Consider the following 56,569-nt stretch of genomic DNA (forward strand, 5'->3'; position numbering starts at 1 on the left):
GGTTTGAGGAAATCATGTTATGTTGACTATTTTGGGCTTTTTAAAGCTACTCTAACTAATAATGTAAAGTTTTGTATCGATATTCAACATTTCTGTATTTTAATATATATCTTCTAAGTTGGAATAGTGGATCATCTTCAGTAGCAATCAAAAATAAAATAAAGACTTTTTCTAATGTGTTATTTATCTGCGTAGTTAGTTCTTCCAAAGAAAAATCTAATAGTAATTTTGGTTTTAAGTGCTTGCTAATTTGAATCTTTTTAGTAGCGCTTTTTAACGAACCTACTATTCCAAGCCAATCAGAGCAACGATTTAATGTAGTAATTTTTGTAGTTGATTCAGAATGTAAATATAAATCATCTATTGAGTGAAGATGTTGAAGGACTATTTCTTTGATTTTTTTAGTTTGGATATTTTTGATAAATCTTTGTCTTGCTTCACTAGACTCATTTATGTAAAGACCAAAACGAAAATCGTCTTTTTCAAGAGAAATAAATAAACTGATATAATTAAAATTATTTATTGTTTTTTTCCAGTTTAAATAATAACCAAAAAGGCTCTTATGATAGTACTTTTGTATAGTAGCATTGTGTACATCTAATCTTTCTATAATTTGACCTGTTAGTTGGGCAATCACATGAATATAAATTTGATGAAGAGGTTTTTCAACATACTCTTGAAACTCTTCTTCATGATCTAAATAAAAATCTTTACTTGAATGATTTTTAAATTTTTCAAGAAGTTCAAATGTTTTTGGTGTAAATGGGCACTCTGGATGTGGCGTAACTTCTGTCATCTTTATGGAGACTGTTAACTGAAATTACTATTGTGACAAATTAGACCTAAAATTACCACTACTTAAGAATGCTAGAGAAGTTCCTAGTACATCTGCAACTTGTTAAAATAAGTATTTTTGGTGTTGCGATCGCACTTATACAAGTAACTGGGTTAATGCGATCGCAGTCATTATTTTTTCTTATACATCAACTTTTTCACTTGTTAGTGAAGCTTGCAATCTGTGACAGACATCAAGTACAAACACAGCATCTTCCCAAATCGCACTACCATCACAACGATCAAAGCTAGCTATTATAGTACAAAAATATGCATAAAGTCGAATTTAGTTAACAAAATGAGCTTTGACTTTCTCAAAATGCCTTATGACTTATTCATTTTGGTGTTTTCCGTAAGTAAAATCAACTTTGACTTTCTCAAAATGCCTTATGACTTATTCATTTTGGTGTTTTCCGCAAGTAAAATCAACTTTGACTTTCTCAAAATGCCTTATGACTTATTCATTTTGGTGTTTTCCGCAAGTAAAATCAACTTTGACTTTCTCAAACCCCAGTTTGCTTTCTCATTTCAGTAGTTAGCGCATTCATGACAACGATCGCTATGTAGCAAAAACTATTGCAGATTTGCCGGAATTCTCTCAAGCTGATCTATACGGAAATTTTTTAAGGTAAAGAATATTAACCGTACTAGATTACAAGGTGTAGATCATAGCTCGGAGAAAAAGAACTTCTGTAGTATTAGAAAAAGCAGTGCGCCGTGCGGCTAGCATAAACTCAATTGATCCGAGGTTAGATTTAGGCAATGGACTTACCTTACCTGCTTTCTCAACTCTGATCGAGACGATGCGATCTAAAGAAAATGCTTACAATAGTGCCCTTTCCAGCTTGGATAAGTTGTATCGGGAAATGCTAGAAACAGAAAGCGAGTTGGGAGATATGACAGAACAAATGCTAATGGCCGTTGGAACTCGATATGGCAAAAGCAGTATAGAGTACGGCATGGCAGGGGGAGTTCCTAAAAATCAGCGTCGTAAGGGACAGCGAGAAAAGTCACCAATCAATAATGAGCAACCGTCATTCGTTGCCAGTATGGAGAGCAACAATGGAAAGAAACCAGCAGCAACAACTTAATATATGCTATTCTACACAAAATTTTTTCAAGCAAAAATGATTGCATAGACGCATTCGCAAAGCGTCTGGTAGATATCGCTCTCCGTAAGAAAGAGACGTAGCACTGCTACGTCTCTACTACAACTAAATTTGCATCAGATAAACTTTTATAAAGACTTGATCCTTTCTACGCCGCTGATTTTTGTGTCAACACCTTACGGATTTAAAATAGTTATCAAAATATGGCGGCTATAACTGCGATCGCTAATCTTGTAAATTAGGGAGCCACTGCATTGTTATTCTCAATTAATATCACCTGCTTTGCTTGCCGTTATCAAATTATTGTTTAACAAATTTCTAGTGCGATCGTTGCTCTTGTAGATTGGGTTGACGGTAAAAAGCATCGACTTGCAAAAGTCAATTTTCTGAAAATGAAACCAGAGATGAATACAGATAAACATTGATAATTTATCTATATCCATCTATGATTGTCTGCTTGTGATACCTGGGAATTAAACGATTAGACTTGTTGTATTTCTGGACTACCATCTTCAACCACAAATGAAGCCCGCTTACTAATTGTGCCAAATGGAGTTGTGACGTTTGATAAAACTAGATAGTCTGTTTTGCAGGTTGTAGGAGTCAGCGCACAGCGAACATACCCTCGTTGACTGTTGAAGAACTTAATGTGCGGGTTATCGGGTAAGTAAGCTTCAACATTTGGGGTGGTATCTGCCCCATCGCCACCAGAGGTTATTGAAGTACAGACGAATTCACTCCCGACTGTAGCAGATTCTGGATTATTAAAGTCAGCCTTTAAATTCATTGCCCAGTTGGAATGGATATCGCCTGATAAGACGATTGGATTAAATGGTTTGCGCTGTTCTAAGAAACGCATGAGGCGATCGCGGGAAGCCACATAACCATCCCACTTATCCATGCTATAGGTTCCGCCTTTCCCTGGTTTCATGTCTATCTGAGCAACTACAACTTGCTGGGCTAAAACGTTCCACTTAGCCTGTGAGCTATTTAAACCATCATATAGCCAATTTTCCTGACGCTTGCCAGTAATCGTTGCATTCGGATCTAAATTTTCTGGGCAACGTTCTTTAGTACCATCACCACATGGCTGATCGGTGCGATATTGGCGGGTATCTAGGACATGGAAGGTGGCTAAGTTACCAAAGGAGAGCCGACGGAAAAGTTGCATATCGGCGCCAACAGGACGCGAGAAGGGGCGCAGTGGCATGTGTTCGTAGTAAGCTTGATAGGCAGCAGCCCGCCGTTGGCGGAAGATTGCCCGATTCTGGTCTGGTTCAGTATCGACTTCCGAGATGTCGTTGGCATAGTTGTTTTCCACTTCATGGTCATCCCAGGTAACAATCCAGGGAAACGCTGCATGAGCTGCTTGCAGATTGGAATCAGTTTTATAGAGGGCGTGACGGTTGCGGTAATCTTCCAAAGTCACAATTTCTGCACTGTTATGCTGTCTGGGGCGATTTTTTGAAATTCCTCCTTCATAGATGTAGTCGCCAACATGCACTACTAAGCTGAGGTCGTCCTGGGCAAGATATTTGTAAGCAGTATAGTAGCCCTGCTCATAGTTCTGACAAGAGACAAGGGCAAAGTTTAATTTATTTAAATAGCCACCTGCTAGAGGAGCTGTACGAGTGCGGCCAATGGGGCTAGCATCTTGACCGACAATAAACCGATACCAGTACCAACTATCAGATTGCAGTCCCTCTACCACAACTCGAACTGAGTGAGCTAGTTGTGGAGTTGCAAGTACCGTACCTCTGGAGACAATACGCTTCATATCGGGATCAGTAGCCATTTCCCAGCGAATTGGCACATTAGCAGATGGCATTCCACCTCCGTTTAGGGGTTCGGGAGCTAGACGAGTCCAAATCACTACGCTGGTAGGATAGGGGTCACCTGACGCTACACCCAAAGTGAAAGGATAATTAGAAAATCTGCTTCTAGCAATCGCTCGTTGATGAGAAAATTGGTTAGCGATCGCCAAACCAGACAATGCTCCTGCCCCGATAATTAAGTTGCGTCGTTTGATTCGACTGTGTAGGAACTGCTCAAAATTCCGGTAATCTACCATTTTCTACTCCTGACTAACAGGTAAGTTAAAACGCAGCAACAGCTAACATGAAGAAGGCAGGGTGGTCTTAGGCAAACTTCGTAACTAACTCCCTTACCAAAATCAGGTTTTAATTCCCAATTTTTTCTTCTGGCATCAATGTATTAGATGTTGTTTTGCCAGATAAAAGCATATTACTAAAAGATTAATCCTTGGCAAAGAAAGCGTTAATATCAACTTAACCAAGATTAGATTTTAATCTTTTTCATTGATGCTACTTTTTTCTTAATTATCCAACCAAAACTACAAGCAAAGAGAGCGTCAACTAAAGGTGTAGGTTCAGGTACTTGTGTATAGGAAACTCTACCTGATATGGGTTTAGCATCTGGAGAAGTGCTAGAGAAAATTGTCAAATCCTCACCAATGATTTCGTAACTTATAGAACTGGAAGGATTAGATTTATCGTTGAACAGATAGTCTAATGCTAAAGATGTTTGTCCGGTTGAGAACGTAGTTGGAAATACTAGGGGAAATTCTGGATATTTAGTATCATCTTTTTCAGTGTAAACGGTAGAGTCACCGTCAAATTTGAAAGAGAGTGACTTAATGGTGGCTACGGGATTATCTTCTTTACTGAAAGTTGAGTCATCAAAGCTAAAAAAGCCATTTCCCTTAGTTACGGGACTATCAACTGTGAAAGCGTAATTAATAATTGCAGCAGATACAGATTTGGCTTCTACAGTAGCAAAACTTAAAGTCAAAGTAGCAGCAGCAAGCACTAATTGTGGAACAAATTTCATCTCAGTTTTCCTCACCATAAACTTCTGTAAGTAATGCACAATGCAAGGTATATAAATAGTTTGTTTCTAATTGGCTGATTTCCCAAACGGGTATTCATCACTGATTAGAACAGTGATGAAAATCAATGCTTTTTCCCTTTTTGAGAAAAAGAAACTAGTCTCCAAATAATTGAAGTCGCCCTATTTTAGAATCATGAGTTTAAGGAGACTTTAATTAGAGGTAAAATAAAATTGCGAATAAAAGAGTTAGCAGTTAACTAAAACATTTATATTGAACTGGGGACTGGAGAACAGGTGGCGCTCTCTGGGGATAAGGGGTAATTGGGACTGGTTGTACTAGGAATTAGAAAGATGAGTATATAGATTCATATCTCACCCTAAATGCTGCGTAATCATACTACTGATTGAAATACGGAATGTGGATTATAGAGATTTTATCCGTTCTACGCCGCCCCATATTTCAAAAAACCGTTTAGTTTCAGCTTCTATCTCTGAAATTGTTCTTGGCTGTCCATTTCCAGAACCCGGAAAAATAATATAAACGATATCCTTGGAAATTCCTCGCCTGACTCTTGATTGTACTAATGGATCGTTTCCAACAGCCTGAGACAAAGCTATTGAACCCTCTCCAATCTGGGTTTTAGGGCCAACATCAGCATAAATTGCAAAAGCGAGTTTTTCGTTATTAGTGTTGTAAACAACTGCAAAATCTCCTAATTTAACGCCTGTAGCCTTTCTAAAATCATTATTTCCCGAAAGAACAATATACGGAATCTTTGTTGAATCAACATAGCGACGTGGATCTTGTTTAACAAATCCAGAGTCAAATAATGCAGTCGTAGAAATATAGTATCCAGGATATGGATCGGTACTGCCTTGAATAAATGGATTGCCGTTTTTATCTACAGCTAGTGCCCACCAGTTATCCGAATACCCAGCATTTGCCAAAAAATCAATCCCTGTATCTGCGGGGTGATAAGCATTAGGCGCACCATCAGCATTAATGCTCATACCTGCCTCATAGAAAAATGTAGATTCTCCATTTGCCTGGAAAATAGAAATTTCACCAATTTTAAGAATAGTCTTGATAGAAAATTTTGTGACTGGACTAAGAAATTTTTGAGCTACAAAACCTTCTAAAGTTTTGCCTTCAAGAATAGTTGCCACCTTCCACCACTTGTCATTATCCGAATGTTTAATTTTAGTGACAATATATCCTTTTGGAAGAGATGCTATTTGATTAACTTCGTCAACAATCGGTACTGAACGTATATTTAAACTATCTGAGATTACTTGAAATTGCTGCATAAATTACTCCAAATTTAAAAGTTGAAATTATGAAAATATATTAAGAAAGCCAAATTTTGTGCTGATGCTATTGCTAATATCTAGTCTCAAATTCTGATTTTTCGATGTCGCGCCAGCTGCTACAATAGAGAGTCAGTCAGTTAGGCGGGTAATACCTAATTTTTCTAGAAGGAAGCAAGGCAATACAAAAGAACGAACCCCCGCAATCCACGCCACATCTAGATATCACTTACTAAATCGCTGGATTTAGATCCCCGACTTCTTCAAGAAGTTGCGAATCTAGGCAGCAATTTTTGCTTAAAAAGTAGCATTCCACCTTACAGCCACCTTTGACTTGAAAAAAAATTTAAACAAAGGTGAGTAAGTGAACATCTTGGGAACTATAGAAGCAAATCAAATTAGCACAACTTTCAGCTTCCAGCAATGAAGACTCACTATCTCAGCAAAGCTAAGGCGTTGCCATTACAGATTGTTCTTATTGTTCCCTTTGTGATTCAAATTTTTGCAGCGGTCAGTTTAGTGGGTTATTTGTCCTTTAAAAATGGACAAAGAGCAGTTAATGACCTGGCAGAACAGTTGATAGATCGTAACAGGAACGTAGTGGACGAACACCTCAAGTCTTATCTTTCTGTTCCGCAAACCCTGAATCAGATCAACGCAGATGCTATCCACAGGGGAATATTAAATGTGCGCGATCGCCAAACCCTTGGCAAGTATTTCTGGGATCAGATGCACGCCTATGACTTGACTTATATTGGTATTGGATTAACGACAGGTGAGGGGCTGGGTGCAGCTCGTTATGATGGCAAGACAATCACTATTGATGATTGGACTGCCAAGCCTCCCAATAATGTTTACACTTACGCTACTAACGATCAAGGCGATCGAACTCAAATCAATGCTCGGTGGGATTGGAAAAATTCTCAGGAATCTTGGTATACCCAACCGATCGCTGCTGGTAAACCTATTTGGGCAAAGATTGTAAGTGGAAATTATCCCACCGGTCCCTACATTGCTGCTTCTGCGAGTCGTCCGATTTATGATTCGCAAAATCGCTTGCTGGGAATGATTGCCTGCGATATTCATCTCCTGAAACTAGGCGATTTTTTACGCAATTTGGATATTAGTCAGTCTGGGCGGGTGTTCCTTTTAGAACGTGATGGCACATTAATCGCTACTTCCGGCACTGAAAAGCCCTTTACCTTCGTTAATCAAAAGGTTAAAAGATTGCAGGCGAGCGACAGTTCTGACCCAATAATACAGAAGGTTGTTAGACACCTACAAACTTTTAAAGAGTTTGACTCCATCACCCAAGACACAGATTTTCAACTTGAAATACAAGGAAAACGGCATTTTGTCGATGTTGTACCTTGGCGTGACAAATATGGCTTGGATTGGTTGCTGGTGGTGAGTGTGCCAGAAAACACATTCATGGCACAAATTAACGCTAACACGCAGACCACGCTCGCCCTTTGTTTGGGCGCATTAGTCATTGCCTCAGTGATGGGTGTGTTTACCTCCCATTGGATTGTACGCCCGATTCTGCGCCTGAATCGGGCAAGTAAGGCAATGGCATCTGGCAATTTAAATCAGACAGTAAAAACTAGCAGTATTCGAGAACTTAATACCCTGTCTAACTCTTTCAACTACATGGCAGGACAACTACATGAATCGTTTACGGCTTTAGAGAAAAGCAAGGAAGAACTAGAAGATCGAGTAGAAGAACGTACCACTGAACTTAAAAATACATTAGAGGAATTGCAACGCACTCAATCTCAAATTATTCAAAGTGAAAAAATGTCTAGCCTGGGACAACTAGTTGCTGGAGTCGCACACGAAATTAATAATCCAGTCAACTTTATTCATGGCAACCTCGCCCATGTGCAGGAATATACCCAGGATTTATTAGCACTTATGCAGTTGTATCAGCAATATAATCCCTACCCTGTTGCTGAAATTCAAACTGTTGCTGAAGACATCGATCTGGAGTTTTTGCAGTCAGACTTGCCAAAATTATTGTCTTCTATGAAAGTAGGCACCGATCGCATTCGTCAAATTGTACTGTCGCTGCGAAATTTCTCTCGCATCGATGAAGCGGAATTAAAAAGCGTCAATATTCATGAAGGCATCGACAGTACTTTGATGATTTTGCAGCACCGCCTCAAAGGTAAACCAGAACAACCTGAAATTGAGGTGATTAAAGACTACGACAATGTACCCCCAGTAGAATGCTATGCCGGACAACTTAATCAGGTATTTATGAATATTTTAGTAAATGCGATTGATGCGTTAGAAGAAAATAATACCAAGCGTACTTATCAGGAAATCAAGGACAATCCCAGTCAAATTAAGATTCGCACATCGGTAGTTAATTCAATGTGGTTAGAAGTAGCGATCGCTGATAACGGAGTTGGTATTTCTAAAGAATTTCAGCAACGAATATTCGATCCCTTTTTCACCACTAAACCCATTGGCAAAGGAACCGGAATGGGTATGTCCATCAGCTACCAAATCGTCACAGAAAAACATAATGGTAAACTGGAGTGTTTCTCAACTCCTGGAAAAGGAACCGAGTTTATCATTCAGATTCCCCTGTGGCTAAGGAATGGTTGAACTATAAATTATGGCTGAGGCTTGCGGGAAAAGGAAGATATAAAGAATTTTAGATTATACAGCAGATTTCAATTTGAGGAAGCTGTACTTCATTAACTTGTAAAGTGCTGTTAGTAACAATACTTTTGCTAATTTACGAAGCTTAAACAATGATTTGCGGTTTAGGGCGTAACAGGTTATGACAGTTGAACAGATTTAAAATCAGTAGTCGTGTTTGTTAAAAAATTTATGCAGATAAATCAGGTGATTGAAACTTACGATCGAGGAGCAGTGGATTATGACGCAATTATGAAGCGTTACTGGCACATTGAACGCGAACCCTTAATTGCTTCCTTGCAGCTAAAACCAGGACAAACTGCCCTAGATGCTGCGGTAGGAACTGGTCTTAATCTTCCAGCCTATCCTGAAAGTGTACGTGTCGTCGGTGTCGATCTTTCTGAGAAGATGATAGATGAAGCACGTAAAAAGCCCGTATCCGCAGACATCACTTTCAAGGTATCGGATCTCTGCAATCTTGATTTTTCTGATAATAGCTTTGATGCAGCAGCGTCGGGATTTACCCTGTGTGTAGTTGAAGATCCAGTCCGCGCTCTTGCAGAGATCCTGCGAGTTACTAAGCCTGGTGCCTTGATTGCCATTCTCGATTACTGCAAATCACAAGATCCAGAGATTAAGAAATGGCAAGAATTAATATCTGATAGTACTTCACAGCTAGGTTTTCCGACTGGCAAGATCAAGTGGGATGCATTGATGGATTATAACAAATTGATTTATAATAGCAAGCTTCCCATTGAAGTGCTTGCGGACGATCGCACAGACAGTCCAAATCCGTTTTTATGTGGTTGTCAATTACTGCTTAAAAATTCAAAAAGTTAAAAGCAATAGGATCAATAGACCTCTTGCACATATACAAAATTCGCCCACCCTGCGGGGTCTTGCTACATCTCCCAACCTCTTCTCCCAATTTGGGGAGAAGGGGAGCCAAATTCAAAATCGGCGTTGCAGAACAGTGGGATGAATTGGGGCAAGCAGGGGAGGCAGGGGAAGCAAGGGGAGAATTTTGGAAGTTACTAAATCATCCCGCAACTATGCAACGCCCAAAATCCCTCTGCCAAGCTTGGCAGAGGGATTTTGGGTGAGGGCTTTTGATTCATCCAAGAAGTCCAATGAGTGCGATCGCAGTATGTGCGTTAGAGTTTTACAGGTAGTTTTGAAACAGTTCTAAAACATGTTGCCAAGCATCAGGAGCCGCTTCTGGGTTATAACTTGGGTGCTGGGCTAAAAATGGGTATTGGTCTTTGAAGAATCCGGCGAAGAATCCGTGTCCAGCGTCGTATCGAAATACACGATGATTTATTTGATGTTTTTGGAGTTCTGCTTCAATTTGCTCGTTTTCTTCCTGGGAAACTAATGCATCTCTTGTACCAAAAAATGCATAAATAGTACCTTTAATTTCTGAAGTACGATTAATAGTTGGAGTATCTTCACCATAACTAGCAGTGGTAATCCCACCACCATAAAACGAAGCCGTTGCTTTGATATCCGGTAAAGTTGCAGCCATATAAGCAACATGACCACCAAAACAAAAACCAATGACACCGAGGGCATCATCTTTGACATTAGGTAAAGTTTTGAGGTAAATAATGGTAGCTTGAATATCACTGAATATCTCTTGATATTTTACTTGTTGATAATATTCCAAGCCCAGCCGATAGGCTTCTGGACTATAGCCAATATCTTCAGGGCTAAAATCAGCCTCAAAACCGGGAGCAATACGTTGATACATCGCTGGAGCGATCGCTATATATCCTTGTTTAGCAATTAGTTCGGTGATATCTCGAATATTACTATTAATTCCAAAAATTTCTGGAAAAACTATAACTGCGCCAAAGCTTCCCTTTTGTGATGGTTGAGCTAAATAAGCACCGATTTCTAAATTATTGTTAGGTACTTTGACATAACAAGTGTTAATTTCGATATTTGTTGTTTCTAGCATCTTTGTTTCGACGGAGTTTATAGCAATTCATCTATTCTGACTGTTTTTTAACACCAATGGGCGATGACTACTATAGGCAGAAACACCAAAGTGTTGTTCTGCTCAATAAAGAGAAATTGCTTACCTCAAGTATGACTTTACTGTGATGAGTAAATCGGATGAATTTCTAACTTTTGAATAAAATGCCATCTCAAACTTCTGGAAGATCCCAAGGGTTTTTGATTTGTGCGACCTTACATAAAGTAAGCATAAAAACTCTAAACTAATAATCACAACAAAAAACGATGCCCGATCAAAGTTTTAGAACAGACGTTCCAGAAATTGACTCAACGGAGATTGAAGATAATCGAGCTGCGATCGCCGAAGAACATCGCTCCTTCCTGGAAAAAGTTCAGGTCAAAGGCGGATTTGCAGATCCCTATGATGCAAGGGATTTTACTGAAGTTGTGTTTCGCGTAATGCGCGACGTGATGACCACAGAAGCCAGCGATCGCGTCGAGGCAGAACTGCATACAGAGGCTGTACCTACTGATGAGAAAGCACTCCAGTTTGAAGTGTCCGATCTCTGGAAAGACACCAATCCAATTGTGGGACTTTTGAGCCGGGTTCGTCCACCCTGGAAAGGCTCAGGTATCTTTAATATCGATTCCGATCGCTTCCTGTTCCGAGTTGCTAATGAAAGCGGAATGCCGCGATCGGTTGATCGAGAACAAGCGGTTAAAGCAGTCTTTTCTGCCACCAAAGACGAGCTTTCCGAAGAACGAATTCAGGAAATTGCTAGCTGGCTACCTGACTATGTACGTCAGCTTTGGGAGCAGGCTTAATTAGAAAGTTAAAAAAAGTCAAGCCTGTTTGTGAGTAACGCTCATAAACAGGTTTTCTATATATAAGTTTACCCGACAGCAAACTCTGTATACTGCCGTACATGAGGTGCATGATATGCTATCACAATATCTTGCTTAGGCACTCCCTCCCTCACAAGTTGATCTGCGCTCGCATCCTCCATTCCGTCATGCTGCACCCAAATTTTCCCATTCTTGATATCTATATGCAGCATACAGCCATAAATCCGGGTACTACTATCCTTCCATCCCACATGCACAAGCTGATAGTGGTCTTTTGTAGTATCAAAAATAGTTTGACTTTCTATTGGATCGCTTTCAGAACGCAACTTTGCTCGCGCTGTCAATAATCTCTGAATTAGTTCACGATATAATATTAGCTTATCCATTCTGCAATCTCCTGTTTTTCTGTGTCATACAACAAAGGGGGAATTTTGTTACGGACAATGACCGTTTGAATAAATAGATATCTGAAAAATCGCTTATAAACGTCGAGCGGAACTGCCAAATACAACCGCCGCTCTGGATCATCATCTTCCAAAGCTATGCGGTAGTTAATAAATTGTCCAATAGCAGTATGGAACTCAGAAATCGTTGAGGGTGCCAAAAACGTTTTGATTTCAACTGCAATCTTTTCCTCATCCTTTATCGCTGCTAGCAACAGTTCTGCACCCAAGTCGATGTAAAAATCAACAAACTCTAAATCAATGTGGTACGGATCATGAGTAATTATCCACCCTTCCTTCTCAAGGGCACTTCTAACCAGTTCATGAAACGTATCTCTTGCAGACATCGTAGACAGCTAACCATAAAGATAAAGTCTTTGCCTAAATTCTATCGTGCATCCCACTAAAGCAGTAGCAGGCATACATACGTTCGGCTTTGTATAACCTGAAGGGTATCGCGCAGTCGTTTTTTAGAAAAAAGAATTATATAGACGGCAGTATTATATCACCTCACAACCAAATCTGTGAGAAAATAATATTGTTATCTTATAGCCAGTGCAATGCCAACGGTGGGCTACGATTTATGATTTCTACTAATTATGCCTTATAGTCAGTTTACAACTATCAGTAAAGTTAAAGAAGCCTTCGGGTTAAAAACACAGGAGGGTGGGCGATTCATTCCTGCCACCGAACCCATTGAAGCATCTGCAACACTGACGGCATATCTTGAAGAAAGTCTGCCACTAGCTTCTTCGTCAAGTGAAAAAGCTCGTTCTGAAGGAATAATTTACCCTGTATTATTAGAAGTTAGACGAATATTAAATCGCCAAATTAGCTTATTCTCAGGAGAAGATTTTACAGTCGATGAGGCAGTTGGACTGAATGGAATGTGTGATTTTCTTCTGAGTCGTTCGCCGGAAGTACTAGAAATTGAAGCGCCTGCAATTGTGATTGTGGAAGCAAAAAAAGCAGATTTAAGAACTGGATTTGGACAATGTATTGCAGAAATGGTTGCAGCACAAAAATTTAATGCTGCCAAAAATCGTCCAGTTGCCGTAATCTATGGTTCTATTAGCAGTGGTACGCAATGGCGATTCCTGAAGTTGGAGGATAATCTTGTCACTATCGACTTGATCGATTATCCTCTTCCACCTGTAGAACAAATTCTCGGATTTTTTGTTTGGATGGTTAAAAACAGTTGATAGATGCGTTGCCTTTGGCGTAGCTCGCCGCAGGCATCGCATTGCAGTATGATATTACCTCACAAACAAATCTGTGACAAAATAATATTGTTGTTTTATAGCCAATGCGATCGCCTAAGACCTATGATTTCTACCATCTCGCGCCGCTACAGCTTGGATGAATATCGTGCGATCGAAGAAAAAGCCGAAGGACGCAGCGAATATCGAGATGGAGAAATTGTACCCATGCCTGGAGGAACCCTTAAACACAGCCGCATCGGTGGAAACATTTTTGCCTTTCTCAAGTTTCTGCTGCGCGATACTCAATTCGAGCCAATTAACAGCGATTTACGGCTGTGGATTCCTGAACATCGACGCGGAGTATATCCAGATGTAATGGTTTTTGACGGCGAACCGCAACTAAATGCTGAACGTTTAGATGAAGTCTTGAATCCAACACTGATTGTTGAAGTTTTATCTCCTTCCACCGCAGATTACGACCGACTGAGTAAATTTCGGATGTATCGCTCAATTGCAAGTTTTAGCGAATATTTATTAGTCGAGCAGGATGAACCTTTTGTGGAACGCTATAGTAAACAAGCTCAAGGTTGGTTGCTCAGTGATTTTAGCGGCTTAGAGTTATCTATTTCTTTGGATTCAGTTAGTATTGAATTGCCGATGGCGGAAATTTATCGCGGCATTGTTTTTGAGTAAATGAGTTTTGGTTGAATGTATTGTGCTTCGTAACAATGTATGCTTTGGAAGGGGTGCGATCACCCTTCTGATTTCAGTAGTTGAGCAAATTTATGTGCGGCAGCTTGGGAATTAAGCGGCAATCAAATATGATATCTTAAGGATGCGATCATCATACTTATTAGCTCATTTCATCTTCTAAAATATTTGATCGGGTCATCTTTAATCCCATTACCTCACGAGTATATTGCTGTCCCCATTCAGGACACTTTAATTTCGGAGGTTTTCCGCTTAGTGTTTCCTCTACTTTTGCAAATATACAAGCGAGAGTTGCAGGGTTCATTCGACCTTCACCAAAGTGAATAGTTGCATTTTGCATCTCCTTCCAAAATAATTCCTTTAGTTGGTCTGCTTGTGATTCATTTAGTCCAATACCTATAAATGGTCGCCGTCCAAACATTTGCTCAAACTCAAAGTAGCCACGAATTGACCAATATGAGTCATAGAAGGGTACACAAGTTGCACGAAGCCATATCCACATAAAATGTGGGTCAGCAACATTAGGAGCTTCTCGGTGACAACGACGGCACAGTAAAACGAGATTGGATGGAGTATCCAAACCTCCAAGGGAATCAGGAACTATGTGACATCGCTCAAGGCGTGACTGATATCCACAACGCCAACACCGCTTATAAGCATCTGACCAATCAATAGCAAGACCACTCTCGTCTTCGTGCCTTGCCCAATAGCGGACAATATCTTGCTGGGAAGTTTCAATAGGTTTTCGTTTTTTCATTTAACTAAAATTTGTTAAGTTTAACAGTAAAGTTAATAGTTATTTTGTACTATTTCAGATAATATGGCACATACTCATCTATATAATTAACAGAACTAAATACTTTCTGTAATTTCAACGACTTGAAAATTTTTCTGTAAATCATGTTTGAACTGATTGCATGTTATTGTTGCATCTGTAATGCTAATACTTCCACTACGCGAGCGCCTGGTAATTGCCGCTATAATCTTTACACTAGTTATTGCAGCAATAAATACCTAACTATTGAAAGCCAGATCAAATAGCCCTAAAACCCAAGCTGATCCAGTTTCGTTTCTATAGCCCTACTTTTTTAATTTAGATTTCTATCCAAAATAGCTATTCCCAGTCTTCATACCTTAAGCCATCAATACGACTAAATTCACGGGTATTGTGGGTGACAAGGGTGAGGTTGTTTGCTAAGGCGATCGCAGCAATTAACAAATCATTTGCTCCAATTGGAGTCCCCAAAGCATTCAGACGAGCGCGAATATTTCCAGCTATTTTTGCAGCTTGACGATCCAATGGTAAATCAGCAAACTCAGCAAATAAATTTTCTATATGAGTGAGATTTCTATTAACGTTCGTGCTTTTGTAAGCTCCGTAATATAGTTCGCTATAAACAACCGTACAGATGTAAATTTCCCTAGAAGGAATTAATAAAGTTTTTTGAGTAACAGGTGAACTTGGTGAATTTAGAATTTGGATACACGCATTTGTATCTAAGAGGTAGGCCATTGAATCTCCTCCCGTTCTTCAAAAGGAAGCTGTTCTGGACGTTCAAGCGGCTCACCTTCCCAACTACCTATTACTTCTTCAACAAATTTCCGAGAGTATCCTAGTTCTTCCGGCATTTTGGTTGGAGACTGTGAAGATTTTGGCATAAGAGGTTGAAAGACAATCACTACATCTAATTCTTGATTGGCAACTTCAGGCGGAAGCTGGATTTGCAGAATTCCATCATCACCAATATATGTTCTAATTTTAATGCTATCCATAACTGACCTCCAAGTTGATTATATTATCAGTATTTGGGCAAGTTTAACTTTGTGTATAAACCATTTCCATTTTCAACTTTTCAATCTCCAACTTTAACTTATCATTCTCTATCCTCAATTTAGCATTCTCCTCCCTAATCAACTCAACTTCATTTCTCTTACTCAACGCCTGATTAATCGCCAACTTCCGCATGTCCAGCGAAAACCAACGCTGATAAGTTTGTGTGTGAACTTGCACACTATGCCCCAAATTATCCGCCGCCGCTTTAATTGGTATTCCTAGAATATGCGCCCGAATTGCCCAAGCATGACGTAAATCATAGGGTTTAAAATCCAATCCTATCTTGCGAAACCACCAACTAACTCGCTGTGTTAACGCTGTTATCTCAGCATGATTGGTGTTATCTTTTTTAGCGATCGCACTTCTCAACATCTCTAAATATTTAGGATTTCTCAAATCAAACTCCTCAATCCATTGCCGATATAATGGTAGTGCTTGTCTCTCACCAGTCTTGCAATCCTGATGAACTTTCCATGTCAAATCTGTATTTTCTTGACTTAACCACCAATCAATATCAGGATTAATAAACAGTTCCCTTGGACGTAAACCAAAAACGGCTAACATTCCATACGTCCAGCGCCAAAGTTGCCAGCTATCTTGAACATTTTGATTAACTTGATTACCTCTACTATTAAGATGATCTTCAAACTTAATAATCCCTTCAGATATCTCCGTATCAGTCGGTATATTTCGGTAACTATTCTCAGGCGTTTTGGAATATTTAGATAAATCGATTTCAATTTTGAATGTCAAGCAAAATGCAGCAATTGCTCTAGCTGCATTATACTTAGCCCATTCTTTATCGATTCGTTCTATGGAACTTATCAAGTTCTCAGCATTAGCTAAATCTTGAGGATTTGTAAATCTTTTGGTTCGGGAAAAATAATAAAAAAAAGTATGCTCGCTTTTAGTTGTACGTTTATGAGTTTTAAAATACTCAGTTTCAAATTCTTTGAGTAATTCTCCTATTGTTTGAAATTCTTTTCTAATTGTTTCATTTCCGAAATATTTATCATTCCATTCAAAAGTTTTACGAGCAATTAACTTTCCTAATTCATAGGCTTCTTCCTCAGCCGTCTTGAGTCCATCCAAATTAGCGGGAATACTCAAACTGAGATTGTATTGCTTTCTCCCAGTACCATTGCTATCTTTGTCTCCCGGTTTAATTGGTAACGTCGCCCGTAATTGCAGACTTCCATTCGATTCTCTAATTGTCACCTTTGCCTTTGCAGACTTCAAACGCAGATTAACCTTTTCTAATTCCAGTAGTACTTTCGTTTTCATCGTGCGTTCTTTGTTGCGGTGATTGCAGAGATGAACATAAACATCGGCTCAGAACAATATTTAGATGATGCGTGAGTCCTGAACCTGATTATGCATCGCTGTGTTTTTAGCCTATATTTAGCCTCAAAATAAATGTGTTATCGGCGAACAATGTTTATCTCTGACACTGTTTACTGCAAACATTAGGCTGTTGAAAAGAATTAAACCACAAAAAGGATTACTCCGGCCCTTATCACGGTTATGACGGCTTTGCCATTTTCGCTCGTGATATGGACTTGGCACTCAATAGCCCAACTTGGGGATTAATTGGCGCTCCTTGGAATGAAAAAGCTCAGGCTAAGAAGGCTGAAGCTAAGGTTAAGGCTGCCGTCTAGGGAAATGAGAAAGCGATAAGTAAGGATAACCTGGGGCTAAAACCCCAGGGGGGAGTTGGGAATCCAAAATTCAAAACTGAAAAATTAAAATTTCTTTTGATTTTTGCATTTTGAATTTTGAATCATATTCCCATCTCCCTAGTAGAGACGCGATTAATCACGTCTGTACCGGATTAATCGTGTCTCTTTTGCCTCAAATCCTTATTCCTTAATTAGTAAAGAATTCAGTAAGCTTGGAGATCCAAAATGCCTCAGAATCCAGAAAAAATTCAAGACCACGTAGAGTTATTCCACCAACCGGAGTACAAACAGCTATTTGAAAACAAAAAGCAGTTTGAAAATGGTCACGACCCCGAAGAAGTACAACGGGTTGCAGAGTGGACAAAGGGTTGGGATTATCGTGAAAAGAACTTCGCCCGTGAAGCTTTAACTGTTAACCCTGCAAAAGGTTGTCAACCATTAGGAGCAATCTTTGCTGCTGTTGGTTTTGAAGGTACTCTACCTTTTGTTCAAGGTTCTCAAGGTTGCGTTGCTTACTTCCGCACCCACTTAACCCGTCACTACAAAGAACCATTTTCTGGTGTATCTTCTTCAATGACTGAAGATGCAGCCGTGTTTGGTGGTCTGCAAAACATGATTGACGGCTTAGCGAACTCTTACCAACTCTACAAGCCTAAGATGATTGCTGTCTGCACCACCTGTATGGCAGAAGTAATTGGTGATGACTTACAAGCCTTCATCAACAACGCTAAGAGTGCAGGTTCAGTTCCTCAAGATTTCCCAGTACCTTACGCTCACACCCCTAGCTTTGTTGGTTCTCACATCACTGGTTACGACAACATGATGAAGGGAATTCTTTCTAACTTGACCGCAGGTCATAAGAAAGAAACCAGCAATGGTAAAATCAACTTCATTCCAGGTTTTGACACCTACGTAGGCAACAACCGCGAAATCAAGCGGATTGCTTCCTTGTTCGGCTTTGACTACACACTTCTAGCTGACAACAGCGACTACCTGGATTCACCAAATACAGGTGAGTTCGATATGTATCCAACTGCAACAAAGCTAGAAGATGCAGCAGATTCAATTAATGCTAAAGCTACAATTACTCTGCAAGCACACTCCACCGTCAAAACCCGCGAGTACATTGAAAAAGAGTGGAAGCAACCAACCTCAGTTTCTCGTCCTTGGGGTATCAAGGGTACTGATGAGTTCTTGATGAAACTCAGCGAACTGAGTGGTATACCCATTCCCGAAGAATTGGAAGTTGAACGCGGTCGGGCAGTTGATGCCATGACTGACTCTCACGCATGGATTCACGGCAAGCGCTTCGCTATCTACGGCGAACCAGATTTAGTATACAGCGTAGTGGGCTTTATGCTAGAAATGGGTGCTGAACCTGTGCATATCTTGGTTCACAACAGCAACGAAGTATTTGAAGCAGAAATCAAAGAACTGCTTGCTTCTAGCCCCTTCGGTCAAAATGCAACTATTTGGCCCGGTAAAGACTTGTGGCACATGCGTTCTCTGCTGTTCACCGAACCCGTAGACTTCCTTGTTGGTAACACCTACGGTAAGTACCTGTGGCGTGACACCAAGATTCCCCTAGTGAGAATCGGCTACCCCATCATGGATCGTCACCACTTACACCGCTACGCCACCATTGGTTATCAAGGCGTGATCAACTTGCTCAACTGGACTGTAAATACCCTGTTTGAAGAAATCGATCGCAACACCAACATTCCTTCTAAGACAGATATTTCCTACGACTTGATTCGTTAGAAATTGCGTAGAAACACAACGTGTTAATTAAGGGTAGGAAATAATTCTTAATTCGTAATTCGTAATTATGAATTATTTCCTCCTTTTTATTTCTTGCATTTACCTAAGGTATATATAGATGGAAACCATCAATCACACTTACGAACATACTCACACTCATCCTCATCCTAATTACCATCCACCTAACCAGAAAAAACGAGGATGGTTCAACAATCTTCTTAATCCGTTGCGCCGTGTGGTGGATGGAATTCAGGTTAAAAATAATCGCATCGCTCATCTAATTTGCCAAACAATTCCTTGTTGTTGTCCCTTTGAGCGACAAATTAAATTATTTGGACGGTCTATTAATATCCCAGCACTATGTAAACTCAATCCTTTATATGACGAATTTGTAGGATTGCGTTTCCGTGCTCTATCTTACCTCACAGATGTATGTGGAGAGGATGTCACAAAATACATTTGTTAGTCATTAGTCATTGGTCAGTAGAGACGCGACGCCAGTCGCTACAACGGGGAGCCACTGCGGTCTTGGGGTTTCCCCAAGTGGAGCAAGTGGCGTGGGAACCCCCGCAACGCGCTGGCTCATTAATCGCGTCTGTACAATGGTCATTAGTTATTCAAAGGACAAAGGACAATTAGCAATTCAGTACAAGAAGAGAGATGAAAGTCACCCAAAGCAAAATCAACGAACTGCTCACTGAAACAGGATGCGAGCATAATCAGCACAAACAATCCGAAAAGAAAAACAAGTCATGCGCTCAACAGGCACAACCTGGCGCGGCTCAAGGGGGCTGCGCTTTTGATGGTGCAATGATTTCCCTAGTGCCGATCGCAGATGCTGCTCATTTAGTCCACGGGCCGATCGCCTGTGCTGGTAATTCCTGGGGTAGTCGTGGTAGTCTGTCGTCTGGCCCGCAACTCTACAAAATGGGCTTTACCACTGACTTGGGTGAAAATGATGTCATCTTCGGTGGCGAAAAGAAACTCTATAAAGCGATTCTAGAACTCAAAGAGCGCTACCAACCAGCAGCAGTATTCGTCTACGCCACTTGCGTTACAGCCTTAATTGGCGATGATATGGATGCTGTCTGCAAAGCTGCGGCTGAAAAAATTGGTATTCCTGTTGTTCCCGTCATTGCCCCAGGATTCATTGGCAGTAAAAATCTCGGCAACCGTTTTGGCGGTGAATCTTTGTTAGAATATGTTGTCGGCACAGCAGAACCGGAACATACAACGCCTTATGATATTAACTTAATCGGTGAATACAACATCGCCGGTGAAATGTGGGGAGTAACACCACTGTTAGAGAAATTAGGCATCCGGATTTTGTCTAAAATTACGGGCGATGCTCGCTACAATGAAATTCGCTACGCCCACCGCGCCAAGCTCAACGTCATGATCTGCTCACGAGCGTTGCTGAATATGGCGAGAAAGATGGAGGAACGTTACAACATCCCCTACATTGAAGAGTCTTTTTACGGCATCGATGATATGAATCGCTGTCTGCGAAACATCGCTGCTAAATTAGGCGACGCTGACTTACAGGAGCGGACAGAAAAGCTAATTGCAGAAGAAACGGCTGCTTTAGATTTGGCATTAGCTCCCTATCGCGCTCGACTCAAAGGTAAACGGGTTGTGTTGTATACAGGTGGTGTCAAGAGTTGGTCGATTATATCGGCTGCTAGGGATTTAGGTATTGAAGTTGTTGCTACCAGTACTCGCAAAAGTACTGAAGAAGATAAAGCCAAAATCAAAAAGTTGCTCGGCAACGATGGCATCATGTTGGAGAAGGGCAACGCCAAGGAATTGCTACAAGTGGTTAAAAACACTAAAGCAGATATGCTGATTGCTGGTGGACGTAACCAATATACCGCTTTGAAAGCTCGAATTCCTTTCCTTGATATTAACCAAGAACGCCATCATCCTTATGCAGGTTATGTGGGAATGATTGAGATGGCGCGGGAATTGTACGAAGCTCTCTATAGCCCGATTTGGGAACAAATACGCAAACCCGCTCCTTGGGACGAGGAGGCTGTTTAATGGCGATCGTTACCACTTCTAACAAAGCACTGACAGTTAATCCCCTCAAGCAAAGTCAAGCTTTGGGTGCAACCTTAGCCTTTTTGGGATTGAAAGGGACAATGCCCTTATTCCACGGTGCTCAAGGTTGTACTGCTTTCGCCAAAGTTGTCCTGGTGCGGCATTTCCGGGAAGCGATTCCCTTAGCTACCACAGCGATGACGGAAGTCACTACTATTTTGGGTGGTGAAGAGAATGTAGAGCAAGCAATTCTGACTCTGGTAGAAAAAGCTAACCCAGAAATTATTGGTTTATGTACTACTGGGTTGACTGAAACTAGAGGTGATGACGTCGAGGGTTTTCTGAAAGAAATCCGCGATCGCCATCCCGAATTGAATAATTTAGCGATCGTTTTTGCACCTACCCCAGATTTTAAAGGTGCGTTGCAAGATGGCTTTGCCGTGGCTGTGGAAAGCATAGTTAAGGAAATTCCTCGTGCAGGTGAAATCAGAACTGAACAAGTGACGATTTTGGCGAGTTCTGCCTTCACACCTGGGGATGTACAGGAAATCAAAGAGATAGTCACGTCCTTTGGATTAGTGCCGATCTTTGTACCTGACCTTGGCGCTTCTTTAGATGGTCATTTAGAGGATGGTTATAGTGCGATTACAGTCAGTGGCACTAGCTTAAAACAGCTACGAGAAGTAGGTAGCTCTGCTTTCACCCTCGCATTAGGTGAAAGTATGCGGGGGGCTGCCAGGATTCTCGAAGAACGCTTTGACACGCCTTATGAGGTGTTTAGCGAACTGACAGGATTAGAACCAGTAGATGAATTTATCCAAGCATTGGCGTTTCTGAGCGGTAATAGCGTACCCGAAAAATACCGCCGCCAACGTCGTCAGTTGCAAGACGCGATGCTGGATACCCACTTTTACTTCGGTGCAAAACGAGTTTCCTTAGCATTGGAACCAGATTTGCTATGGTCAACAGTGCATTTCCTGCAATCGATGGGAGCGCAAATTCATGCGGCGGTGACAACCACGCGATCGCCCCTACTAGAACAACTCCCGGTGAAAAGCGTCACCATCGGCGATTTGGAAGACTTTGAGAGTTTAATAGATGGCTCTGATTTGCTGATTGGTAACTCGAATGTCAGTGCGATCGCAAAACAGCTCTCAGTTCCTCTTTATCGTCTAGGATTGCCCATTTATGACCGCTTAGGTAATGGTCAATTTACCAAAGTTGGCTATCGAGGCACTATAGAATTTGTATTTGGCATCGGCAACCTGTTTTTAGAACAAGAAGAGTCATTAGTAACTAGTCATTCGTCATTAGTAAGTAATACCAATTTGAAAAAATAATGCGACAAATAGACCATTTGTAGAGACGCGATTCATCGCGTCTTTACCCAAGGATGTGTTGCAATCATTAATTGAATTGGTATAACAAATGACAAATGCTCAACGACAAATGACATAGACGCACCAGCGGCTTCCCGCAGGGTAGGACAAATGACAAAGGACAAATTACGATGAAAATTGGCTTCACCACGAGTGACCGAGTTCATATTAATGCTCATTTTGGAGCAGCAGATGAGATTGATGTTTATGAAATCTCGGATGAAGGATATAAATTCCTAGAGACTCGTAACTTTGATGACGACATCCAAGAAGATAACAATGAGAGTAGACTCGCACCAAAACTTGCGGCTCTAGAGGACTGCACAATTATTTATGTTATGGCAATTGGTGGTAGTGCTGCGGCTCGGTTAATCAAGAAAGGTGTCACCCCAGTAAAGGCGCGATCAGAAGAAGAAGAAATTAGCGAAGTGCTAACTAAGCTAGTCAAAACCCTCAAAGGTAATCCTCCACCTTGGTTGCGTAAAGCTTTACAGCAAAAAACCTCAAATTTTGCCGATGAAGTTGAAAATGAAGCAACAGTATGACCGCAAATAATAGTGTTAACGGAACCGCTACAGCTGAAGTCTTGAACTCACCTTTTCTGAAGGTATTAATTAAACAAATTCGTGGTCAAGACAGTTATGGAGTTTATCGTACTTGGTCGGATGAGTTGATTCTCAAACCCTTTCTTGTCACCAAACAAAAAAAACGAGAAATCTCCCTTGAGGGCGAAGTCGATCCGATAACTCAAGCTCGGATTATGGCATTTTTTCGAGCTGTAGCTGCTGGGATTGAACAAGAAACAGGTTTGATATCTCAGGTTGTAGTTGATTTGAGCCATGAAGGATTTGGCTGGGCGCTAGTTTTTTCTGGTCGTCTTTTGTTAACTGTGAAAACCCTGCGAGATGCTCATCGCTTTGGCTTTGACTCACTGGATAAATTAGCCGAAGAGGGAGAAAACTACGTCAAAAAAGGGCTTGATTTGGCAAAGCGCTTTCCTGAAATTGGCAATATTTAATTAGTCATTAGTCATTGGTCATTGGTTATTAGTAAAAGACAAATGACCAATGACATAGACGCTTCTGCGGCTTCCCGCAGGGTAGGACAAAGGACATAGACGCGCCAGCGGCTTCCCGCAGGGTAGGACAAATGACAATTGAGGAACTACAAGGACAAATCAGACGGCTAAACAGCAAAGCAGGTCAAATGAAAATGGATCTGCATGATTTAGCTGAAGGTCTGCCAACAGATTACACACAACTTATGGATGTTGCAGCTGCAACTTATGAAATCTATCGCCAGTTAGATGAACTCAAGCAACATCTGAAACAATTGGAGAATGCTAAATGATCTAGGAGAAAAAGCATACAAACCCCTAATTTCTGGGGATTGTTAATTTTGAATTTTGAATTTTGAATTTTGAATTCGGAGCGAAGCGACGTGACTGGAACTATTGATGAATTCAAGAAACTCGTAGATGCAGAAGAATTTTTTCAATTCTTTAATATGTCCTACGATTTAGAAGTTGTGAATGTAAATCGTCTACATATTCTGAAAAAGTTTTCTCAATACATCCAGGAAATTGATGATAATTCTCCTGACTTGAGTCAAGAAGAGAAATTAAATCAATATTCTTTGGCTTTACAAAAAGCTTATCAGGTATTTATCGAATCAACACCCCACGAACAAAAGCTGTTCAAAGTGTTTAATGACAAGCCAAAAAATGTAGTCACACTGACAGAAATCACTTCTGATTAGGAGGTATAAATTGGTTAACCTGACGCCTACCGAATTAGAACGCTATCGTCGCCAAATGATGCTTCCGAATTTTGGCGAAACAGCACAGAAGCGCCTGAAGTCAGCGACAGTTCTGGTTACAGGTGTGGGAGGATTAGGCGGTACGGCGGCGCTTTACCTAGCAGTAGCGGGTGTTGGGCGGCTAATCCTAGTCCGGGGTGGCGACTTGCGGCTAGATGATATGAATCGTCAGGTTCTCATGACTGATGATTGGGTAGGTAAGCCAAGGGTATTCAAAGCTAAAGAAACTTTGGATGCGATTAATCCTGATGTCCAAGTGGAAGCTGTTCATGATTACATCACCCCAGAAAATGTAGACTCATTAGTGCAATCCGCCGATATGGCTCTTGATTGCGCCCACAACTTTACAGAGCGCAATTTGTTAAATGAAGCCTGTGTGCGCTGGCGTAAGCCAATGGTGGAAGCCGCAATGAATGGGATGGAGGCTTACCTGACAACGATTATTCCTGGTGTGACTCCTTGTTTGTCCTGTCTGTTTCCAGAAAAGCCTGATTGGGATCAGCGCGGCTTTTCAGTTTTAGGCGCTGTTTCTGGGACACTAGCTTGTCTAACAGCTTTGGAAGCTATCAAGCTGATTACCGGGTTTAGTCAGCCTCTATTATCGCAATTGCTGACAATCGACTTAAATCGGATGGAATTTGCTAAACGCCGTTCTTACCGCGATCGCTCTTGTCCAGTATGCGGTAATAATGCGCCTTGGAGACACGCGCAATCAAATTCGATGGAAGCTACAGGTATTGCACAGAATAGTCATTAGTCATTGGTGAGCCAGTGCGGTCTTCTCCCAAGGGGAGACGCCAAAGGCGATAGCGCAGCGTTAGCGAGTCATCGAGCGTCTGGGGGTTTCCCCGATGAGCAACTGGTGTTAGCGCAGCGTTAGCGACGCAGGAGCGTCACCCGAAGGGTCATTAGCAAAAGACAAAAGACAAATGACAACCCACATTTGAAATCAGAACACCTAATCGCTACAAATCAGGAGAACTAATGGCCATTATTTTATCAGAAAAAGCAGAATTTCGGCTGCGGGCATTCCTTAAGGGTTCCGCACCCGACGCTGATGGCGCAACTAAAGGTGTCCGCATCTCTGTAAAAGATGGTGGTTGCAGTGGCTATGAATATGCGATGGATATCACCAGCAAGCCCCAACCAGATGATTTAGTAAGTCAGCAAGGCAAAGTACTGGTTTACGTTGATGCCAAAAGTGCGCCTTTATTAGACGGAGTTATCGTTGACTTCGTTGAAGGAGTGATGGAAAGCGGTTTTAAATTCATCAACCCCAATGCAACTGATAACTGCGGTTGTGGAAAGTCTTTCAAAGCAGGCGACTGTACGCCTACTGGTGTACCTTGCAAGTAACATCATTCTGTTAGCGTCAAGTCTAATTATAGAGATTTCCCATAGACGCACTCTGCAAAGTTTCAATGCCCTTGAGATAGCTTCTAGTTCGCGTTGCATCCCTTATCCCTGTAGAGAAGCTGACTGAACTTAGTATCTCTATAAGAAGAAGGAAAGCAAAAAGTTAGGATAGGTTGCTCAAAAACTTCGGAAATTACACCAACTGTATAACGTTTGAGGAGAATCGGTAAATGGCTTCCTACCAAGTTAGATTAATCAACAAAAAAGAAGACATCGACACCACTATTGAAGTTGATGAAGAGACAACCATTTTAGAAGCAGCAGAAGAAAATGGCATTGAGTTGCCCTTTTCATGTCATGCAGGCTCCTGCTCTAGCTGTGTTGGTAAAGTTGTTGAAGGTGAAGTTAATCAAGACGATCAAAACTTTTTAGATGACGATCAGGTTTCTAAAGGGTACGCTCTACTTTGTGTAACTTATCCTCGTTCTAATTGCACAATTAAAACACATCAAGAAGCATATCTGGTCTAAATTATTACTTTGGCTGCTCCCTTTTGCAACTAAATAAAAAATTAAGGATGAAGGATGAAAATATACTTCCTTCTTCCTTTCACAATTCCTAATTTATAATTTTCATTTCTTAAAAATCTAATATTATTGCTGTAATTACGCTTGACTATGCTATTGGACTCTTTTAGTCACTTAGTTATATAAACTAAATACAATTTGATATCAAAAATAGAGTGGCTTGCAAAGGAAGCCAACTCTATTTTTTAATCAACAGCAACTATCACATCTGATGATTTAATCACAGCATAAGCCTGCTTACCTTCTGCAAGTGATAGCTTTTCTGCTGATGATTTTGTAATGATTGACACTAGCTCTACTCCTGGCCCTAGTTCTAAAGTTACCTCAGTATTAACTGAACCATGTACAACTTTTTTGACAGTACCCTTAAGAGAATTACGAGCGCTAATTTCCATCTTTTTAATTCGCTAAATTGAACTATTTATACTTTAGTAAGTTAACAAGTTTTTATTTTAAAAATAGCTTTTTTTAAGATATCTTAATAATTTTGAAATAATTCTCATTTACTTAACAGTAGTATTTCTGCTTGACGAGCATTACACAAATGGGTGGGGCGGTCATTTGCTCCAAAAAGTAAGATAAAAATTAAAAAAAACTAACTATTGATGAATATTATCATCAATTTAATATAGCTATTTAATTGTGTATAAACACTGAGGTCATAAAAAATTTACGTACTTATAATAACTAGACTAAAAAGAGGTTTATATTGTGCAGGATCGACTTAATACAGCAAGACAAAATCTATTTTTTGAATACTTAAGTCCAGGTGTAGGTGTAGGATTTCCTGTTCCTAAAGACTGGTTGCCAATAACAAGTTTTCCTTTACTAATCATAGTAGGTATGACTGGCGTGGGAAAAAGCACAATCACAAAAGCTTTGGTTGAAGAAGGTTTGGATTTCACACTTTTACCTAATCGTCGTATTTTAACCGAACGCGTAATAATTGCGCCAATGTTAAAAATGCAAGAGAAACTTATGCAACCCCATTGCCGGATTAAACGCCTAACTTATACTCGCCTTTATCGAGAATACTTCCCTGGTGGAATGGGTCACATTTTAGCTTCGCTACACATCAATCCACAACAAGTCAACTCTATGTTAGTTTTCGATAGTTTGCGTGGTGAAAATGAGGTTAGCTATGTAGCTAAGGTTTTAAAAAATGCTAAATTTGTAATATTGACTGCACCAAATACAGTGCGTTTAGAAAGACTTTTGAAACGTCATGATTCTTTTGATTGGATTGCTAGTCAAGAGTTAGATGATAATAGGCAAACTATCCCAGAACCACTGACAAACTTTGCTAGTTTGGGCGTACAAGAGGCTTCTGCTTATTTTACTCTTAAAGAAGAACAAGAAATCTTAGAACTTGTAGGTAAACAAGTTGTCACAGGTATAGAATTGCGGAACAAACTAAAAATATTTGTCGAAGAGAGTCAAAACTATGATTCGGTTCCTACGAAACAGATTTTAGAAGCGATGGCTTGTAGCGATCGCTCTCTTATAATTGATACTATACTCAGTCCCCAAGAATCAGCTAAAGCAATTATTTCTCAATTATGTAAATATGGTGATATTAAAACTAACAAGTAAATATCAAGGAATACTGATGAATCGAACCAACAGTCAAAATTTGAGTGAAGCAACAACCCAATGGCTAATAAAAATTAGTACAACTTGACCCAAATTATATAGATGCTTCAACACAGCCATCTTCATTTAAAGTTTATCCCAAGTTTTATCGGAGAGTGAAATTAAATCTCAATAATCCTGTTCATGCTTTTATCTCATTAACTAGTGCGATAACACTAGAAAAAGTATATAAAGATGGCCCATTAAAATTACGGGTAAATCCATCAGCAGGCGCTCTGTATCCTACAGAAGTTTACGTACAGGTTCGCCGTATTGAGGGAATAGTAAATGATATATACCATCTAGAAGTTGAGAATAATTGTCTAACTCTTATCTATGAATTAATTGATGATGGGTTAGAAAGTTATATTATACCGGGTAAAAGTATCAACGGATTCATCTTTTTAATTAGTTGTGTTTATTATAGGTCTAGCTGGAAATATCAAAACAGGAGCATAAGATATTGCTTCTTAGATAGCGGACATCATTTAGGTGCAATCGCAGCTTCAGCTTATCTCCATAAAAAAGATATACAACTAGTTTTTGACTTTGATAAACTTGTGCTCAATTCAGATTTGGGTTTTGAGAATAAAGAGTTTATCACTGCTTGTGCGGTGTCAGGAGAAATACAAGACAAGAAAATCAGACGTTTAAGGCTGAAAGTTCTTTTTGTCTGGGGTAATGATTATTTTGAATCCAATCAATTTATTGAAGATGCCTATCAAGCAACTGCTCTACAAAAGAGTTGCCAGCAGAAATTAGAGTATCCTCAATTTGATTTTAACCAGGATAAATTTTACCAAACTGTTTGGGATAGACGTTCTATTAGACGTTTCCGGAAATAGTCTATTTCTCAAGAAGATTATTTATATGTAATGCAACAACTTCAACAGCCAATACCGACAGAAAATTATGAAGAGATAGAACTTTACTCAGTGGTGCATCGGGTAGAGGGAATGACACCTGGGTTATATAGAGGTACATATCTGGTTAAAACGGGTAATTTTAGTGAAAAAACAGGTTACTTTAGAAACAAATAAAGATGTACTTTATGGAATGGTGATTGGAATATAAGCAGGAAGCTAAAGAGAGATGGCTAGAAAGATGTATTACTTAAATGGTGATGACTCACATCCTATACAACCGACATCTGCGGATATTATACTGCGGCAACAACTAGAAGATTCTATAAGTAGATACTTTTATGAAGCTTGCGATCGCACGATTCAAAATCTTCTATCTAATTGTCGGTGGTATGTTACAACTCATGCCAATGCTCTGACATTGGTAATTGAATGTCCCGATCAAGTTACTAATTGGCGTGTTTTACAACAAATTGTGCCAATGGGGACATTGCTATATGGAATTGTTAACAGTGCTAAAATCCGTGTTTGTCCGCCAGAAAGTCAAGGCATACCTTTTGAAATGAGGGTAGATGAACTTTCTGTTTATCGAGATTGGGCGTAATTCGATTTTAGATTTTGGATTGTTAATTAAAAGTTAATATTCTGGCTGATAAGTGCAGCTACCTCTTCAAAAACCAAATCAGCAGAATGTTTGACAACAGGACTTAACTCTAGTCCTAAACCAAGATTTGCCGCCTCAATCAAATAAACAGTCACATCTTCGGGAAAATCATTTTGAAAGATTTTCCGTCCGGCGGCTAAAGCATTATCCCAACGAAAATCGTGCAAGTTATAACTAGGTTCTGGCAAAGCTTCCAGTTCTTTTCCTGGAACTTTAAACACAGCACCCGGTTCTGAACCAGTTGAACTTGCATCAATAATTACTAATTGTTTACTACCTTTAGCTTGAAACATTACTTCCATCCCTGCGGTGCCACAGTCATAAACTCGCACATGAGGATGAGGATTTTCAACTAGATATTTTTGTAAGCGTTGGGCAATGATTACGCCTACTGCATCGTCATTGCGATTTAGATTGCCGCAACCGATAATAGTTAGCATGGGATGAGATTTAATTGTTTAAGCAGTTGCAAATTCTGTGAAAGCGCGATCGCTCGGAGGATGGAAAGCTAACACAATATCAATATCAAGTCTAATTTTGACTTTTCTAGTGTTTTGTTTCGACAACTTAACTGGCATTACTTTACGTGGGGTGTAATTATAAATTTGTCTACGGGTCGATCGCAATTCAACAATTAACGGTAATTAAAGTTTATACTTCAGGAAATCATTAGTGATTAAAACAGAGGCTCTGACTAATAATATAGACAAAGCCTCTGAAAAATAATTTATCAGCAGTAAACTAGAATTCTACACCATGTTTCTTGGAAACTTCAGTCAGTTTCTCATACTGATCTTGTGATACTTTAGTTAATATCTCTTCAGCCTGTTCTTTAGTACTTCCTTCTTTAGGAATTAAATACTTAACATAAAGAGATACAAAATCAGCTGCGATCGCTAAACCGGATAAAGCATGTTTGTCAGCTTCCTTACCAGCGATCGCAGCTACCAAACCTGCTTTAATGGGGTCTGGTTTAACTTTCATGAACTGATCAACAAGTTTTGGAACGTAGTCTGCTGGTGGCAAATTATCTAACTTACTTCTATCAGGAGTAAAGTTACATTCTGCGGCTTTTGCCTGCTCTACAACACACCATTCGATGAATTCTTGCAATGCTGCATCGGGAACGCGAGGAAGATAATTATGGAGCGCTAAATCAGACACAAGCTTACCTTGTAAATTTCTGTTTTGTTGAAGTAATTAACGCAAGCCTAACGCACTGTTTCTATAAGTTTTAGTGTGTTACGCTACGAGTTTTGAATATAAGGCATTGGGAATATAGTATTAGGCATAGGTTATTTCTCCTTTCTTTCACTCACTCTCCACTCCCTGGCTAAAATAGTTGGTGGCGCGATCGCTGTTGTTGGTATTATGGACAGTGCCCAAATACTTAATGCTCACCTTGCTTTTTTCGTAAAGTACTATTATAAAATTAGTTTCCCAGAGGCTACGCTTATGGCTTTAGCATCAAATGGGCGATCGCAAATTATTCGTACAGAATGAGGACTCACGATCGCAGGTACTCGCATCACGTTGTACCAATTCATGGACTACCTCCATACGGGACACCCACCCCAGTTTTTTCGGAATTACTTTCCTCAGATTACAGATGAGCAGTTCGATGCAGCGATGTTTTACATTGATGCCAACCACACTGAAGTTGAAGCAGAGTATCAAATTGTCTTAAAGCAAGCAGAAGAAAATCGGCAATACTGGGAAGACCGTAATCGTGAACACTTTGCCCGTATTGCATTGATTCCATTGAAACCTGATAAAGAAGCTCTTTGGGAGAAGCTCCGGGTGCAGAAAGCAAAGCATGAATCACAAGCATGAACTTTCTGATCGACCACAACATTGAAGGATACGCACGAATTTTACTGGGTAGTATTGCGAGTCAAGGTTGGCTTGAGTTAATTTCCATTGACTTCATCACCTTCAAAGAAATCGATTTGTCGATTTTCAGCAACGACCGAGTAGTTTGGCAAGTTGCTCAAACAAACTGAATGATTTTATTGACTGCAAATCGGAATATGGAAGGCGAAGATTCACTCGAACAAGTGCTGCGTAAGGAAAATGCGCTCAATTCGCTACCTGTGATCACGATTGGTAATGTTGAGCGCTTAGGTGAACCAGATTATCACAATCGGTGTGTTGATCGGATTCTGGAAATTATTTTGGATATTGAAAATGTCATAGGAGTAGGTCGTCTCTATATTCCATGAGGGCTTTCATTGATTTAATTTATGACTAATGCACTCAACCTCTAAGCTGTCCGAAAACGCGCCAACTCTTCACCTGTTTTGGCATCATGGGCGTGAACTGTACATACTAAACAAGAATCAAACGATCGCGCCACATGACCAACTTCTACCGGATCGCTAGAATCGTAAATGGGTGTGCCAATTAAAGCTTCTTCAATCGGGCCGCGCATTCCATCACCGTCACGAGGGCCAATATTCCAAGTACCAGGCGCAATCACTTGGTAATTCTTAATCTTACCGCCCTCTACTTCTACCCAATGACACAAAGAACCCCGCGCTGCTTCCGTTGCACCCCAACCACGACCATCTTTTTCAGTGGGTTTGATATACCAAGGGTCGTTTAATTTAAATTCGCGTAAACAGTGTTCGGCTTGCCGATATAACTTGACAATTTCGTGAAGTCTTGCCAGCTGACGTAGATGAATACTAGGGCCACCCATTCGTTTGAAGACATCGAGGATGAAGGGGTCATAGTGTTGCCAAGATTCGCCATGTTTGCCACCTGCGACTAATTGACGCGCCAAGGGGCCGGCTTCTAAACGTCCGAAATCTTTGTGCAGGACGGCACTTGCCCAAGAGTAGGCGTTATCTAAGTCTTTGGTATTATTTGCAATGGGTTTAGTGTTGCGATCGCTAGGATGAATATCTCCTGTCCCTTCATCGTACCAGGAGTGAGTTGTATTCTCGCGGGTAAATGACTGATCCATTAAGGTGTGAGTGTGTGTGAAGCTGTCGTACACTCCACTTTTCATGATCATCGCCGCATTTCGTCCTTCGATAGTCGGCTTTTGGTATTTATCTTCATGGGCTAAATATCCCCAAGTGACATATTTACCAACACCAGCGCCATATCTATCTAAACCAATGTCTAAACCCATCCGCCAATAAAAACCTAAGTCGGAATCTCGATGATTTCGGTTTTCATCTAACCAGTCTCTGAAGTCGTCATAAGTCTCGATTTGTTCATAGCGTTCTAAAGAACAACCCAACCACACTGGTTCTAACCAATTGGTACGGAAATATTCTAGAATTGCCCAAGCGCGGGTAATGTCTGTTAAAGTGGGCGCGCACATCACGCCACCGGGAACCATGTAGCTAGAATGGGGCCATTGTCCGCCCAATAGTGCATAAATTTCTACAGGTTTAGCGGAAATTGTTATGCCTAATTCGTAAGATTTGCCTGTGAAAGCAGCAAAACGTCTGGTAGCTTCCTCATAATAGCGACTATTGCGGTATTTCTTATTGGTTAAGTCAATGGCAAACAAACCATAAAAATAGCGGGGGATGCTTTGAATTGTCTCGACAATTTGACCGAGATTTCTCGCCAAAATCGCATTGCGGGGAACTTCTGTTTCCCAAGCTGTATCTAATGCCCAAGATGCACAAGTTAGGTGAGAACCGCCGCAAATACCGCAAATGCGAGGTGTGACAATTAATCCAGCTTGGGGATCTTTACCGCGTAAGATAACTTCAAATCCGCGAAATAATTCAGCGTGTGTCCAGGCGTTGACTACACGTCCATGTTCAATATCGACTCGAACATCTAAATCGCCTTCAACTCTACCGACGGGCGATATGTCTAATGATTGAATTGTCATTTGTCATTTGTCCTTAGTCATTTGTCCTTAGTCATTGGTCATTGGTCATTGGTCATTGGTCATTGGTTTTTCACAAATGACAAAATACTAATGACTAATGACTAAACTGTAAAAAAGTCTTCTTCTGCCCAAGGTGGTGCTGCATCTTTGGCGACCATTGTGAGTAAGGCGTATTCTTTTTTGTTCACCCCTGGCGGTAATTCTTTGGGAACTCCCATTACTGTTTGGGTTTTGAATACGGTTCCTGGTTTGAGGTCAAAGAAAGGAAATTCTGGTTCTGTGCAACCTAAACAAGGCATTCCGGCGCGAGTTTTGGATGAGACGCGGTTCCATAAGATGCGGTTACAGGAAGAATGAGTCATGGGCCCGCGACAACCCAAGTCATAAAATAAGCAGCCTTTACGCTGACCAAATTCGGCGGTTGAGGCTTTGTAGGCAAAGTGGACGTTGCGGGTACAACCTGTTTGGGTATAAGTGTTGAAAAAAGTTTGGGGACGATTTAGTTCATCAAAAGCAATGTCTGCTATCCGTCCAGTAGCGATCGCAACTAATATCTGCGTAATCCAGTCGGGATGGGCGGGGCATCCAGGTATATTAATTACAGGTAATCCGGCTTGCGAAAGGAAGTCTTTCCCTAATAAACCGCCTTCTTGACGTTTGAGAAATTGCAAACCTTCCGATTCGCTGGGGTTGGGTGACATCGCAGGAATTCCTCCCCAAGTGGCACAGTCTCCTACAGCTACGATAAATTGGGCAGCTTTGGCGAGTTCTAGTAACCAATCTTTCATGGGGCGATCGGCAAACCGATTCCATTCACCAGTGCCGTTAGGAGCATTAACAACGCTGCCTTCAAATACCAAGATATCTAAAGGAATTTTGCCAGAAATGCAATCCCACAGCAGTGTTTGCAAGTTTTTGCCTATTTCCAATCCCAAGGATGGATGCCAAAGTACCTTGATGCCAAAATCAGCAATTAAATCGCAGACTGTCGGTTCTTCAGCGTTGAGGAATGACATGGTGTTGCCTGAACAAGCACCACCCTGTAGCCATAATACGTTAGTCATCGGCTAGATATTTTTGTATTGTTCCCATGCATGATGTAGGTGATAATGCTTGTAAAGTCTCACCTGTTTATCAATATTTATTTTTCAATGGTAAGATATTTTTTATCTGATTTACTTTCATTAAAAAAGAATTAATCATTAACAAAAAATTAAATTATCTCAAGCTTCTTTGAAATGGCTATGTGTGTTATATATGTGACACATTTGATAAATGCAAATGGTTTTTAAGTCTTAACGTTAATAATCTCAATATACTTAATTTATCACGTTAAAACTCTTGACTTATTAATAAGAATTACTATCAATTGTTAATCTGCTTGAGGTGATGAGTATTTTCAGCCGTCAGATTTTCATGCAATAATTAAGTCAAAAATAGCAAAATATAGGGGCGCAAGGTTTTATGCCCCATCAGCTATATATCAGTTTTTTTAAGATTTTGATTGTGCAGCTTGCCTAACAACTTGTTCGTCCAAACCTAACGCTTGAGCTATCTGCTCAATACTGAAACCAAACGCTAACAAGTGCGGTATCACTTCTAACTTAGCTTCTAACTTACCTTCTTGTTTAGCTTCTTCAAAAACTTCTTGCTTACCTTGTTTTTTACCTTCTTCAAAAACATCTTGGAAAAATCTAGTTTGCCTCAAGTCATTTAATTCAAACATTTTTCCGATCTCCTCCTGGCTCAATCGCAGCAACTTGTAGATTAATATCGTCTCTATCAAACGCACTGTTAAACCTTCGCGCACCCTATTGTTTTAGGATTTTAGTTGTGCAGCTTGCCTAACAACTTGTTCATCCAAACCTAACGCTTGAGCTATCTGCTCAATACTCAACCCCAGTGCTAATAGCTGGGGTATCGTTTCTAACTTACCTTCTTGTCTACCTTCTTGTTTACCTTCTGCAAAAACATCTTGGTAAAATCTAGTTTGCTTTAACTCATTTGATCCAAACATTTTTCCGATCTCCTCCTGTTTTAGGATTTCGGTTGTGCAGCTTGCCTAACAAGTTGTTCGTCCAAACCTAACGCTTGAGCTATCTGCTGAATACTTAAACCCAACCCTAATAACTGGGGTACGGCTTCTAACTTACCTTCTTGTCTACCTTCTTGTTTACCTTCTTGTTTACCTTCTGCAAAAACATCTTGGTAAAATCTAGTTTGCTTTAACTCATTTGATCCAAACATTTTTCCGATCTCCTCCTGGCTCAATCGCGGCAACTTATAGATTAATATCGTCTCTATCAATTGTATAATTTCCCTAATAGTAGCGACATCTAAAATTTGCTGTCGAGCACTGTTGACTATTTCGATAGCTCTTGTTGTCGCAGTTGATTCAGGTTCGATGATGAGTTTAACTGTCTCTATGCCGATTGATGATGCCTCAATTGAGCTTAATTCGTCAAGATAGACGCGAGTTACTCGTTGTGAGTTGAGCAATTCTGTATATCTTTCGGTATCTCCAGTATCAACACTGCGGTTAGGGTAGATGACAACACCACGCCAATTGTTGGTTAATTCGGTTTTGTCAAGATAGTTAAAGATTTCGGTAAATAAACGTGAATAGAATTTTTTGTCTGATTGAAATTGCACTTCAGCAAAATAAATCGGTAATTCTGGCATATTTGGGAGAAAGACACCATCGATTCTAAACGCCAGTTGTTTAACTTCTACTGAAGAAAATTGGTAAGCACTAGCCAGTTGGGGCGGTTGGTTAATCAGTTCAAAGAAAGTAGTTGGGATACTCTGAAAGATCCGATAGAAGATGCTGTCTGTTTTCAAGGGAGCTTGTTTTACAGTTGATGAATGTATTTTACACTTCGACGATCCCGTGGCGAATATTTAAAGTACACTAAATATTATGTATGTCAATAATTCAATAAAAAATATTTAAATTGTATAAGATAATGATACAAAAAGTATTTAAAAAATATTAGATGTTTAAAGCTGACATTAATATTAGCAATTTCCCCCTAGAATTTTAGAAATAGGGTGTTTTATAGTAAAAAAATTGATTGGGCATGGGGCAAACAGGGCATTGGGCATGGAATCAAATCTTTCCCTAATCCTTAACCTTAGCCCTAGTCTCAGACTAAAAAGGGGAATTCCGCCTAAAGGACTCGAAGCCTGCGTAAATCAGTATGACCCGTGATGAGATGCGATCGCGTGTCTTGATCGTTCATGGGTGTTGACAGACTCAATTCCCAATTGGCTAGAGTACGGCAGAGTTATGACCCCCAGCATTACAGATTCAGCAGTGAAGGCTGCAATTGCAGCTGTTGCATCGGAGTCAGCCTCAGCAGAGGAAAAAATCCAAATGCTGATTGAGATCGCACAGGGTTTTCAAAAAAAGCCCAAAACAGCCCAAGACTTGCGGAATGCAGTTGGCTTATATTACCGGGCTTATGAAATGTGTGGTGAGGAATATCCCCTACTAAAAGCTAGGGCGCAAGTGGGGATGGCAGGAACGTTACAGGCAATACCGGATGCTGATTACCAACTGTTGATGCAAGCGAAAGTAGGTTATGAAGAAGCATTACCGATTTTACAGCAATTGGCAACGCCTCAGGAAGTAGCAGAGACGCAGATGAATTTTGGGCTGGTGTTGCAGTCGCTTGTACCGTTCAATTTGGCGCGGATAACCGACAGCATCCAGGCTTACCATGAAGCGTTGCGGGTGTTTACTTGGGAAGATTACCCCCAGGAATACGCGATTTTGTATAACAATATTGCGATCGCTTACCTTTCTATGCCCCTAGCATCAGAACGGGAATACTTGCGTCAAGGGTTAGCTGTGCAATCATTTGAGGTAGCACTAAAGCATATTAATTTGATTGACCATCCTAGAGAATATGCGATGTTGCAAAACAACTTAGGTAACGCTTTGCAATATTTAGTGAGTTCCCATCCTGTGGAAAATAACTTAAGAGCGATCGCGGCTTATGACGAAGCGCTAAAAGTTCGTAATCTCAAAGATACACCTCTAGAGTATGCTAACACAATTTCAAACAAAGCCAACGCCTTATTCAACTTACCTGACGACTCAGAAAAACCAGAACTTGGAAATCCTAAAAATCTCTCGCAAGCATGTATTTACTATCAACAAGCTTTGGAAATATTTACCCAAAACCAACAAATGGGACAAGCAGAGATAGTAGCTCAAGCCCTACAAGATATTGAAGCAGAAATAGTTAATAGGGAATAGGGCATTGGGCATTAGAAATTGGCTATTCTCCTTGTCCCCTTGTCTCCTTTATCCCCCCAACTTCCCCAATTATCACGAAAAAAAAACAGTATGAGAGATATTTTAACAAACCCTTCTCTGAGAGATTTTCTCACAAGTTTAGCAGATGGTGACTTAAACATAGTAACAGAATTAGTCTGGATAGTCATAGCAACAGCCTTATCTATGGTTGGTGGTGCTATTGGTGGAATGCTGTTAGCTGGGAAAGATATCGGCTATCAGTTTTCAGCAATGCTTGGGGCATTATTTGCCCCTGCTGGTGTAATTCCTGCTATTGTATTAGGGCTTGTAATCCTAAATTTATTGACAAACTATTAGGAGTAGATATGTTAGAAATTGGCTGGTTTTCTGCCAAGTTATTTTTCAAAGGAAAATTACTGCGCGATCCAATGTATTTTATTCAGCGAACTGCTATTGCTACTGCTGTAGGTTCGTTACTACTAGTGTTGTTTGCACAAATCGATATTCCTTTCTACTTACCAATAACATTATCTAGTCTATTGACAGGCTTGATTATGCCATTTCTTCTCAAAGATTTCAAAATGAAGTAATTTTTCATTAGTCATTTATGAATAACCAATGCCCCAGGCCCAATGACCAATGACAAACCTTGAAGAATTAGTTCAGGAAATTAACCGCTTTGAGGCAATTATATCAGAGTGGGATGAAAGCCAACGGTGTGTAGCAGTTGGTCTAAAAAGAGCAATTGAAGCTTTACACAAAGCAGCATTGACTAATTTAATTAAAAGTCTCAAGCAAGAATCAATGTCAGCTTTGCGTCATGCTGTTAATGATGAAGTAGTATACGCAGTGCTACTTTATCACGAACTAGTAAAACCACCAAAACCACCATTAGCACAGCGAATTCAAACAGCCCTTGAAGAAGTTCGCCCAGGTTTAAAAAGCCATAATGGGGATGTAGAACTAGTGGCAATTAAGCCTCCAGATATGGTAGAAGTCAAATTAATAGGAACTTGCAGCAATTGTCTGGCTTCTACTTTGACTTTATCTCAGGGAGTAGAACAGGCAATCAAAAATCATTGTCCCGAAATTACCAGAGTAGTTGCGGTCAATAACCCTATAGGTAACAACACAACTTCTGGTTTAATCAGTCCATTTTCTTCCAAAATAACTTCTACTTGGATCAAAGTGGCGACTATTGAGCAAGTTCCTGAATTTAGTGTATTGGCAGTACAACTTGCTGGTAGTTCATTAATTTTACATCGTCAAGGTATTACAGTAAGATGTTACCGTAATGCTTGCACTCATCTAGGATCTGCCCTAGATCAAGGTAAAGTTGAAAATGGTATTATTACCTGCCCCTCCCACGGATTTCAGTACAAGTTAGAGACAGGTGAATGTTTAACAGCACCTGATGTTTCACTTGAGTCGTATCCAGTAAAAATTAAAGACGATAAGGTTTTTGTGAAACTGCAACAATTATAATGCGAAGGTGACAAATCAGCAAATATACTTGGTAATTAGAAAATCACAGCTATTTTAGTTTTTTATATCAGTAGTTCGCACATTCACTTTCGCCTTGTGTGTAAGCAAAAGCTCTTAATGCTTTATCAATATTCTATAATCTTTTCTGATTTGTGTAATTTATTTGTTCATTTTAAGGTTTTGAAAAAGCAAAATGAACTTTGACTTACTCCAAATAAGCTTTGACTTACTCATTTTGGTGTTTTCCACAAGCAAAACTAACTTTGACTTACTCCAAATAAGCTTTAACTTACTCATTTTAGTGTTTTCCGCAAGCAAAACTAACTTTTACTTACTCATTTTAGTGTTTTCCGCAAGCAAAACTAACTTTTACTTACTCCAAATAAGCTTTGACTTTCTTTTTTCAGTACATCGCGTACTCATGCCAAATATTCCTGTATAACAAAAGCTATTGTATGTGAGATATAATTTTTCAAGATTGATTAATAAGGAAGTATTTTAAAACTTTTCACTTAATTTAAAAAATATAATGAAAAATCGCTATTATTGTTACACGCCGATTAATATTAATATTTTAAAATAATTATCAGCGTCTATCTGCGGTTCATGGATATCCCAATCATAATTAATCCCAGATCACAATTACCGCTAGAAGCAACAGAAATTTCTCAACATTTACCTCTATCACCTCAAGGTGCAGAGGTAATTTTAGGCAACATTATTGAACCAGAACAATTAGTCATACCTGTAGCACCCAGTCCCGTAACAATGTTTGGGCCTCGTGGTGCTTGTTTGTTATCAAAAACTGGCCCTTTATGGGTATCAGATACAGGACATCATCGATTATTAGGATGGAAAAAATTACCTACAAGAGATAGTCAACCTGCTGATTGGATAATTGGACAACCTGACTTTTATCATGAAGGACAAAATGCTAAAAGTACACCGGGAAGCGCAACCTTAAGTGTACCAACTGGAATTTGTGCTTGTGGTGAAGGGTTAGCTGTTGCAGATGCTTGGAATCATCGAGTTTTAATTTGGAAAAACTTACCACAAGATAACAATGTTCCAGCAGATTTGGTGTTAGGACAAGCTAATTTTATTGATAATAAACCAAATCGAGGAAGTCAACAAGCATCTGCCAAGACAATGCATTGGCCTTATGGTGTTTTTTATCATCAAGGACGGCTATTTATTGCTGATACAGGTAATCGCAGGGTATTAATTTGGCATCAATTACCAATAGAAAATGGTCAACCTGCTGATTTAGTTTTGGCACAACCAGATATGATATCTCGCAATGAAAACGGTGGTGCTTCTCCAACCGCAGTGAGTATGCGTTGGTGTCATGATATCACTCTTTGGGGAGAAGATTTGGTTATCAGTGATGCAGGTAATCACCGAGTGATGATTTGGCAGGGAATACCAACAGAAAATAATGCCCCTTGTGCAGTAGCTTTAGGACAAAAAAGCTTTGATTTTGTGGAAATGAATCAAGGAGTTTATTATCCTAGTGCTAGTAGTTTGAGTATGCCCTATGGTGTCGGGGTAGCTGGAGATTGGTTAGTGGTTGCAGATACTGCTAATTCCCGGTTGTTAGGATGGAGAAAACCAGAATCAATTTTCTCACTGCAAGGTGTAATGGCAGATGGGTTGGCAGGACAAATAAATTTTCAAAGTAAAGGTGAAAATCGGAATTTTGGACTACCTAAACGAGATAGCTTAAATTGGTGTTATGGGATAAAAATTTGTGGTGATACTGCGGTAATAGCTGATTCTGGAAATAACCGAATATTACTGTGGCAGTTTAATAATTCGTAATACCTGCAAAGCGGGAAGCAAGCTACATAATTCGTAATTTTGGAAAGTCAGATTTATATGGCGACTGAAGAAATTAGAGTTGGCGGTACTGTTCAAGGAGTAGGATTTCGCCCTACCGTCTATCGTTTTGCTAAAGCCTGTGGTTTGACTGGAGATGTTTGTAATGATGGTCAAGGTGTATTAATTAGGGTATCTGGTAGTGAGGAAGCAATTACAGAGTTTGTTGCCAGATTGCAAACAGAATGTCCACCGTTAGCAAGAATTAATCAACTAACTAGAACTCCTTATGAAGGTGAATTGAAATTTGATAATTTCGTGATTTCTAGTAGTGTCAGTAATGCCATTACAACAGAAATTACCCCTGATGCAGCCACCTGTCCACAGTGTCAACAAGAAATATTCGACCCCTTTAGCCGCTTTTATCGCTACCCCTTTACTAACTGTACTCATTGCGGCCCCCGCCTGAGTATTATTCGTGCCATTCCTTATGACAGATGCAATACCAGTATGTCTGCGTTTGCCATGTGTTCAGAATGTGCAAAGGAATACCACGATGTCGAAAATCGCCGTTTTCACGCTCAACCTGTAGCTTGTCATGTTTGTGGCCCCGCAGCTTGGTTAGAACGCGCTGATGGAAAATCGGTTACTGCTTCCATGTTTTCGATGTTGGATGATGTCGATGCTGTTTGTACCTTGTTGCAAAAAGGTGAGATTGTGGCAATTAAGGGGTTAGGTGGTATTCATCTAGCTTGCGATGCAACACAGGAAACCGTTGTACAAAAACTACGTCAGCGAAAAAAGCGCTATCATAAACCCTTTGGTTTGATGGCGCGGGATATTGAAGTAATTGAACAATATTGTATTGTCAACGCCAAAGAAAAAGAATTATTAACCAGTTCTGCTGCACCAATTGTTTTATTACAGGCTTCAGATAAAAAACAGTTAGCATCGTCAGTAGCATCAGGGCAAAATACTCTTGGTTTCATGCTACCTTATACGCCCTTGCATCATTTAATTCTGCGGCGGATGAATCGCCCAATTGTTTTAACAAGTGGCAATCTTGCTGATGAACCACAATGTATTGATAATGACGAAGTAAGGGAAAAATTAGGGACAATTGCTGATTATTTTCTCTTGCACAATCGGGAAATTATGAATCGGGTAGATGATTCAGTTGTACGTGTTCTAGGTGATAAAGTTCAAACAATTCGCCGTGCCAGAGGATATGCACCAGCATCAATTAGTTTACCACTGGGATTTCACAAAGTACCGCAAATTTTAGCAATGGGCAGTGAGTTAAAAAATACTTTTTGCCTATTGCGTGAAGGAGAAGCAATTCTCTCCCAACATCTAGGAGATTTAGAAAATGCTGCCGCTTTCAACGCTTACCAAGAAAATTTAAAATTATACTTAAATTTATTTGAGCATCAACCAGAAGTAATCGCCATTGATAAACATCCTGAATATCTCTCAAGCAAACTTGGTAAAGAACTCGCGGACACAAATAAAATCAAAATTTATCCCATTCAACATCATCACGCCCATATCGCCGCTTGTATGGCAGAAAATGGGATTCCCTTAAATTCACCTCCAATATTAGGTATTGCTTTAGATGGTTTAGGTTACGGCGATGATGGTACACTCTGGGGTGGAGAATTTCTTTTAGCAGATTACCGAAATTTTAAACGACTAGCAACATTTAAATCAGTAGCAATGGTTGGTGGTGAACAAGCAATTTATCAGCCTTGGCGTAATACTTATGCTCAATTAGTAGCTGTTAACCTGTGGGATGATTGCGAACAAAAGTATGCTAATTTAGAAATATTTAAATTTTTGAAAAACAAGCCACTTAAGCTACTCAATCAACTTATAGATAAAGGAATTAACTCTCCTCCAGCTTCTTCAGTAGGGCGATTGTTCGATGCAGTGGCAGCAGCTATCGGTATTTATAGAGACGAATGTAGCTATGAAGGACAGGCTGCGATCGCAATGGAAGCTATAGTAGATGTTAGTAGTTTAAATAATGATAAAGAAACACCAATATATCCTTTTAATTTTATTTTTTCAGATAGTATTTATTGTATAGACCCACGTCCAATGTGGCTAGCCTTGCTCGATGACTTACAGCATCAGATTCCACAACCAGTTATGGCAGCCAAATTTCACAAAGGTTTAGCGAATGCCATTGTGCAAATGGTTAAACATCTTAGTCAAGAAAATCTGATTTATCAGGTAGCATTAACAGGAGGAGTACTTCAAAATTGTATATTGTCAGAGGAAATTAGCAAACGATTACAAATATTGGGAATAAAAGTACTTACTCACAGCTTAGTACCAGCTAACGACGGCGGGTTATCTTTAGGACAAGCAGTGATTGCAGCCGCACAATTAATACATGAGTCTTGATATTTGACAAAATTGTTCTTAGAAAGAATTCTCTGTGCGTTATTTACGCCTCTGTGGTTAATTTATCTTAAAAAATAAAAATGTGTTTAGGAATCCCCGGACAAATTATAGAAATTACCAACGTTAACCATAAATTAGCTACAGTTAACATTGGTGGTGTTAAGCGCGAAGTAAATATTGCTTGTATTGTAGATGAACAACATCCCCCCGAAGCTTGTATTGGTAATTGGGTGCTAGTACATGTTGGCTTTGCGATGAATCGAATTAACGAACAAGAAGCGGCAGAAACATTACAACTGTTCCAAGAATTAGCAGCAGTAGAAGCAGGGATTAGTACGTGAAGAAGGTTGGAGGCAGGAGGTTGAAATCTAGATGAGGCAACGCGATTTGTTAAAAAAACCCTCTACTACAAAAGCGAAATTAACAGATACATAAAACTCACTACTCCTCACTTCCTATGAAATATGTTGACGAATTCCGCGAACCGGAAAAAGCTGAAGCTTTATGCCGCGAAATCGCTAAATTATGCCATCGACTAGAAAAACCTATCAAAATCATGGAAGTATGTGGCGGACATACCCATTCTATTTTTAAATATGGTATCGAAGAAATTTTACCCCAAGCTATTGAACTAATTCATGGGCCTGGTTGTCCGGTATGCGTGATGCCAAAAGGGAGATTAGATGATGCGATCGCAATCTCTCAAAATCATAACGTCATTTTTGCCACCTTTGGCGACGCAATGCGAGTTCCTGGCTCCAAAACAAGTTTACTACAAGCCAGGGCACAAGGTGCAGACATCCGTATGGTGTACTCTCCCCTAGATAGCCTACAAATTGCCAAAGATAACCCCGACAAAGAAGTAGTTTTCTTCGCATTAGGCTTTGAAACCACAGCCCCCAGCACCGCCTTCACCATCCTGCAAGCAGCAGCCGAAGAAATTCATAACTTTAGTATGTTTTGCAATCACGTCCTGGTGATTCCCGCCCTCAAAGCATTATTAGATAATCCTGATTTACAACTAGATGGATTTGTTGGGCCTGGACATGTCAGCATGGTAATTGGCACTGACCCATATCAATTTATTTCCCAACAATATAATAAGCCAATTGTTGTTTCAGGATTTGAACCCTTAGATATTCTCCAATCGATTTGGATGCTATTGCAACAGCTAGTAGAAAATCGTTGTGAAGTTGAAAACCAATATAACCGAATTGTAGAAAAAAACGGGAATACAGTAGCCCTACAAGCCATAAATAAAGTTTTCGCCGTGCGAGATAATTTCGATTGGCGCGGCTTAGGTGACATTCCTTATTCAGGATTACAAATTAAACCTGAATATGCCCAATTTGATGCCGAACTTAAATTTACCATTCCCAACCTCAAAATAGCCGACCATAAAGCTTGTAAGTGTGGAGAAATTCTCAAAGGAGTCTTAAAGCCTTGGGAGTGCAAAGTATTTGGTACAGCTTGCACACCAGAAACACCAATCGGTACTTGCATGGTATCTTCCGAAGGTGCTTGTGCAGCCTATTACAAATACGGGCGACTCTCCACTATTGCCAAAAGAACAATCACTGAAAAACCAAAAATAACTCAAGAACCCCTCCCCGCCTGCGGCTTCTCCTCAGACTGATAATACTCCGCCTACCTCTGCGCTTAAAAAAAGTTTAATATGAATATTTTCCCCATAAACTCAATACAAAATTCTCTATTTCAAAAAATAGAAAAAGTTCGTCGTCACCAAAGCAAAGTGCGAGATACTCATATAACTCTCGCACATGGCAGCGGTGGTAAAGCCATGCGTGATTTAATAGATGATATCTTTGTCAGCAATTTTGATAACCCAATTCTCTCGCAACTAGAAGACCAAGCCAGCTTTAACTTAGCCAGTCTCATGCAACAAGGAGACAGACTTGCATTTACTACAGATTCCTATGTTGTAGACCCCTTATTTTTTCCCGGTAGTGATATAGGGGAACTAGCCGTTAACGGCACAGTTAATGATTTAGCGGTTAGCGGTGCTAAACCTTTATATCTAACTTGTAGCGTCATTTTAGAAGAAGGATTACCAGTAGAAATATTACGGCGTGTCGCAGCCAGTATGAAAACAGCTGCGAAAAAAGCTGGTGTTCAAATTGTTACTGGTGACACAAAAGTTGTACATCGCGGTGCTGTCGATAAACTCTTTATTAATACTGCTGGTATTGGTATCATCCCGCAAAGAGTTAGTATTTCCGCCCACAATATTCAACCTGGAGATACTATAATAATTAATGGTGAAATAGGCAATCATGGAGCAGCAATTTTAATTGCCCGTGGCGAATTAGCCTTAGAAACCGATATTGCAAGTGACTGTCAACCATTACATACTTTAGTAGAAACTATTCTCCATGTGTGTCCTCAGATTCATGCTATGCGAGATGCCACACGCGGTGGTTTAGCTACAGTTTTAAATGAATTTGTCCTCAGTTCCAATGTAGGAATTCGTCTTTTTGAAGAATCTATCCCAGTGCATGAAGAAGTCAACGGAGTTTGTGAAATTCTCGGTTTAGATCCATTATATTTAGCTAATGAAGGTAAGTTAGTTGTAGTGGTGGCAGCTAAATATGCAGAAACTGTTTTATCTGCGATGAAATCCCACCCAGCAGGCAAAGATGCTTGTATTATTGGCGAAGTTATTACCTCACCTCCAGGTATCGTATTGTTAAAAACAGTTTTTGGTGCTGAAAGGATTGTTGATATGTTAGTAGGCGACCAATTGCCACGAATTTGTTAATTTTTAATAGATTTTATAGGATGCACGAACTTGGAATTACTCAAAATATTGTGGCAATCGTGACTGAACATGCCAAAGGTGCAAAAGTGCAGCGAGTTTTATTAGAAATTGGCAAACTTTCAGCTATTATGCCCGATGCTATCCGATTTTGTTTTGATATTTGCACTCAAGGCACAGTTTTAGCAGGGGCAACATTAGAAATTTTGGAAATTCCTGGCTTAGGGCGATGTCGCCAATGCGGTACAGAAATTTATTTAGATAAACCATTTGGTATCTGTAACTGCGGTAGCACGCAATTAGATTTAATTACTGGTGAAGAACTGAAAATTAAAGAAATAGAAATAGAGGAATTATGTGTGTAACCTGCGGTTGTTCTGATGATGGTGAAACTAAAATTACCAATCTGGAAACAGGTGAAGCTGAACATAACCATCATCATCATACTCACACTTTAGCAGATGGTACTGTCATCACTCATTCTCACAGTCACGACACTCATATAGAAGCGTCTCAAATTCATGCCAAAATACACAATACAACGATATCCTTAGAACAGGATATTTTGGCAAAAAATAATTTGATAGCAGCCCAAAATCGGGGATGGTTTAAAGGTCGAAATATTCTCGCCTTAAATTTAATGAGTTCTCCCGGTGCGGGGAAAACAACTCTTTTGACACGAACCATTAATGATTTAAAACATCAATTATCTATCGGTGTAATTGAAGGCGACCAAGAAACTGCTAATGATGCCAAAAAAATTAAAGAAACAGGCTCTAAAGTCATCCAAATTAACACTGGAACAGGCTGTCATTTAGATGCATCAATGATAGACAAGGGTTTACAACAACTGAATCCGCCACTGAACTCAGTTGTGATGATTGAAAATGTGGGAAATTTGGTTTGTCCAGCTTTATTTGATTTAGGAGAAAATGCAAAAGTCGTGATTCTCTCCGTCACGGAGGGAGAAGATAAGCCGATAAAATATCCCCACATGTTCCGTGCTAGTGATGTAATGATTATCACTAAAATTGATTTGCTACCTTATGTAGATTTTGATGTTCAAAAGTGCATAGAATATGCTAAACAAGTAAATTCCCAAATTCAGATTTTCCAGGTTTGTGCAACAACTGGTGCTGGGTTAGAGAGTTGGTATAAATGGGTAACTGAAAAGGTAACAAGCTTGTCAACACTACTCCCTTCAAATACCTAAATTTTTTTGAACATAGACGTGCATACCATTTAGACAGCTAGAGTGATCGCTATATCTCTGTAATCTTGCTATCACGTTGAAAAATTTGGAATAAGAAGCTGAAAAAATGCAAATATAAGAGAATTATCTCGAATTGTATAATGAACTACGATGCAGTTAAACATTTACCAAGCTTTTCTGCTTATTAGTGTTAGCACTTCTAATCTTTTAACTACTCCCGGATGTGCTGCCAATCCTGAAGAGGTTAAGCAGCTGCTGAATACCAACAAGTGTTTCAACTGCGACTTATCAGGAGCTAACCTTCAGAGAGCTAACTTGTCGCAAGCTACTTTGTCCCAAGCCAACCTTCAGGGAGCTAACCTTCAGGGAGCTAACTTGTCGCGAGTTTCTTTGTCCCAAGCCAACCTTCAGGGAGCTAACCTTCAGGGAGCTACTTTGATGCAAGCCAACCTATCAGAAGCAAAGCTGTCAAAAGCCAACCTATCAGAAGCGGAGCTTCAGGGAGCTTTTTTGTCACTAGCGAACCTTCAAGGAGCGAACCTATCAGAAGCGAAGCTTCAGGGAGCTATTTTGTTCCATGCAAACCTTCAAGGAGCTAACTTGTCGCAAGCTGACTTGTCGCAAGCCAGCCTGTTAAAAGCCAACCTGTCAAAAGCCAACCTTCAGAGAGCTTTTTTGATACTAGCCAACCTTCTAGAAGTTAACCTTCTAGGAGCCAATCTTCAAGGAGCCATCTTGCAAGGAGCGATGATGCCTGATGGGAAAATTCATCCTTGATTTTTGTGGTGGTTTTAGCCTTAACTGAACCGTATTGACTTATAGGGTTAGAACTGGCGGTGCGATTCGGGGTGGGTATTCGTTGCAAAGAGTGCGATCGCGCTACGCCAGTTTTAGTTTTTGGCCTTAATCCAAGCGTATTGTGGTATAAATGGGTAAGTGAGAAAATCACAAGTTTTTTTACCAGTAAATCAATCACAAAGTCGCTGTAGTTCCTCAACTGTATTTAGGGTTTTGATAGCCTGTTGAATCACTTTTAATCGCTGTAAATCTGTGATTTGGTAAATGATTGGCATTAAATCTAAGCCAGTAGTCCCAAATTTAATCTCTAGTGCCAATTCAATACCTGAATATAATTCCTCTCGTCGTCCGCGTGCTTCCCCGCGTGCTTCCCCGCGTGCTTCTCCTTCACGTAAAATTTCTTGATACCAAGGCGATTCACGCAACACAGCCATATCCCACCTCATGATTTCTTGGACTAGGGCACTCTCTATTACAAACGTAGCAAAAAAAGCCAAAACTGTTTCAAGTTGATTTAATTGTTCATCCTGACGCAGAATTTGCAAGGCTTCTCGAATTACAACCTCGTTTTCACCCCCTTTGAGGATGGGTACAAATGGAATTAAGGATGGTAATGGTGTCTCAAAGACAGTATTTACATCAACTTCCCATAAGTTAATCACCCGATAATCTTGAGTTGCTCTTAAACCTGCAACATTTGATGTATATGTTGTAGGTATTTCTGTGTTAGTTCCTTTAAGAATGTTGATTAATACCGGATAGGTAGGTAAATTATATTTTTCTTCAGCTAGAGCTGCATAAGCACGCATCCGTCGTGGCATTTCCGGTTTATAGCGCAGTTGTAATTCATTTACAACTAGAAATTTTCCATACTGCGGATTCTCGACACGGATAAGTACATCACTTTCTCTACTAAGCCACTGAAATTCTGAGTTGAGAATTTCACCTACAATAACATCAGGAATTTCTGTTACCCATTTTACCCAGTTATCGGGTGCAAGACTGATTAGGCGTTTAGTGCTGATATCAGCAGGTTTGGGCATAAGCAAGTAGGTACGTTTAGATAAGCGCTATTGCACTTTTATTTAGACTACCACTGAGTATGGACATTGCGATCGCCTAAATATTTCCGTCTCAAAATACAAAAATTAACCCAAATTACAGTAGTTATTTCTACTTTAATAACTAACTGCATCCAATTAAAAAAAATGAATTATACCTCTCAGAAAATACAACACCCTGCACTTTAAAAGTACAGGGTGGAAGACAGCAATAAGGATGATTCCCAGTTTCTATTTACCTCAAAGCCAATCTCGGTAAGCTGATATTTCATTGACGCTGATTTCAAACGGCATCCCTTTACCAAATGGCGGATAAACGCGGATTTTGCCGTTGGTAGCAAACCGCTCTAATCTATTACCTAACTGAGGAATATTGCTGACGATATGCCAGTAAGATACTAAGTCAGGGCAGTCAATAATTAGTGTTAGGATGCTAGCATTTGTTGTGAGATACCACTGACAATTAGACAACAGTACTCGCGTAATGCGATCGCAAGCTTGATAAAAGCATCTGCCAGTAGACTGTTCTAGCTCCATTTGCAGCATTCCATCCTGTTTTGTTACCTCAGCTGGAGGTAAGTCATCGGGAGGAAGCATGTATAGTTTAGAAGACATAATTTCGCACCTCTTGGTTGTAGCGCGTCAAACTCTCCAGGTTTTTTCGCATATCCGCAGACGAGGGTTTGAGTGCTAACGTACCTAAATCTAATTCGTCCTGAAATTTCTTGATTTTGTCTCGACAAGTCTCCACATCACCGATAATTGAGTTCTCAATCAAATAGTCTTCATCGAAACAAATATTTGTGCGATCAAATGGTTTTTGGTTAGGATTCGCACTATTTTTCAAGATTTCAGCCGAATTAGCTTTCATTTTCTGGCTAAATTTGCGAACGAAAGGTAACGCTTCACTCACTGCCTCGTCAAATGTTTTGCCAAGAAAAAAGAAGCGTGCCAGCACAAAGTTTTCCGCACCACTAGAATTTAAGGCTCGATATTTGGTAATAGTATCCTTCAATCTCTCTAGGGAAAATGGCGGCCCACCCATCAAGCTGAAGGAATGTTTAGCAGCAAGCTCAATACCATCATCACCACCAGTGGCAACATACACTGGTATTTGACTTTGCAATGGTTTGGGGTAAATTGTCAGGCGATCGCATTGATAATATTGCCCATTAAATGATACATCAGTTTCATACAAAAGCTTCTGAATCAATGCGATCGCCTCTAGCATCTTAGGACGAGATTCACTTGGGAGGGTCGCAAAATGCTTGTTTTGTTGAGGAAAGGGGCCACCTTTAGCAACTCCAAATAATAATCGTCCATTGCACAAGTTATCCAAAGTGGCAATATCTTCCGCTACGCTAATAGGGTTATGGAATGGCAGCAACACCGCCGCAGTGCCTAATTGGATAGTTGAAGTCAATCCTGCCAAATGTGCCATCAACACCAACATAGACGGGCTGAGATTAGATTCACTAAAATGGTGTTCACTCACCCACGCTTCCTCAAAACCTAAGCTTTCTGCCTGTTTTACTAGTGCAACTTGCTCAAAGATGGCACGACGAGCATCTTGGTGAAAATTATCGTAATTGCAGAAAATTCCAGTTTTCATTACTTGTGTTGATACTTTGTATTCACCGTAGGTGCTGATTATTCTAGTGGTTGATAGGTTTGTAGTAAGGGACTTACAACAAATAAATTACTACTACTTGTGGGGTGGACAGTAGTAAGGGACTTCCAACAAATAAATTACTACTACTTGTGGGGTGGACATCTTGTCCGCCCTTAGCTACGGGCGGGCGAGACGCCCACCCCACAAAAAGTAGTTGAGTATTTTTTTATTTGGAGTTCCCTAAGCACTTTAGTGCTTAAATATTTGGGAATAAAGTCCTCTCTACAAAAGCATTTACCCCTCTCAATTAATGTGATGAATCACTAAGTTGCAACCCACTGCAACTCCAACCATAGGCGTGGGTTGTTCTCTTTGACCCTCGACAGCGGATCGCGTAACAATCGCTTGGCATTCATGCAAACAACCTGGATTAGACCCATATTGTCTGCTACTTCTCTGAGTATTTCTTTTTGAGCTTGCACACAGGAAATCATTTCGTCGGAGCAATAAATTCCTATATATTGCAAACGTCTGGCAGGTCGTCCCCAAAAACAGGTGATGACTTTTACATAACACCCATCCAGCAATTCTCCAACTTGCGGGTAGTAATGGTTGACGACTCTTGTGAATTCCTTGGCTAAGATATCTTCAGCAATCATTGGAACTGATATTTCTGTAGCGTCCATCACGCTATTTAATATAACATAATTTTATCAGTTAAACATGACAAAATATTGTATTAAGCTGGAATAAAATATTAAATATTACAAAAAAAGAGGTGTACCTCATTCGGGATCACCTCAGATTTGCGTAAAGCATCTTTATATTAAAAGTTCGTAATTCCTAATTCGTAATGATATTTGCAGACTCGCCAACGTAATTATGTTATATATAGATTAGGATTTAAATCCTACCCATAATGAATCCTAACAAATTTTAGAGGTCGCTGACTCTAAGTCTTGATTTAATTACAAATTACGAATTAGTGTTGAATTATAACTTTTGAATTTTTAATTATTAGCGAGCATTACGTTCACAAACTAAAACCTCTGCTATGATATCCGGCACATTTACAAAGTCTGTAAATCCTTCAGAACCAACGATTGGTGAAATAAATGTATAGTTTGGATCGCACACTCCATTGTCATATACTTGAATAAACCACCTATCAGGAAATCCTTCTATACCTAGTTCCACAGTGTACCAACTCTCGCCAATCAGACGAGAGTTAAAGATTGTGAACCACTCTCTGTTCTCTTCTGAAATATTCCAGTCTGCCATGAGCAGTTCTAAAGCTATTTGTCCCGCATCCGTTGAAGTCAACAACATTTTTACTCCTTATTTGCAACTTCAGGATTTGCAACTTCAGTATTAGGAACTTCCGGGTATAAACCTAATTCTTTAGCTAGCTCGCGCGCCACAAAAAATAAAAATTGGGCACCATCTTGATTGCCTTCATGGGCAAACATAGTTGCTACTTGTAACATTGTTTCTACTAAACCGGAATCAATCAATTCGGGTTTAGATTCCAAAATTTCTGGTTCTTGACCATTAGGACATCTGAGTAACTCATCTATCAGATTAAAATACAGACTTTGACGTTGTTCTGTCATGGTAATTTTCTTGATTTTAGTAAATTGTCAATAAGTTACTGTTCGATACTTTGGTGCCACAGTCTTTCCAACATTTCAACTTGTTCTTTTAAAACAGCAGCACGATGAACAAGATATCTGTCGTAAAAAAGAATCCCTAACCCAACACAAATCGGGGTTAACAAGAAGAACCATTGCAGGATAGTGGTAAATTTATATTGTTCAGCAACAGTAAGCATTTGATGAACCACATTACGATCGGAGGATTGAATGTTAGTCTGAGGGGAATGTGTACCCTCTGTGTAGGGAACCAAGGCAGGAGCATCTGTAGTCGTGTTGTTAACTTCGCAAGCTAAATTCTGAGATTTTACTAACTCCAGGTGTCGCTCCCAAACGATGCCAAATACTACTAGTTCTGGTGAAAGCACTGCTAAAGTAACGACGCAAACTGTGAGAACATTTAAAAGTTTGGCTTTCATCTTGGCTCTCCCTTGCTAGGTAGTATGCACCCAGTAAGAAAATATCTTTTGCTGTTTATTTAAAGTAGTTGTATATTTCTACCTATCAAACAGTTTTGATATTAAAATATGTGTAATCGGTAATTTTCAGTTATTTTTCTCATTACCACTGATCCCTGACTTATAAAAAGTTACCAACCTTTTCCCAAACAAACATAGAATTATTCAGTCAGAAGTAACGCACTTAGATTCGGTAATCTGGTTTCATCCTACTTTCAAAAGAGAGATTAAGAAGTCCCCCCTAGTTCACTAAGCTTGCGCTCAGGAATGTTGGGGGGTAGAGGGGAATCTCTGCGTAAATCCTATACGATTTATATCAGCCGCTCTCCACAAAACAGTTTACCCCAGCCCTGTTAAGATTATTAAATTCATTAGAATAGTACTCAAAGCCTATAAGCCTCACCTAATAAGTATTTTAAAAATTAATTGGGGTATGGGTGCTAGTGTTTTTCGGATGGGGTTCTAGTATTTCCGAGGTGGGGTTCTGATGTTTTTGCACTCAACTTTAAAGCAATGTAGGCAATGGTTAAAGACTATTTACGATGTAATTTTGGACTGATAAAATCTGTACTCAGAATAAAATATCAATGTCTCTTGATAAAGATAGACTAAGAAATCAGGAAAAGCAATTAAATATTTTAAAAATCAATTATTATATTTTACTAACGAATATAAAATAAAGAAAAATATTTATATATACAGAATTACAAAAAAATTGAATCTTAGCCCAAAAGATAATAGTTAGCAATTCCAAATGCTAAAATAGAAGAATGATAAGCTAGCCTCTTCTCAAGTGAGAATCAATGGGAATATCTAATAAAAGTTCTTCCTAAGCTTTCGTATTGTGTGGTTAAGTTAGAATACATACTATATGCACTCATTGGCATGAAACGGCAAAATAAATACATCAAAGCTTATTGTTATAAGTAAATATTCTGTACTAAGATTTAGGATTTTAGGAGTTAAATAATGCGGATTGCTCAAGACGTAACAGAACTGATTGGACGAACACCTTTAGTTCAACTGAACAAGATTCCTCAAGCTGAAGGAGTAGTTGCAAGGATAGTTGTTAAATTAGAAGGCATGAACCCAGCGGCTTCGGTGAAAGACCGCATCGGGTTAAGTATGGTACTCTCGGCGGAAGCCGCTGGCTCAATTTCTCCAGGAAAGACCATTTTAGTTGAGCCTACTTCAGGTAATACAGGAATTGCTCTAGCAATGGTAGCAGCAGCGCGTGGCTACCGTTTGATTTTGACCATGCCAGAGACTATGAGCCAAGAACGACGCGCTATGCTGAGAGCTTATGGTGCTTCTTTGGAGTTGACACCAGGAACTGAGGGTATGCGGGGAGCAATTCGCAAAGCCGAAGAAATTGTGGCTAATACTCCTAATGCTTTTATGCTGCAACAGTTCCGCAACCCTTCTAATCCCAAAGTTCACCAAGAAACCACCGCCGAAGAAATTTGGGCAGATACAGACGGGGAAGTAGATATCGTCATTGCTGGGGTAGGTACTGGTGGAACGATTACTGGGATTGCAGAAGTACTCAAACAGCGCAAGCCGACTTTTAAGGCGATCGCAGTTGAACCCAGCAATAGCCCAGTCCTCTCTGGTGGTGAAGCCGGGCCACATAAAATTCAAGGTATTGGGGCCGGATTTATCCCAGATGTTCTCCGCCTAGAATTGGTTAATGAAGTAATTAGAGTCAGTGATGAACAAGCGATCGCCTATGGGCGACGTTTGGCAAAAGAAGAAGGCTTATTGTCTGGCATATCCTCTGGTGCAGCTTTGTGTGCCGCAATTCAAGTAGGTAAACGTCCAGAAAATGCCGGACGTTTAATCGTGATGATTCAGCCTTCCTTTGGCGAACGTTATCTCAGCACACCCATGTTTCAAGATTTGTCTCTAGAAACCGCTGGCGTGCGTTAAAAAGACAGGGAGGCTAGAGATTAACAAACCTCCCTGTCCTGATCATTTGGCTCTTACATAAATTAAGGCAACTTACCTTTTGAGGTGCGATCGGATCTCATATTACATTACTAGTACAGCATGGCGTAAATAAACTACCCCTACCCTTCGGGAACGCCAAGGGCGAACGGGTGACGCTCTCTACCAGACGCTGCGTGTAGCTTGCAACTCTTACAGAGTACGCAGGCTCGCTCTAAGCGTTCGCGTAGCGTCTCGAAGAGAAGCCATGCCGTTGGCGTACCACTTCGTGGAAGCAAGCTAGCAAGAGCGTGTCGCAGACAAGCCTCTCGTTCGCGTAGCGTCTCCCCTTGGGAGAAGAGAAGGCTTTACGCTGCGCTAATGGCAGTTCCTCATGGGGAGCCAGTGCGTTGGGCGGCTCTGCCGACTTGAAGCAACTGGCGTGGGAACCCCCTCTGAGCGACTGCCTCACCATTCAAAATCAACCAAACGGTTATACTGCATTCGTTTTGAATTTCAAATTTTGAATTCCGGCTTGCGGTACTAGTGTTTCTAACTACTTCATATTCCCACGGCTGCGTAAATATTGCTACGCTCATTTACCCTAAAAGCCGTGGTATTATTCTGTGAAACTTGCCTCTTACAGTTCATGCTTGCCCGAATTATAGATATAGCGCTTCTGGGTTGAGTGCAATACAGACCTAATAAGAACAGCCCCTAACCTTATAAAAAGATTTATTTTCTCCAAACTCTTGCTGTGTCGGTGGGTAAAGATTAACATATCTGTGGGCAGAAGCAATATCTTCTTAAATCAACCTTAATAACAGTGAAAACCTTGGGCTGTCTATTTTAAATCTTGTTTAGCACCAGTTAAGCTTATCTGCATATAGTGACTTAAGACCATTACCTGCTAGGTTATAAATCAGTACAGACTATACTATAGACAATTTACTCAAAACTCTTTCCGGCTTTAAAATCAGAGGTATCAATGATTATAACTAATTTTAGCAAACAAAGAAATGAATTTAAGGAATCTAAAGTACTCAAAGCTAAACCACATTGGCAAGGGCAAAATTTGAGTGATACTGCTGTCAAAGGTAAAGATACCAAGATGCGAGATCCTGCACCTGATAGTTTGATTTTGAATAACTTAAATCGCGGTCGAGTTGCTATTTTTATTGATGGCTTAAGCCTGTTCCATACAGCCTTACAACTCGGCATAGAAATTGACTACGTTAAATTGCTTTGTCATTTAACCAGCGGTTCCAGACTGTTGCGTGCTTTTTTCTATACTGGAGTTGATATCAGTAATGAAAAGCAACAGGGTTTTTTATTGTGGATGCGTCGTAATGGCTATCGCGTAGTGGCAAAGGAACTCGTTGTACCAAGCGAGAATTTCAAAAAATCAAATCTGAACGTAGAAATTGCTGTAGATATGATAACTTTAGCTCCTTACTACGATACAGCGGTTTTAGTTAGTGGCGATGGAGATTTAGCTTATGCTGTAAACGCTGTCAGCAGAATGGGGGTTCGGGTGGAAGTAGTCAGTCTGCAAACAACGACTAGTGAAAGTTTGATTGATGTTGCTGACTGCTTCATTGACCTCGATAGTATTAAAGTACACATTCAAAAAGATTCTAATCTTGGCTATAGTTATCGCACAGCCTCAAATTTAAACCTCTAATTAAAAAGAGGCAAAGAGTGAGAGACACAG

At 40.0% G+C, this 56,569-nt stretch carries 61 protein-coding genes and 5 pseudogenes; 39 read left to right on the top strand and 27 right to left on the bottom strand.

The genetic code is table 11. From position 1 onward, the window contains the following. Positions 1-55 precede the first annotated feature (55 nt). Positions 56-796, bottom strand: coding sequence for a hypothetical protein (locus tag V7K56_RS09525; protein WP_334909827.1), 741 nt, complete (start codon positions 794-796; stop codon positions 56-58). Positions 797-864: 68 nt separating this feature from the next. Between V7K56_RS09525 and V7K56_RS09530 the strand changes: the two genes are divergently transcribed. Beyond that, positions 865-1,086, top strand: coding sequence for a hypothetical protein (locus V7K56_RS09530; RefSeq protein WP_334909829.1), 222 nt, complete (start codon positions 865-867; stop codon positions 1,084-1,086). 416 nt (positions 1,087-1,502) lie between these two features. After that, on the top strand, positions 1,503-1,925 hold the full coding sequence (locus V7K56_RS09535; protein ID WP_334909961.1) for a hypothetical protein: 423 nt from the start codon (positions 1,503-1,505) through the stop codon (positions 1,923-1,925). Between the two features lie 499 nt (positions 1,926-2,424). Here the strand turns inward: V7K56_RS09535 and V7K56_RS09540 are convergent, their stop codons facing one another. The 3 genes from V7K56_RS09540 to V7K56_RS09550 all read right to left on the bottom strand — a co-directional run bounded on the left by V7K56_RS09540 (position 2,425) and on the right by V7K56_RS09550 (position 6,101). Next, positions 2,425-4,014 carry an alkaline phosphatase D family protein gene (locus V7K56_RS09540; RefSeq protein WP_334909831.1) on the bottom strand — a complete coding sequence of 530 codons (1,590 nt, stop codon included), beginning with the start codon at positions 4,012-4,014 and terminating at the stop codon, positions 2,425-2,427. Between the two features lie 227 nt (positions 4,015-4,241). Continuing rightward, positions 4,242-4,793 carry a PEP-CTERM sorting domain-containing protein gene (locus V7K56_RS09545; protein ID WP_334909833.1) on the bottom strand — a complete coding sequence of 184 codons (552 nt, stop codon included), beginning with the start codon at positions 4,791-4,793 and terminating at the stop codon, positions 4,242-4,244. 423 nt (positions 4,794-5,216) lie between these two features. Then, positions 5,217-6,101, bottom strand: coding sequence for a glycoside hydrolase family 75 protein (locus V7K56_RS09550; RefSeq protein WP_334909835.1), 885 nt, complete (start codon positions 6,099-6,101; stop codon positions 5,217-5,219). Positions 6,102-6,524: 423 nt separating this feature from the next. On the opposite strand from V7K56_RS09550, the gene V7K56_RS09555 reads away from it, so the two are divergent. From V7K56_RS09555 to V7K56_RS09565, 3 genes are all read left to right on the top strand, one after another. Continuing rightward, positions 6,525-8,714: a sensor histidine kinase gene (locus V7K56_RS09555; protein ID WP_334909837.1), complete on the top strand. Its 2,190-nt coding sequence runs from the start codon at positions 6,525-6,527 to the stop codon at positions 8,712-8,714. Between the two features lie 228 nt (positions 8,715-8,942). Further along, positions 8,943-9,590, top strand: coding sequence for a class I SAM-dependent methyltransferase (locus tag V7K56_RS09560; protein ID WP_334909838.1), 648 nt, complete (start codon positions 8,943-8,945; stop codon positions 9,588-9,590). 59 nt (positions 9,591-9,649) lie between these two features. Beyond that, the gene (locus V7K56_RS09565) at positions 9,650-9,853 is read left to right on the top strand and encodes a hypothetical protein (RefSeq protein WP_334909840.1); all 204 of its coding nucleotides are present in this window, start codon (positions 9,650-9,652) and stop codon (positions 9,851-9,853) included. A gap of 59 nt (positions 9,854-9,912) precedes the next feature. Here the strand turns inward: V7K56_RS09565 and V7K56_RS09570 are convergent, their stop codons facing one another. Beyond that, a complete protein-coding gene (locus tag V7K56_RS09570; protein WP_334909842.1) occupies positions 9,913-10,710 on the bottom strand; it encodes a dienelactone hydrolase family protein in 798 nt (265 codons plus the stop codon). A 284-nt stretch (positions 10,711-10,994) separates the two neighbouring features. Here V7K56_RS09570 and V7K56_RS09575 point away from each other — a divergent pair, with 284 nt between their 5' ends. After that, on the top strand, positions 10,995-11,534 hold the full coding sequence (locus V7K56_RS09575) for a DUF2267 domain-containing protein (RefSeq protein WP_334909844.1): 540 nt from the start codon (positions 10,995-10,997) through the stop codon (positions 11,532-11,534). Positions 11,535-11,602: 68 nt separating this feature from the next. Here V7K56_RS09575 and V7K56_RS09580 read toward each other — a convergent pair whose 3' ends face one another. Together V7K56_RS09580 and V7K56_RS09585 are read right to left on the bottom strand one after the other, a co-directional pair. Beyond that, positions 11,603-11,941 carry a XisI protein gene (locus V7K56_RS09580; RefSeq protein ID WP_334909846.1) on the bottom strand — a complete coding sequence of 113 codons (339 nt, stop codon included), beginning with the start codon at positions 11,939-11,941 and terminating at the stop codon, positions 11,603-11,605. Continuing rightward, the gene (locus V7K56_RS09585; protein WP_334909848.1) at positions 11,929-12,345 is read right to left on the bottom strand and encodes a XisH family protein; all 417 of its coding nucleotides are present in this window, start codon (positions 12,343-12,345) and stop codon (positions 11,929-11,931) included. Before V7K56_RS09585 ends, V7K56_RS09580 begins: the two co-directional genes overlap by 13 nt. 252 nt (positions 12,346-12,597) lie before the next feature. On the opposite strand from V7K56_RS09585, the gene V7K56_RS09590 reads away from it, so the two are divergent. Both V7K56_RS09590 and V7K56_RS09595 read left to right on the top strand, forming a co-directional pair. Beyond that, complete coding sequence (locus V7K56_RS09590) at positions 12,598-13,200, top strand: hypothetical protein (protein ID WP_334909850.1); 603 nt, start codon at positions 12,598-12,600, stop codon at positions 13,198-13,200. A gap of 123 nt (positions 13,201-13,323) precedes the next feature. Further along, a complete protein-coding gene (locus tag V7K56_RS09595; RefSeq protein ID WP_334909852.1) occupies positions 13,324-13,893 on the top strand; it encodes a Uma2 family endonuclease in 570 nt (189 codons plus the stop codon). 160 nt (positions 13,894-14,053) lie between these two features. Here the strand turns inward: V7K56_RS09595 and V7K56_RS09600 are convergent, their stop codons facing one another. From V7K56_RS09600 to V7K56_RS09615, 4 genes and pseudogenes are all read right to left on the bottom strand, one after another. Beyond that, a complete protein-coding gene (locus V7K56_RS09600) occupies positions 14,054-14,668 on the bottom strand; it encodes an HNH endonuclease (RefSeq protein ID WP_334909854.1) in 615 nt (204 codons plus the stop codon). Positions 14,669-15,025: 357 nt separating this feature from the next. Next, positions 15,026-15,424, bottom strand: coding sequence for a type II toxin-antitoxin system VapC family toxin (locus V7K56_RS09605; RefSeq protein WP_334909856.1), 399 nt, complete (start codon positions 15,422-15,424; stop codon positions 15,026-15,028). Next, positions 15,409-15,684, bottom strand: a complete 276-nt coding sequence (locus V7K56_RS09610) for a hypothetical protein (RefSeq protein WP_334909858.1) — start codon at positions 15,682-15,684, stop codon at positions 15,409-15,411. The genes V7K56_RS09605 and V7K56_RS09610 overlap by 16 nt, the downstream gene beginning before the upstream one ends. Positions 15,685-15,727: 43 nt before the next feature. Continuing rightward, a pseudogene (locus tag V7K56_RS09615) lies at positions 15,728-17,069 on the bottom strand (site-specific integrase); the annotation flags it as partial. A gap of 166 nt (positions 17,070-17,235) precedes the next feature. Between V7K56_RS09615 and V7K56_RS37025 the strand changes: the two are divergent. From V7K56_RS37025 to V7K56_RS09670, 12 genes and pseudogenes are all read left to right on the top strand, one after another. Then, a pseudogene (locus V7K56_RS37025) lies at positions 17,236-17,403 on the top strand (nitrogenase molybdenum-iron protein alpha chain); the annotation flags it as partial. A 246-nt stretch (positions 17,404-17,649) separates the two neighbouring features. Further along, complete coding sequence (nifK, locus tag V7K56_RS09620; RefSeq protein WP_334909862.1) at positions 17,650-19,185, top strand: nitrogenase molybdenum-iron protein subunit beta; 1,536 nt, start codon at positions 17,650-17,652, stop codon at positions 19,183-19,185. A gap of 118 nt (positions 19,186-19,303) precedes the next feature. Beyond that, positions 19,304-19,651 (top strand): Mo-dependent nitrogenase C-terminal domain-containing protein, encoded by a 348-nt coding sequence (locus V7K56_RS09625; RefSeq protein WP_334909864.1) that lies wholly within the window; start codon positions 19,304-19,306, stop codon positions 19,649-19,651. A gap of 194 nt (positions 19,652-19,845) precedes the next feature. After that, entirely contained in the window at positions 19,846-21,225 is a 1,380-nt protein-coding gene (gene nifE / locus V7K56_RS09630; protein WP_334909866.1) for a nitrogenase iron-molybdenum cofactor biosynthesis protein NifE, read from the top strand. After that, positions 21,225-22,565: a nitrogenase iron-molybdenum cofactor biosynthesis protein NifN gene (gene nifN / locus V7K56_RS09635; RefSeq protein WP_334909867.1), complete on the top strand. Its 1,341-nt coding sequence runs from the start codon at positions 21,225-21,227 to the stop codon at positions 22,563-22,565. The genes nifE and nifN overlap by 1 nt, the downstream gene beginning before the upstream one ends. Before the next feature lie 170 nt (positions 22,566-22,735). Beyond that, complete coding sequence (gene nifX / locus V7K56_RS09640) at positions 22,736-23,149, top strand: nitrogen fixation protein NifX (RefSeq protein WP_334909869.1); 414 nt, start codon at positions 22,736-22,738, stop codon at positions 23,147-23,149. Then, positions 23,146-23,622 (top strand): NifX-associated nitrogen fixation protein, encoded by a 477-nt coding sequence (locus tag V7K56_RS09645; RefSeq protein WP_334909871.1) that lies wholly within the window; start codon positions 23,146-23,148, stop codon positions 23,620-23,622. Before nifX ends, V7K56_RS09645 begins: the two co-directional genes overlap by 4 nt. A gap of 131 nt (positions 23,623-23,753) precedes the next feature. Then, complete coding sequence (locus V7K56_RS09650; protein WP_185580868.1) at positions 23,754-23,954, top strand: CCE_0567 family metalloprotein; 201 nt, start codon at positions 23,754-23,756, stop codon at positions 23,952-23,954. Positions 23,955-24,044: 90 nt separating this feature from the next. Next, positions 24,045-24,362: a nitrogenase-stabilizing/protective protein NifW gene (gene nifW, locus V7K56_RS09655; protein ID WP_334909873.1), complete on the top strand. Its 318-nt coding sequence runs from the start codon at positions 24,045-24,047 to the stop codon at positions 24,360-24,362. Positions 24,363-24,372: 10 nt separating this feature from the next. Beyond that, positions 24,373-25,179, top strand: a complete 807-nt coding sequence (locus tag V7K56_RS09660) for a HesA/MoeB/ThiF family protein (protein WP_334909875.1) — start codon at positions 24,373-24,375, stop codon at positions 25,177-25,179. Between the two features lie 227 nt (positions 25,180-25,406). Beyond that, entirely contained in the window at positions 25,407-25,778 is a 372-nt protein-coding gene (locus V7K56_RS09665; protein WP_334909877.1) for a HesB/IscA family protein, read from the top strand. Positions 25,779-26,008: 230 nt separating this feature from the next. Continuing rightward, positions 26,009-26,308 (top strand): 2Fe-2S iron-sulfur cluster-binding protein, encoded by a 300-nt coding sequence (locus V7K56_RS09670; protein WP_069069799.1) that lies wholly within the window; start codon positions 26,009-26,011, stop codon positions 26,306-26,308. A gap of 242 nt (positions 26,309-26,550) precedes the next feature. On the opposite strand, the gene V7K56_RS09675 is transcribed toward V7K56_RS09670, so the two are convergent. Then, entirely contained in the window at positions 26,551-26,760 is a 210-nt protein-coding gene (locus V7K56_RS09675; protein ID WP_334909879.1) for a TOBE domain-containing protein, read from the bottom strand. Positions 26,761-27,076: 316 nt separating this feature from the next. Between V7K56_RS09675 and V7K56_RS09680 the strand changes: the two genes are divergently transcribed. The 3 genes and pseudogenes from V7K56_RS09680 (at position 27,077) to V7K56_RS09690 (ending at position 29,464) form a co-directional block, all read left to right on the top strand. Further along, complete coding sequence (locus tag V7K56_RS09680; RefSeq protein WP_334909881.1) at positions 27,077-27,958, top strand: AAA family ATPase; 882 nt, start codon at positions 27,077-27,079, stop codon at positions 27,956-27,958. A gap of 77 nt (positions 27,959-28,035) precedes the next feature. Further along, a pseudogene (locus tag V7K56_RS09685) lies at positions 28,036-29,022 on the top strand (SagB/ThcOx family dehydrogenase); the annotation flags it as partial. A gap of 67 nt (positions 29,023-29,089) precedes the next feature. Further along, entirely contained in the window at positions 29,090-29,464 is a 375-nt protein-coding gene (locus V7K56_RS09690; RefSeq protein ID WP_334909883.1) for a hypothetical protein, read from the top strand. A gap of 26 nt (positions 29,465-29,490) precedes the next feature. Here V7K56_RS09690 and V7K56_RS09695 read toward each other — a convergent pair whose 3' ends face one another. The 3 genes from V7K56_RS09695 to V7K56_RS09705 form a co-directional block, all read right to left on the bottom strand. Beyond that, positions 29,491-29,964, bottom strand: a complete 474-nt coding sequence (locus V7K56_RS09695) for a hydrogenase maturation protease (RefSeq protein WP_334909885.1) — start codon at positions 29,962-29,964, stop codon at positions 29,491-29,493. Between the two features lie 301 nt (positions 29,965-30,265). Further along, entirely contained in the window at positions 30,266-30,688 is a 423-nt protein-coding gene (locus V7K56_RS09700) for a hypothetical protein (RefSeq protein WP_334909887.1), read from the bottom strand. Positions 30,689-30,948: 260 nt separating this feature from the next. Further along, positions 30,949-31,071: a hypothetical protein gene (locus V7K56_RS09705; protein ID WP_334909889.1), complete on the bottom strand. Its 123-nt coding sequence runs from the start codon at positions 31,069-31,071 to the stop codon at positions 30,949-30,951. Here V7K56_RS09705 and V7K56_RS09710 point away from each other — a divergent pair. Then, positions 31,070-31,357, top strand: a complete 288-nt coding sequence (locus tag V7K56_RS09710; RefSeq protein WP_334909891.1) for a DUF433 domain-containing protein — start codon at positions 31,070-31,072, stop codon at positions 31,355-31,357. The two genes, V7K56_RS09705 and V7K56_RS09710, sit on opposite strands and share 2 nt — an antisense overlap. Further along, positions 31,354-31,746 (top strand): annotated as a pseudogene (locus V7K56_RS09715) (ACP S-malonyltransferase). Before V7K56_RS09710 ends, V7K56_RS09715 begins: the two are co-directional and overlap by 4 nt. Positions 31,747-31,787: 41 nt before the next feature. Here V7K56_RS09715 and V7K56_RS09720 read toward each other — a convergent pair. The 5 genes and pseudogenes from V7K56_RS09720 to V7K56_RS09740 all read right to left on the bottom strand — a co-directional run bounded on the left by V7K56_RS09720 (position 31,788) and on the right by V7K56_RS09740 (position 36,224). Then, complete coding sequence (locus V7K56_RS09720) at positions 31,788-33,383, bottom strand: nickel-dependent hydrogenase large subunit (protein ID WP_334909893.1); 1,596 nt, start codon at positions 33,381-33,383, stop codon at positions 31,788-31,790. A 101-nt stretch (positions 33,384-33,484) separates the two neighbouring features. Beyond that, positions 33,485-34,447 carry a hydrogenase small subunit gene (locus tag V7K56_RS09725; RefSeq protein ID WP_334909895.1) on the bottom strand — a complete coding sequence of 321 codons (963 nt, stop codon included), beginning with the start codon at positions 34,445-34,447 and terminating at the stop codon, positions 33,485-33,487. A 428-nt stretch (positions 34,448-34,875) separates the two neighbouring features. Continuing rightward, a complete protein-coding gene (locus V7K56_RS09730; protein ID WP_334909897.1) occupies positions 34,876-35,109 on the bottom strand; it encodes a hypothetical protein in 234 nt (77 codons plus the stop codon). A 93-nt stretch (positions 35,110-35,202) separates the two neighbouring features. Further along, a pseudogene (locus V7K56_RS09735) lies at positions 35,203-35,424 on the bottom strand (Rpn family recombination-promoting nuclease/putative transposase); the annotation flags it as partial. After that, positions 35,421-36,224 (bottom strand): Rpn family recombination-promoting nuclease/putative transposase, encoded by an 804-nt coding sequence (locus V7K56_RS09740; protein ID WP_334909901.1) that lies wholly within the window; start codon positions 36,222-36,224, stop codon positions 35,421-35,423. The pseudogene V7K56_RS09735 and the gene V7K56_RS09740, both read right to left, overlap by 4 nt. A gap of 448 nt (positions 36,225-36,672) precedes the next feature. Between V7K56_RS09740 and V7K56_RS09745 the strand changes: the two genes are divergently transcribed. The 12 genes from V7K56_RS09745 to V7K56_RS09800 all read left to right on the top strand — a co-directional run bounded on the left by V7K56_RS09745 (position 36,673) and on the right by V7K56_RS09800 (position 48,125). Further along, positions 36,673-37,647, top strand: a complete 975-nt coding sequence (locus tag V7K56_RS09745) for a hypothetical protein (protein ID WP_334909903.1) — start codon at positions 36,673-36,675, stop codon at positions 37,645-37,647. Between the two features lie 90 nt (positions 37,648-37,737). After that, the gene (locus tag V7K56_RS09750) at positions 37,738-38,004 is read left to right on the top strand and encodes a hypothetical protein (RefSeq protein ID WP_334909905.1); all 267 of its coding nucleotides are present in this window, start codon (positions 37,738-37,740) and stop codon (positions 38,002-38,004) included. Between the two features lie 8 nt (positions 38,005-38,012). Next, on the top strand, positions 38,013-38,237 hold the full coding sequence (locus tag V7K56_RS09755) for a hypothetical protein (RefSeq protein WP_334909907.1): 225 nt from the start codon (positions 38,013-38,015) through the stop codon (positions 38,235-38,237). 49 nt (positions 38,238-38,286) lie between these two features. After that, positions 38,287-39,132 carry a NifU family protein gene (locus V7K56_RS09760; RefSeq protein WP_334909909.1) on the top strand — a complete coding sequence of 282 codons (846 nt, stop codon included), beginning with the start codon at positions 38,287-38,289 and terminating at the stop codon, positions 39,130-39,132. 606 nt (positions 39,133-39,738) lie between these two features. After that, a complete protein-coding gene (locus V7K56_RS09765) occupies positions 39,739-40,953 on the top strand; it encodes a hypothetical protein (protein WP_334909911.1) in 1,215 nt (404 codons plus the stop codon). 57 nt (positions 40,954-41,010) lie between these two features. Continuing rightward, positions 41,011-43,359: a carbamoyltransferase HypF gene (gene hypF, locus V7K56_RS09770; RefSeq protein ID WP_334909913.1), complete on the top strand. Its 2,349-nt coding sequence runs from the start codon at positions 41,011-41,013 to the stop codon at positions 43,357-43,359. A gap of 80 nt (positions 43,360-43,439) precedes the next feature. Beyond that, positions 43,440-43,700: a HypC/HybG/HupF family hydrogenase formation chaperone gene (locus V7K56_RS09775; protein ID WP_334909915.1), complete on the top strand. Its 261-nt coding sequence runs from the start codon at positions 43,440-43,442 to the stop codon at positions 43,698-43,700. Between the two features lie 116 nt (positions 43,701-43,816). Further along, the gene (gene hypD / locus V7K56_RS09780; protein WP_334909917.1) at positions 43,817-44,995 is read left to right on the top strand and encodes a hydrogenase formation protein HypD; all 1,179 of its coding nucleotides are present in this window, start codon (positions 43,817-43,819) and stop codon (positions 44,993-44,995) included. Positions 44,996-45,034: 39 nt separating this feature from the next. After that, positions 45,035-46,138, top strand: coding sequence for a hydrogenase expression/formation protein HypE (hypE, locus tag V7K56_RS09785; RefSeq protein WP_334909919.1), 1,104 nt, complete (start codon positions 45,035-45,037; stop codon positions 46,136-46,138). 20 nt (positions 46,139-46,158) lie between these two features. Then, positions 46,159-46,500, top strand: coding sequence for a hydrogenase maturation nickel metallochaperone HypA (gene hypA, locus V7K56_RS09790; protein WP_334909921.1), 342 nt, complete (start codon positions 46,159-46,161; stop codon positions 46,498-46,500). Then, complete coding sequence (gene hypB, locus V7K56_RS09795) at positions 46,491-47,348, top strand: hydrogenase nickel incorporation protein HypB (protein WP_334909922.1); 858 nt, start codon at positions 46,491-46,493, stop codon at positions 47,346-47,348. The genes hypA and hypB overlap by 10 nt, the downstream gene beginning before the upstream one ends. Before the next feature lie 150 nt (positions 47,349-47,498). Beyond that, positions 47,499-48,125, top strand: a complete 627-nt coding sequence (locus tag V7K56_RS09800) for a pentapeptide repeat-containing protein (protein WP_334909924.1) — start codon at positions 47,499-47,501, stop codon at positions 48,123-48,125. Between the two features lie 191 nt (positions 48,126-48,316). On the opposite strand, the gene V7K56_RS09805 is transcribed toward V7K56_RS09800, so the two are convergent. The 7 genes from V7K56_RS09805 to V7K56_RS09835 form a co-directional block, all read right to left on the bottom strand. Further along, complete coding sequence (locus V7K56_RS09805; protein ID WP_334909926.1) at positions 48,317-49,189, bottom strand: Rpn family recombination-promoting nuclease/putative transposase; 873 nt, start codon at positions 49,187-49,189, stop codon at positions 48,317-48,319. A 258-nt stretch (positions 49,190-49,447) separates the two neighbouring features. After that, positions 49,448-49,822 (bottom strand): hypothetical protein, encoded by a 375-nt coding sequence (locus V7K56_RS09810; RefSeq protein WP_334909928.1) that lies wholly within the window; start codon positions 49,820-49,822, stop codon positions 49,448-49,450. Beyond that, positions 49,812-50,819: an LLM class flavin-dependent oxidoreductase gene (locus V7K56_RS09815; RefSeq protein WP_334909930.1), complete on the bottom strand. Its 1,008-nt coding sequence runs from the start codon at positions 50,817-50,819 to the stop codon at positions 49,812-49,814. The genes V7K56_RS09810 and V7K56_RS09815 overlap by 11 nt, the downstream gene beginning before the upstream one ends. A gap of 323 nt (positions 50,820-51,142) precedes the next feature. Continuing rightward, positions 51,143-51,505 carry a hypothetical protein gene (locus V7K56_RS09820; protein ID WP_334909932.1) on the bottom strand — a complete coding sequence of 121 codons (363 nt, stop codon included), beginning with the start codon at positions 51,503-51,505 and terminating at the stop codon, positions 51,143-51,145. 331 nt (positions 51,506-51,836) lie between these two features. Continuing rightward, entirely contained in the window at positions 51,837-52,148 is a 312-nt protein-coding gene (locus V7K56_RS09825) for a hypothetical protein (protein ID WP_334909934.1), read from the bottom strand. A 2-nt stretch (positions 52,149-52,150) separates the two neighbouring features. Further along, a complete protein-coding gene (locus V7K56_RS09830) occupies positions 52,151-52,432 on the bottom strand; it encodes a hypothetical protein (protein ID WP_292774662.1) in 282 nt (93 codons plus the stop codon). 35 nt (positions 52,433-52,467) lie between these two features. Next, positions 52,468-52,890 carry a hypothetical protein gene (locus V7K56_RS09835; RefSeq protein ID WP_334909937.1) on the bottom strand — a complete coding sequence of 141 codons (423 nt, stop codon included), beginning with the start codon at positions 52,888-52,890 and terminating at the stop codon, positions 52,468-52,470. 1,008 nt (positions 52,891-53,898) lie between these two features. Here V7K56_RS09835 and cysK point away from each other — a divergent pair. Both cysK and V7K56_RS09845 read left to right on the top strand, forming a co-directional pair. Then, a complete protein-coding gene (cysK, locus tag V7K56_RS09840) occupies positions 53,899-54,858 on the top strand; it encodes a cysteine synthase A (protein ID WP_334909939.1) in 960 nt (319 codons plus the stop codon). 985 nt (positions 54,859-55,843) lie between these two features. Next, positions 55,844-56,539, top strand: a complete 696-nt coding sequence (locus V7K56_RS09845) for a LabA-like NYN domain-containing protein (RefSeq protein WP_334909941.1) — start codon at positions 55,844-55,846, stop codon at positions 56,537-56,539. The last annotated feature ends 30 nt before the right edge of the window (positions 56,540-56,569 follow it).

It is taken from the genome of Nostoc sp. (assembly GCF_036917535.1).
In the GTDB taxonomy this organism is placed as follows: Bacteria; Cyanobacteriota; Cyanobacteriia; order Cyanobacteriales; family Nostocaceae; genus Nostoc.

Excerpts from the sequence above, each read along its gene's own strand:
- V7K56_RS09525 (WP_334909827.1), bottom strand. The coding sequence starts at position 796 with ATGACAGAAGTTACGCCACATCCAGAGTGCCCATTTACACCAAAAACA.
- V7K56_RS09530 (WP_334909829.1), top strand. The coding sequence starts at position 865 with ATGCTAGAGAAGTTCCTAGTACATCTGCAACTTGTTAAAATAAGTATT.
- V7K56_RS09540 (WP_334909831.1), bottom strand. The coding sequence starts at position 4,014 with ATGGTAGATTACCGGAATTTTGAGCAGTTCCTACACAGTCGAATCAAA.
- V7K56_RS09545 (WP_334909833.1), bottom strand. The coding sequence starts at position 4,793 with ATGAAATTTGTTCCACAATTAGTGCTTGCTGCTGCTACTTTGACTTTA.
- V7K56_RS09550 (WP_334909835.1), bottom strand. The coding sequence starts at position 6,101 with ATGCAGCAATTTCAAGTAATCTCAGATAGTTTAAATATACGTTCAGTA.
- V7K56_RS09555 (WP_334909837.1), top strand. The coding sequence starts at position 6,525 with ATGAAGACTCACTATCTCAGCAAAGCTAAGGCGTTGCCATTACAGATT.
- V7K56_RS09560 (WP_334909838.1), top strand. The coding sequence starts at position 8,943 with ATGCAGATAAATCAGGTGATTGAAACTTACGATCGAGGAGCAGTGGAT.
- V7K56_RS09570 (WP_334909842.1), bottom strand. The coding sequence starts at position 10,710 with ATGCTAGAAACAACAAATATCGAAATTAACACTTGTTATGTCAAAGTA.
- V7K56_RS09575 (WP_334909844.1), top strand. The coding sequence starts at position 10,995 with ATGCCCGATCAAAGTTTTAGAACAGACGTTCCAGAAATTGACTCAACG.
- V7K56_RS09580 (WP_334909846.1), bottom strand. The coding sequence starts at position 11,941 with ATGGATAAGCTAATATTATATCGTGAACTAATTCAGAGATTATTGACA.
- V7K56_RS09585 (WP_334909848.1), bottom strand. The coding sequence starts at position 12,345 with ATGTCTGCAAGAGATACGTTTCATGAACTGGTTAGAAGTGCCCTTGAG.
- V7K56_RS09590 (WP_334909850.1), top strand. The coding sequence starts at position 12,598 with ATGCCTTATAGTCAGTTTACAACTATCAGTAAAGTTAAAGAAGCCTTC.
- V7K56_RS09595 (WP_334909852.1), top strand. The coding sequence starts at position 13,324 with ATGATTTCTACCATCTCGCGCCGCTACAGCTTGGATGAATATCGTGCG.
- V7K56_RS09600 (WP_334909854.1), bottom strand. The coding sequence starts at position 14,668 with ATGAAAAAACGAAAACCTATTGAAACTTCCCAGCAAGATATTGTCCGC.
- V7K56_RS09605 (WP_334909856.1), bottom strand. The coding sequence starts at position 15,424 with ATGGCCTACCTCTTAGATACAAATGCGTGTATCCAAATTCTAAATTCA.
- V7K56_RS09610 (WP_334909858.1), bottom strand. The coding sequence starts at position 15,684 with ATGGATAGCATTAAAATTAGAACATATATTGGTGATGATGGAATTCTG.
- nifK (WP_334909862.1), top strand. The coding sequence starts at position 17,650 with ATGCCTCAGAATCCAGAAAAAATTCAAGACCACGTAGAGTTATTCCAC.
- V7K56_RS09625 (WP_334909864.1), top strand. The coding sequence starts at position 19,304 with ATGGAAACCATCAATCACACTTACGAACATACTCACACTCATCCTCAT.
- nifE (WP_334909866.1), top strand. The coding sequence starts at position 19,846 with ATGAAAGTCACCCAAAGCAAAATCAACGAACTGCTCACTGAAACAGGA.
- nifN (WP_334909867.1), top strand. The coding sequence starts at position 21,225 with ATGGCGATCGTTACCACTTCTAACAAAGCACTGACAGTTAATCCCCTC.
- nifX (WP_334909869.1), top strand. The coding sequence starts at position 22,736 with ATGAAAATTGGCTTCACCACGAGTGACCGAGTTCATATTAATGCTCAT.
- V7K56_RS09645 (WP_334909871.1), top strand. The coding sequence starts at position 23,146 with ATGACCGCAAATAATAGTGTTAACGGAACCGCTACAGCTGAAGTCTTG.
- V7K56_RS09650 (WP_185580868.1), top strand. The coding sequence starts at position 23,754 with ATGACAATTGAGGAACTACAAGGACAAATCAGACGGCTAAACAGCAAA.
- V7K56_RS09665 (WP_334909877.1), top strand. The coding sequence starts at position 25,407 with ATGGCCATTATTTTATCAGAAAAAGCAGAATTTCGGCTGCGGGCATTC.
- V7K56_RS09670 (WP_069069799.1), top strand. The coding sequence starts at position 26,009 with ATGGCTTCCTACCAAGTTAGATTAATCAACAAAAAAGAAGACATCGAC.
- V7K56_RS09675 (WP_334909879.1), bottom strand. The coding sequence starts at position 26,760 with ATGGAAATTAGCGCTCGTAATTCTCTTAAGGGTACTGTCAAAAAAGTT.
- V7K56_RS09690 (WP_334909883.1), top strand. The coding sequence starts at position 29,090 with ATGGCTAGAAAGATGTATTACTTAAATGGTGATGACTCACATCCTATA.
- V7K56_RS09695 (WP_334909885.1), bottom strand. The coding sequence starts at position 29,964 with ATGCTAACTATTATCGGTTGCGGCAATCTAAATCGCAATGACGATGCA.
- V7K56_RS09710 (WP_334909891.1), top strand. The coding sequence starts at position 31,070 with ATGGACTACCTCCATACGGGACACCCACCCCAGTTTTTTCGGAATTAC.
- V7K56_RS09705 (WP_334909889.1), bottom strand. The coding sequence starts at position 31,071 with ATGAATTGGTACAACGTGATGCGAGTACCTGCGATCGTGAGTCCTCAT.
- V7K56_RS09720 (WP_334909893.1), bottom strand. The coding sequence starts at position 33,383 with ATGACAATTCAATCATTAGACATATCGCCCGTCGGTAGAGTTGAAGGC.
- V7K56_RS09725 (WP_334909895.1), bottom strand. The coding sequence starts at position 34,447 with ATGACTAACGTATTATGGCTACAGGGTGGTGCTTGTTCAGGCAACACC.
- V7K56_RS09730 (WP_334909897.1), bottom strand. The coding sequence starts at position 35,109 with ATGTTTGAATTAAATGACTTGAGGCAAACTAGATTTTTCCAAGATGTT.
- V7K56_RS09745 (WP_334909903.1), top strand. The coding sequence starts at position 36,673 with ATGACCCCCAGCATTACAGATTCAGCAGTGAAGGCTGCAATTGCAGCT.
- V7K56_RS09750 (WP_334909905.1), top strand. The coding sequence starts at position 37,738 with ATGAGAGATATTTTAACAAACCCTTCTCTGAGAGATTTTCTCACAAGT.
- V7K56_RS09755 (WP_334909907.1), top strand. The coding sequence starts at position 38,013 with ATGTTAGAAATTGGCTGGTTTTCTGCCAAGTTATTTTTCAAAGGAAAA.
- V7K56_RS09760 (WP_334909909.1), top strand. The coding sequence starts at position 38,287 with ATGACAAACCTTGAAGAATTAGTTCAGGAAATTAACCGCTTTGAGGCA.
- V7K56_RS09765 (WP_334909911.1), top strand. The coding sequence starts at position 39,739 with ATGGATATCCCAATCATAATTAATCCCAGATCACAATTACCGCTAGAA.
- hypF (WP_334909913.1), top strand. The coding sequence starts at position 41,011 with ATGGCGACTGAAGAAATTAGAGTTGGCGGTACTGTTCAAGGAGTAGGA.
- V7K56_RS09775 (WP_334909915.1), top strand. The coding sequence starts at position 43,440 with ATGTGTTTAGGAATCCCCGGACAAATTATAGAAATTACCAACGTTAAC.
- hypD (WP_334909917.1), top strand. The coding sequence starts at position 43,817 with ATGAAATATGTTGACGAATTCCGCGAACCGGAAAAAGCTGAAGCTTTA.
- hypE (WP_334909919.1), top strand. The coding sequence starts at position 45,035 with ATGAATATTTTCCCCATAAACTCAATACAAAATTCTCTATTTCAAAAA.
- hypA (WP_334909921.1), top strand. The coding sequence starts at position 46,159 with ATGCACGAACTTGGAATTACTCAAAATATTGTGGCAATCGTGACTGAA.
- hypB (WP_334909922.1), top strand. The coding sequence starts at position 46,491 with ATGTGTGTAACCTGCGGTTGTTCTGATGATGGTGAAACTAAAATTACC.
- V7K56_RS09800 (WP_334909924.1), top strand. The coding sequence starts at position 47,499 with ATGCAGTTAAACATTTACCAAGCTTTTCTGCTTATTAGTGTTAGCACT.
- V7K56_RS09805 (WP_334909926.1), bottom strand. The coding sequence starts at position 49,189 with ATGCCCAAACCTGCTGATATCAGCACTAAACGCCTAATCAGTCTTGCA.
- V7K56_RS09810 (WP_334909928.1), bottom strand. The coding sequence starts at position 49,822 with ATGTCTTCTAAACTATACATGCTTCCTCCCGATGACTTACCTCCAGCT.
- V7K56_RS09815 (WP_334909930.1), bottom strand. The coding sequence starts at position 50,819 with ATGAAAACTGGAATTTTCTGCAATTACGATAATTTTCACCAAGATGCT.
- V7K56_RS09820 (WP_334909932.1), bottom strand. The coding sequence starts at position 51,505 with ATGGACGCTACAGAAATATCAGTTCCAATGATTGCTGAAGATATCTTA.
- V7K56_RS09825 (WP_334909934.1), bottom strand. The coding sequence starts at position 52,148 with ATGTTGTTGACTTCAACGGATGCGGGACAAATAGCTTTAGAACTGCTC.
- V7K56_RS09830 (WP_292774662.1), bottom strand. The coding sequence starts at position 52,432 with ATGACAGAACAACGTCAAAGTCTGTATTTTAATCTGATAGATGAGTTA.
- V7K56_RS09835 (WP_334909937.1), bottom strand. The coding sequence starts at position 52,890 with ATGAAAGCCAAACTTTTAAATGTTCTCACAGTTTGCGTCGTTACTTTA.
- cysK (WP_334909939.1), top strand. The coding sequence starts at position 53,899 with ATGCGGATTGCTCAAGACGTAACAGAACTGATTGGACGAACACCTTTA.
- V7K56_RS09845 (WP_334909941.1), top strand. The coding sequence starts at position 55,844 with ATGATTATAACTAATTTTAGCAAACAAAGAAATGAATTTAAGGAATCT.